The following is a 55,517-nucleotide window of genomic DNA, read 5'->3' as shown; positions in this document are numbered from 1 at the left end:
GAGGTCGCCGATCAGGCGGCCGGCCTTGCCGCGGGCGAGCTCGGAGATGTCCGGGTTCTTCTTCTGCGGCATGATGCTCGAGCCGGTCGAGTAGCCGTCGTCGAGCGCTACGAAGCCGAACTCCTTGGTCGCCCAGAGGATGACCTCCTCGGCGATCCGGCTGACGTCGACGCCGGTCATCGCGGCGACGAAGGCGAACTCGGCCACGAAGTCGCGGGCCGCGGTGCCGTCGATCGAGTTCGCGGTCGACCCGGTGAAGCCGAGGTCGGCGGCCACCTGCTCCGGGTCGAGGCCGAGGCTGGAGCCGGCCAGCGCGCCGGACCCGTACGGCGAGTCGGCGGCCACCCGGGCGTCCCAGTCGCGGAACCGGGCGACGTCGCGCAGCAGCGGCCAGGCGTGCGCCATCAGGTGGTGCGAGAGCAGCACCGGTTGGGCGTGCTGGAGGTGGGTGCGGCCGGGCATGATCGCGCCGAGGTGCGTCTCGGCCTGGTCGGCCAGCGCCTCGACCAGGGTCAGCACCTGGTCGACGACGATCCGGGCGTGGTCGCGCAGGAAGACCTTGAAGAGGGTCGCGATCTGGTCGTTCCGGCTCCGGCCGGCGCGCAGCTTGCCGCCGACCTCGGCGCCGATCTCGGCGACGAGCAGTCGCTCCAGCGCGCCGTGGACGTCCTCGTCGGTCGGGTCCGGGCGCAGCTCGCCGGCGGCGAACCGCTCCCCCAGCGCGTCCAGGCCGCCCTGCAGGGTGGCGTGGTCGGCGTCGGTGAGCAGGCCGGCGGCGTGCAGCGCGCGGGCGTGCGCCCGGGAGCCGGCGAGGTCGTAGGGGGTCAGCCGCCAGTCGAAGTGCGTGCTGCGCGACAGCGCCTCCAGCTCCGGGCTGGGGCCACCGGCGAACCGGCCACCCCAGAGCTTGCCGTCCCCGGTCTTGCCTTCGTGATTCATCTGTTCCTCTTCGGTTGCGCCGTCTCGACAGGCTCGACGACCGGGTTCATTCGACGTGGTGGTTCTTGTTGGCCAGCGCGAGCAGGCGCTGGGCGAGCTCCTCGCCGCCGGCGGGGTCGCGGGAGATGACGAGCACGGTGTCATCACCGGCGATCGTGCCCAGCACCGGGCCCAGCTCGGCCTTGTCGAGGGCCGAGGCGAGGAAGTTCGCCGCGCCCGGCGGGGTCCGCAGCACCACCAGGTTGGCGGACGCGTCCGCGGCGACCAGGAGCTCGGCGCAGAGCCGGGCCAGCCGGGCCTCGGAGGCGGCGGACTCGCGGCCGACGACCGGGGTCCGGTCGCCGCCCTCACCCGGGACCGCGTAGACCAGCGCCCCCGAGGCGGCCCGCACCTTGACCGCGTCCAGCTCGACCAGGTCCCGCGACAGCGTGGCCTGGGTGACGTGCACCCCGGCCTCCGCGAGCAGGTCGGCCAGCTCGGTCTGCGACCGCACCTCGGCGGTCGCGAGCAGCTCGATGATCTGCTGCTGGCGCGCGCTCTTGGTCAGCGGGATGTGCCCCTGGGTGGTCATCGCCGTCCCGGACCCTCGGTCTGCTCCAGCAGCCAGGTGATCACGGCCTTCTGGGCGTGCCGGCGGTTCTCGGCCTGGTCCCAGATCACGCTGCGCGGGCCGTCGAGCACCTCGGCGGTGATCTCCTTGCCGCGGTACGCCGGCAGGCAGTGCATCACGATGGCCCCGTCCGCCCCGAGGGCGAGCAGGTCGGCGTTGAGCTGCCAGGGTGCGAAGACCTCCGCCCGGGCCGCGGCCTCGGTCTCCTTGCCCATCGACACCCAGGTGTCGGTGACCAGGACGTCGGCGCCCTCGCAGGCCTGCTTCGGGTCGGTGACGACCGCGGCCGATCCGCCGGTGGTCGCGGCGATCTCCTGCGCCCGCGCCAGGATCCCGGCGTCCGGCTCGAAGCCGACCGGGCAGCTGACCCGCACGTGCATCCCGGCAGCGGCGCCCGCGAGCAGGTAGGAGTGGCCCATGTTGCAGGCGGCGTCGCCCAGGAAGGTCATCGTGAGCCCGGCGGTCGCGCCCCGGTGCTCGCGGATCGTGAGCAGGTCGGCGACCGTCTGGCAGGGGTGGAACTGGTCGGTCAGCGCGTTCACGACCGGCACCCCGGCGTACGCCGCCATCTCCTCGATCCGGCTCTGGTCGTGGGTCCGCCACACGATCACGCCGGCCTGCCGCCCGAGCACCCGGGCGACGTCCGCGATCGACTCACGGGTCCCGATCTGCGCCAGGTTGCCGTCGACGATCATCGGGTTGCCGCCGAGCTCGGCGACCCCGGCCGCGAAGGACGCCTGGGTCCGCAGGGTCGGCTTGTCGAAGATGATCGCGACCGTGCGCGGACCGGCCAGCGGCTTGGGCCCGTACGGGTCGGCCTTGAGGGCGGCGGCGAGGTCGAGGACCTGGTCGAGCTCGGCGGGGCTCAGGTCGTCGTCGCGCAGGAAGTGTCGCGTCACTGGTCGGCTCCTTCGTAGGCGGTGTCGAGCAGGCCCGGCCAGGCGGCCAGGAAGGCCTCGGCGTCGGCGTCGGTGAGGACCAGCGGGGGCGCGAGCCGGACCCGGTCGGGCGTCGGGTTGTTGACGATGTAGCCGGCGTCGAGCGCGGCCACCGCGAGGTCCGCGCTGACCGGGGCGGTCAGGGTGAGCCCGATCAGCAGGCCCTCCCCGCGGACCCCGGCGACCCTCGGGTCGGCGGCGAGACCGTCGCGGAGCTTCTGCCCGAGCACTGCTGCCCGCTCCAGCAGACCCTCGTGCTCGATCACGCCGATCACCGCGAGCGCGGCCGCGCAGGCGACCGGGTTGCCGCCGAAGGTGGTGCCGTGGTTGCCGGGCTCCAGCAGGAAGGCCGCCTCGCCGAGCGCGATGCAGGCGCCGATCGGGAAGCCGCCGGCCAGGCCCTTGGCCACCGTGACCAGGTCCGGCTCGACGTCGCCGGCCGCGGCGAACCAGCGCCCGGTCCGGCCCATCCCGGTCTGGATCTCGTCGAGCCACAGCAGCGCGCCGTGCTCGCGGGTGATCCGGCGGGCGGCCGCGAGGTAGCCGGCCGGCGGGACCAGCACGCCGGCCTCGCCCTGCAGCGGCTCGAGGATCACCGCGGCGGTCTCGTCGGTGACCGCGGCGGCCAGGGCCGCCTCGTCGCCGTACGGGACGAACGTGACGGTGCCCGGCAGCGGCTCGAACGGCTCCCGGTACGCCGCCTTCGAGGTCAGCGCGAGCGACCCCATGGTCCGGCCGTGGAAGCCGTCCAGCGCCGCGACCAGGTGGGTGCGGCCGGTGCGCCGGGTGATCTTGAGGGCGGCCTCGTTGGCCTCGGTGCCGGAGTTGGTGAAGAAGACCCGGCCCTCGGAGCCCACCAGCTCGAGCAGCTTCTCGGCGAGCGCGACCTGCGGCGGCGAGGTGAAGAAGTTCGAGACGTGCCCGAGCGTGCTCAGCTGCTCGGTGACCGCGGCGACCAGCGCCGGGTGGCCGTGGCCGAGGGCGTTGACGGCGATGCCGCCGAGGAGGTCGACGTACTCCTTGCCGTCCTCGTCCCACACGTGCGCGCCGGCGCCGCGGACCAGCGCGAGCTTCGGTGGGCCGAAGGTGTTCATCAGGGCACTGGAATAGCGCTCCGTCCAGGTACTCATGCCGACCCCTTCGCCTTCCGGACCTTGGTGGCGACGCCGGGCAGCACCTGGGTGCCGACGCCCTCGTCGGTGAAGATCTCCAGCAGCACCGCGTGCGGCTCCCGGCCGTCGACCACGGTCGCGCGCGGCACGCCGCCGTTGAGCGCGGCCAGGCAGGCGGCCATCTTCGGCACCATCCCGCTGGCCAGCGTCGGCATCAGCTCGGCGAGCGCCTCCGGGCTGATCTCGCCGATCACGTCGTCGCTGTTGCCGTAGTCGCGGTAGAGGCCCTCCACGTCGGTGAGCACGAGCAGCTTCTCGGCACCGAGCGCGACCGCCAGGGCCGCGGCGGCGGTGTCGGCGTTCACGTTGTGCACGGCGCCGTCGGGATCCGGCGCGACCGAGGAGATGACCGGGATCCGGCCGGCGTCGATCACGTCCTGGACCGCCTCGGGGCGGACCGCGGCGACCTCGCCGACGAGGCCGAGGTCCACCTCCTCGCCGTCGATCACCAGGCTGGTGCGCTCGGCGGTGAACAGCCCGCCGTCCTCGCCGGAGAGACCGACCGCGAGCGGGCCGTGCTGGTTGATCAGGCCGACGAGCTCGCGCTGCACCTGGCCGACGAGCACCATCCGGACGACGTCCATCGCCTCGTCGGTGGTGACCCGGAGGCCGCCCTTGAACTCGCTCGCGATCCCGAGCCGGTCCAGCATCGTGGAGATCTGCGGGCCGCCGCCGTGCACGACGACCGGCTTGAAACCGGCCATCCGCAGGAAGACGACGTCCTCGGCGAAGGCCCGCTTCAGGTCCTCGTCGACCATCGCGTTGCCGCCGTACTTCACCACCACGACCTTGCCGTGGTACTGCTTCAGCCACGGCAGCGCCGCCGCCAGGGTGGCCGCCTTGGCGGGTTCGACCGCGGGCCTCATCGGCATCTCCTCGGAGTCCGTGCTCCCGTTCGGGGTGCTCATGAGCTGTACGCGCTGTTCTCGTGGACGTAGGCGTGGGTCAGGTCGTTGGTCCACACGGTGGCCCGCTCGGTGCCGGCCTTGAGGTCGATCGTGACCGTGACCTCCCGCGCGGACAGGTCCACCCCCGCCGGGTCCTCCGCCGGGGTCGAGGCCCGGCACACCCAGACGCCGTTCATCGCGACGTCGAGGTCGGCCGGGTCGAAGGCGGCTGAGGTGGTGCCGATGCTCGCGAGCACCCGGCCCCAGTTCGGGTCCTTGCCGAAGACGGCCGCCTTGAACAGGTTGCTCCGGGCGACGCTGCGGCCGACCTCGACCGCGTCGTCCTCGCTGGCCGCGTTGAGCACCGAGATCGCGATCTCGTGGTCCGCGCCCTCGGCGTCCTTGAGCAGCTGCATCGCCAGGTCGGTGCAGACCTGGGTGAGCGCGTGCGTGAAGTCCTCGGCGGTCGGGGTGATCCCGCTGGCGCCGCTGGCCATCACCGTGACGGTGTCGTTGGTGGACATGCAGCCGTCGGAGTCGAGCCGGTCGAAGCTGACCCGGGTGGCGGCGCGGAGCGCGGTGTCGAGCTCGGCCGCCGGGACGACGGCGTCGGTGGTGATCACCACCAGCATGGTGGCGAGCTGGGGAGCCAGCATGCCGGCGCCCTTCGCCATCCCGCCGATGCTCCAACCGGCTCCCTCGACCACGGTCTGCTTGGAGACCGAGTCGGTGGTCATGATGGCCGCGGCCGCGTCCGCACCGCCGTCGGCGGAGAGCCCGGCGACGCAGGCGTCGACGCCGTCGAGCAGGTTCTGCCGCGGGTTGGCCAGACCGATCAGGCCGGTCGAGCAGACGACGACATCGATGGCGCCGACGCCGAGGCCGGCGCCCACCTGCTCGGCGACCGCGTGCGTGGTCTGGAAACCGTCGGCGCCGGTGTAGCAGTTGGCCCCGCCGGAGTTGAGGACGACGGCGCGGACGGTGCCGTCCTTGACGACCTCCTGGCTCCACAGCACCGGGTTGGCCTTGCAGCGGTTGCTGGTGAAGACGGAGGCGGAGTCGAACAGCGGGCCCTGGTTGACGACGAGGGCCAGGTCCTTCGCGCCGGTGGACTTGAGCCCGGCGGCGACGCCGGCGGCGACGAAACCGGCTGGGTGCGTGACAGTCATGGAAGTGCTCTTCTCGGTGCGCGTGGGTGGGCTCGGAGGGTCAGGCGACGGGGGCGGGGGCGACGGTGTGCCCCTGTCGTCGCCACTCCTCGGCCGCGGCCTCGGCCTTCTCCACCGGCACCAGGACCCAGTCCGTCGGGTAGGTGGACACCGTGAAGACGCTGATCTCCGCCTCGGCCAGCGGGCCGAGCAGCGTGTGCAGCACGCCGGTGAGCGCGAAGTCGAGCGGGCCCTTGACGGCGAACGCCGTGAACGGGCCCTCCTTGCGGACCTTGCCGGGCACCGAGCGGCCGGCGCAGATGACCGTGGTCTCGTGGGCGGTGGCGATGATCGCGAAGAGCGAGGACGACTCCGCCCAGGCGGGGATCTCCGCGCCGGCGGGCAGGTTCGCGACCACCAGCTTCTCCGGGTACTGGTGCAGGGTGAACGTGCTCGGGTTCTCGTTCACTTCTTCGGTCATGGTGCGACTCCCACCGTCGTCAGGCCGGTGGCTTCGGGCAGCCCCAGCGCCAGGTTCATGCACTGCACCGCAGCACCGCCGGTGCCCTTCGCGAGATTGTCGACCGCGCCGATCACGACGGCCCGCCCCGCGGCTCCCCCCGCGTCCGGGTCCACCGCGACCTGCAGGTGAACGCTGTTGGAGCCGAAGACCGCCTTGGTGGTCGGCCACCGACCCTCGGGCAGCAGGTGGACGAACGGCTCGTCGGCGTACGCCTTCGCGTACGCCGCCCGCAGGTCGTCGGCGGTCACGCCGGGCCGCACGGGCGCCGAGCAGGTCGCGAGGATGCCCCGCGGCATCGGCACCAGCAGCGGCGTGAAGCTGACCCGGACCTGCTCGTCGGTGAGCCCGCCCAGGTTCTGCACGATCTCGGGGGTGTGCCGGTGGACGCCGCCGACGCCGTAGGCGGACGTGCTGCCCATGACCTCGCTGCCGAGCAGGTGCGGCTTGGCGGCCTTGCCGGCCCCGCTGGTGCCCGAGGCGGCGACCACGACGACGTCGGCCGGGTCGACCAGGCCGGCCGCGACCGCGGGCGCGAGTGCGAGCGTCGAGACGGTCGGGTAGCAGCCGGGGACGGCGATCCGCCGGGCGCCCTGGAGGAGCGCCCGCTGGCCGGGCAGCTCGGGCAGGCCGTAGGGCCAGGAGCCGGCGTGCCCGGAGCCGTAGAACTTCTCCCACGCGGCCGGGTCGGTGAGCCGGAAGTCGGCACCGCAGTCGATGACGACGGTGTCGCCACCGAGCGCCTCGGCGTACGCACCGGACTGGCCGTGCGGCAGCGCGAGGAAGACGACGTCGTGGCCGGCCAGCGACTCGGGGGTCGTCTCGGCGAGGACCCGGTCGGCCAGCGGCACCAGGTGCGGCTGCAGGGCGCCCAGGGTCTCGCCGGCGTTCGAGCCGGCGGTGAGCGTGCCGATCCGGACGTCCGGGTGACCCAGCAGGAGGCGCAGGACCTCTCCGCCGGCGTACCCGCTCGCCCCGGCCACTGCCACACTGATCGGACTCATATGCATGACTATACATACTTATGCATGTTCTCGCGACGCGATTCTCCCGGCACACGCGCCACTCCCGAGACCAGGGCGTGTCTGACAGATCTCGCCGAAGCGAGCGTCGTCAGGCGTGGTGCCTGGCAAGGCCGAGGAGCGAAGGCGTGCCAGCGGCACGTCGAGTGACGAGAACGCAGCCAGGTGCCGCGCATGGCGGCGCGCGGTAGGCGACGGATCTGTCAGACACGCCCTAGACTCCGACCACCCTCCCCGGACCTCCCGAGCGACCGACAGCGACCGATCAGGACTCCCCCGTTGCCAGGCAAGCGCAGAGCGGACACCCGAGCCGTCACCCGTTCGGACACGCCTGCGCGCCGGAAGGCTGCCCGCGAGCACGCGGTGCCCCGCTGGGCGATCGTCGCGGCCGTCGTCCTCGCACTGGTCCCGGCGGCCTGGTTCACCGCGCACCGGGTGTTCGGCGACTCACCGTCCTCGCCGTCGACCCCGGGCACCAGCGGCAGCCCGACCGAGTCCCCCATCCCGGCGGTCTCCCCCAGCGCCGGAACGACCCCGACCACCACGCCGCCCCCGACCCCGACACCGACCCCGACACCGACCGTCGGCCCCGCCGCGGACCTCACCCGGATCTCCGAGGACGTCCCGCGCCGGCTCACCTCCGGGTCGGCCCTCGACACCGGCTTCGACGACTCCGTCGAGCCCGCCGGCGGCGCCTTCAGCGCCCGGTCGGCGAGCGAGGTGTCCCGCTGGGGATCGCGCGGCCAGCCGGGCAGCCCCGGCAGCGACACCGTGTTCGTGATCGGCGAAGTACGCCCCGGCGGCGCGTTCGGGGCCCTGCCCGACCTCCGGCCCGGCGCCAAGGTCGCGTTGCGCACGGACAACGGCACGCTGACCTACACGGTCCGCTCGGTCGGCTCCCACGCCGCCGCCGGCATCACCACCGACCCTGCCGTCGTCGGCAAGGCACCGGGCACGCTGGTGCTGCTGGGGATCCGGTACGACGCCTCCGGCGACCGCACCGGCGACTACGTCGTGGTGAAGGCCGACCTGAGCGACGCCGACAACACCTAGGTTCGAGTCGATCGCAGCGCGACCTCCTCGACCAGCGTGTCAGGCGCGCTGCACAGCCCCGTGCCGCTCGGCCGCGAGCACCACCGCGGCGTCGCGCGCCTCGGCCGTCTCCGCCTCGGTCAGGGTCCGGTCCGGGGCCCGGAAGCGCAGCGCGAAGGCCAGCGACTTCTGGCCGGCCCCGATCTGCTCGCCGGTGTACACGTCGAACAGCCGGACGGACTCGCAGAGCGCGCCCGCGCCCTCGCGCAGCGTCCGGGCCAGGTCCTCGGCCGGGACGTCGGCCGCGACGACGAGCGCCACGTCCTCCTTCGCCACCGGGTAGGTCGAGAACACCGGCGCCGGCACGACCGCGACCGCGTGCGCGAGCAGCGCCGACAGGTCGATCTCGGCGACGGCCGTCCGGGCGGGGACGCCCAGGCGCTTGCAGACCCGCGGGTGCAGCTCGCCGGCGTACCCGATCGGCTCGCCCGCGACCAGCACCTCGGCGCACCGCCCCGGGTGCCACGGCGCCCGCGCACCGGAGCGGACGTCCAGGGTGACGCCGAGGGCCTCGGCGACCTCGCGGACGCCCTCGACGGCGTCGGCCCAGCTGACCGGGCGGCCCGCGCCCCACCAGCCGGCCGGTTCCCGGTCGCCGGCGAGCGCCAGCACCAGGTGCAGCGGCTGGTCCGGGAGGGCCGCGTTCAGCTCGTCCCACTCGGCCTCGGTCGGACGCCGGTCGACGCCCAGGATCGGAGCGACCGCGCCGACGTGCGGCAGTGTCACCGGGGCGACCTCGAAGAGCGCCAGGTCGGCGTGACCGCGGCCGATGTTGCGGGCCACCGTCTCGAGCAGGCCGGGCAGCAGCGTGGTGGTCATCAGCGGCGCCTCGCTGGACAGCGGGTTCGCCAGCCGCAGCGCGGTCCGGCGGCTGTCGTCGGCGTCCAGCTCCAGGGCGTCGAACGCCTCGGCCCCCACGAACGGGAAGGTCAGCACCTCGACGTACCCGGCTCCGGCCAGCGTGCGGCCGACCCGGCGACGCAGCTGCTGCTCCGGGGTCAGCCCGCGCCCGGCGGGGGCCGGCGGCAGCACCGACGGCACCTGGTCGTAGCCGACGATCCGGGCGACCTCCTCGACCAGGTCGAACGGATCGGTCAGGTCCGGGCGCCACGGCGGCGGTACGACGACCAGGTCGTCGACGCCGTCGACACCGCAGCCGACCGCGACCAGGTTGTCGACGACCATCGCGGGCTCGATCGCCATCCCGGTGATCCGGCCCGGGAGGTCGGCGGCCATCCGGATCGTCGGCCGGGCCGGAGCCTCGCCGACCTTGGTGACGCCCGGGGCCGCGGTCGCGCCGCCGTGGGCGACGAGCAGCTCGACCACCCGGTCGGCGGCGGCCTCGGGGATGGTCGGGTCGACGCCGCGCTCGTTGCGCTTGCCGGCCTCGGAGCTCAGCTTGTGGCGCTTGCCGGTGCGGAACATCGAGACCGGGTTCCAGGAGGCGACCTCGACCAGGATGTTGGTCGTCGTCGACGTCATCTCGGTGGTGGCCCCGCCCATCACGCCGCCCAGACCGATCGGGCCGGAGTCGTCGGTGACGACGAGGTCCTCTGCCGAGAGCACCCGGTCGGTGCCGTCGAGCGTGGTCAGGTGCTCACCCTCGGTCGCACGGCGCACCCGGATCGGGCCGGTGAGCCGGTCGGCGTCGTACCCGTGGATCGGGTGGCCGAGCTCGAGCATCACGTAATTGGTGACGTCGACGGCCAGCGAGATCGGCCGCATCCCGGCGAGCTGGATCCGGCGGGCCATCCAGCGCGGGGTCGGCGCGCTCGGGTCGAAGCCGGTGACGGTCCGGGCCACGAAGACGGGGCAGCCCTCGGTGTCGTCGACGAGCACCGGGTAGCCGTCGGCGTTCGGCGTCGGGACTTCCCGGAGCGCCGGGTCGGAGAACGCTCCCCCGGTGCCGAGCGCGGCCTCGCGGGCCACGCCGCGCAGCGACAGCGCGTAGGCGCGGTCGGGGTTGATCTCGAACTCGATCACGTCGTCGTCGATGTGCAGGAACTCGCGCACCGGGTCGCCCGGGGCGCCGGCCTCGGCCGGGAGCACCATGATCCCGGCGGCGTCCTCACCCAGGCCGAGCTCCTTCGCCGAGCAGATCATGCCCGCGGACAGGTGCCCGTAGGTCTTCCGCTCCGAGATCGCGAACCCGCCCGGGAGCACCGAGCCGGGGAGCGCGACCACGACCAGGTCGCCGGGCGCGAAGTTGTGCGCGCCGCAGACGATGCCCTGCGGTTCGCCGGTGCCGTTGGCGTCACCGACGTCGACGGTGCACCAGTTGATCGTCTTGCCGTTCTTCTGCGGCTCGGGCTCCTGGGTGAGCACGCGGCCGACCACCAGCGGGCCGGTGATGTCGGAGCCCGGCTTCTCCAGCGACTCGAGCTTGAGCCCGAGCGCGGTCAGCGTGGCGGCGAGGTCCTCCACGGACACATCGGCCGGCAGGTCGACGTACTCGCGGATCCAGGAAAGAGGGGCCTTCATCGTGTCTTCGCTCTCGTCGTCGCGCGCGGTCAGATCTCGGTGCCGAAAGCCCGGCTGAACCGGACGTCGCCCTCGAAGAAGCTGCGCAGGTCCTCCACGCCGTGCCGGAACATCAGGGTGCGGTCGATGCCCATGCCGAAGGCGAACCCGGTGTAGCGCTCCGGGTCCACGCCGCAGGCGGTGAGCACGCGCGGGTTCACCACGCCGCAGCCGCCCCACTCGATCCAGCCCTCGCCGCGGCAGGTGCGGCAGACGCCGTCGTCCGCGGTGCCGGTGCCCCGGCAGACGAAGCAGACCAGGTCCACCTCGGCGCTGGGCTCGGTGAACGGGAAGTACGACGGCCGGAAGCGGGTCGTGATCCCCTCGCCGAAGATCCGCTGGGCGAAGTGGTCCAGGGAGCCCTTGAGGTGGGCCATCGTGATGCCCTCGTCGACGACGAGGCCCTCGACCTGGTGGAACATCGGGCTGTGCGTGGCGTCGTACTCGTCGGTCCGGAAGACCCGCCCCGGGCAGACCACGTAGATCGGAGGCGTGCGGGTCAGCATGGTCCGCGCCTGCACCGGCGAGGTGTGCGTGCGCAGCACCACGTGGTTCTCGGCCGGCTCGGTCCAGAAGGTGTCCTGCATGGTCCGCGCCGGGTGGTCCGCACCGAGGTTGAGGGCGTCGAAGTTCAGCCACTCGGCCTCGACCAGCGGGCCTTCGGCCACCTCCCAGCCCATCGCCACGAAGATGTCGGCGATCCGCTCGGACATCGTCGTGATCGGGTGCCGAGCGCCGCGGGCGGCGCGGTCCCAGGGCAGCGTGACGTCGACGGTCTCCTCGACGAGCATCCGCTCCTCGGCCTCGGCGTCGAGGACCTCCTGGCGGGCGGCGAGCGCCTGGTTGACCGCGCCCCGGGCCTGGCCGACGCGCATGCCGGCGTCCTTCTTGGCCTGCGGCGGCAGCGCGCCGATCTCGCGGTTGGCGAGCGCCAGCGGCGAGCGGTCGCCGGCGTGCTCGCTGCGGACCTGCTTGAGCGCGTCGAGGTCGCCCGCGGCCGCGATCGCGGCGAGGGCCTCGTCGCGCATCGCGAAGACCTGCTCCTCCCCGAGCGGTGTCACCTGCACGGGGTCGTAGGAGCTGTTCGGTCCGGACATGGCGGCCTTTCGCGGAGGAACGGGGAACCGGACCGGGAGATCCGGTCCGCGGATGAGTCTAGGAGACGGCGTCGGCCGGTCTCGACGGGTATTCGCCGGGCGCCTACGGCCGGCGGTCGGTCTCCGGCCAGTCCAGGACCACGCGGGCGCCGCCGCCCGGGGCGTCGAGCAGGGCGAGCTCGCCGCCGTGGACGCGGACCAGCCCGTTCACGATGTACATCCCGAGCCCGGACCCGCCGCGGACCCCGTGCTTCCAGAACTTCGTGAACACCCGGGCACGGAGCTCCTCGGGGATGCCCTCGCCCTCGTCGTCGACGGTGATCCGGACGCCCAGCGGACCCGGCTCCGTCACCACGGTGACCACGCCCTCGCCGTGCCGGACCGCGTTCTCGACGAGGTTGGTGACCACCTGGACCAGCTTGTCCGGGTCCGCGAAGACGGTCGCGGAGCGGGACGCGTGCGAGACCGTGATCGTTCGGTTGGTGCCGACCCGGACCGAGTCGACGATCCGGTCGACCAGCGGTGCGACCTCCAGGTCGCGCGGGTAGAGCGGCAGCCGGCCGGTGTCGATCCGGGCGACGTCGAGGAGCTCGGTGATCAGCCGCGACAGCCGCTCGGAGTCGGCGGCCACCGTGGTGAGCATCAGCTTCTTCTGGTCGTCGTTGAGCTTGTCCCACTTGCTCAGCAGCGTGGTGACGAACCCCTTCACCCCGGTGAGCGGCGAACGCAGCTCGTGGGCGACGGTGGCGACCAGGTCCGAGCGCTCGCGGTCCAGGCGGGCCCGCCCCCGGCCGGAGCGGATCACCAGCGCGACCCTGCGTACGCCGACGCGGTCGGCGTCCCGGTCGAGCCGGGTGGTCACCAGCACCTCGGTGCCGTCCGGCAGCAGCCAGGACTGCTCCGGCACGCCGGTGCGGGTGCGGAGCCCGGCGAGCGGCTGCACGACGGCGTACCAGTCGGCGCCGTCCTGGTCCTGGAGCGCGATCGCGTCGGCCAGGTGCGCGCCGGGGCGGGCCTGGTCACCGAGCATCCGGGCCGCGACCGCGTTCACGAGCCGCACGGTGCCGTCGCCGTCGGCGACGACCACGCCGTCGGGCAGCGCGTCGAAGAGGTCCTGCGAGCCGTAGGCGTCGGTCACGGGCTCAGCGTAGGGCGATCAGCCGGCGGCGTACTGCAGCGCCATCCGCTGATCGACGTTCTGGCCGGCTTCGATGTCCGGGACCGCGCGTACGTCGACCGCCGCGATGGTGTCCTCGAGCCGGACCGGCTCGGGCAGCTGACGGTAGTCGGGCGCGCTCACCTCTCCAGGGTAGGCGCCCGGGCCGCTCAGGTCGACGGTCCGCCGGCGCGGGCCGAGGCGTAGAGGCAGACCGCGGCCGCGGTGGCCAGGTTCAGGCTCTCGGCGCGGCCGAGGACCGGGATGGCGACCCGGTGGTCGGCGAGCGCGGCGACGTCCTCGGGGAGGCCCCAGGCCTCGTTGCCGAACAGCCAGGCGACCTTCCCGGCGAGCAGGTCGTCGGCGGCGAACAGGTCGACCTCTCCCCCGCCGTCCGCGGCGAGGACGGTGTACCCGGCCGCCCGTGCCGCCGTGATCGCCTCGGCCGGGGTCACCTCGGTGCACAGCGGCACGTGGAAGAGCGAACCGACGGTCGCGCGGACGGTCTTGTCGTTGTACGGGTCGACGCTGTGACCGGCCAGGACGACGGCGCCGGCACCGGCAGCGTCGGCGGTCCGGATGATCGTGCCGGCGTTCCCGGGGTCGCGCACGTCGGCGCAGATCACCACGGTGCGGCCGGACAGGACCGCCTCGAGCGGGCGGTCCAGGAAGCGGCAGACGGCGACCAGGCCCTGCGGGGACACCGCGCCGGAGAGGGACTCGGCGGCGCGCTCCTCGACGAGGTGGACGACTACGTCCGGCAGCCCGCCCAGGAGCGCAGCGTGCTCCTCGGCCGCCGCCGGGGTCGCGAAGACCTCGACCAGGCAGCCGGGCACGGTGGCGGCCTCGGCGACGGCCTTCCAGCCCTCGGCAAGGAAGAGCCGCCGCTCGGTACGGACCGAGCGGCGGCTGAGCTTCCGTGCCTCCTTGACGCGCTGGTTACCGCTGGTGAGAACGGTCACGACGTCTCGGAGGCTCGACGAGCAGTGGTGGTCAGGCCGAGACCGGGGCGTTGACGTCCTCGGGCAGCGCGGCCTTGGCGAGCTCGACCAGCGCGGCGAAGGCGGGCGCGTCGTTGACGGCCAGCTCGGCGATGATCTTGCGGTCGACCTCGACACCGGCCAGGCCGAGGCCCTGGATGAACCGGTTGTAGGTCATGCCGTGCGCACGGGCACCGGCGTTGATCCGCTGGATCCACAGCTTGCGGAACTCGCCCTTCTTCTTGCGGCGGTCGTTGTAGCTGTAGACGAGGGAGTGGGTGACCTGCTCCTTCGCCTTGCGGTAGAGGCGCGAGCGCTGACCCCGGTAGCCGGACGCCCGCTCGAGGACGACCCGGCGCTTCTTCTGGGCGTTTACCGCCCGCTTGACGCGTGCCATGTTGTGTTACTCCTTGAAAGTCTTCGTGCCGGTCAGGACCAGCGGATCAGGTTCGGACCGGTCAGAGACCGAGCAGCTTCTTCGCGCGCGGGACGTCGGCCTTGGCGACCTCGGTCGTACCGGAGAGGCGGCGCGTCAGGGTCGACGACTTCTTCTCCAGGTTGTGGCGCATGCCGGCCTTCTGGCGGCGGATCTTGCCGGACCCGGTCACGCGGAACCGCTTGCTGGCACCGGAGTGCGTCTTGTTCTTCGGCATCTTCGTACTTTCTCTTCCGTGACGGTCCGGGGCGGCTGTGGCGTGCCCCGGGTCATTCCCCGCTGGTGGTCAGGCTTCGATCTCGGGATCGAGGTTCTCGGAGCGCTTGCGCTCCTTCTTCTGGGCGGCGGGCCCGGTGTGCGCGGCCTTGATCTCCGCCTCCACCTCGGCCTGCTCTGCCTCACGCGCCGCGGCGCGCTCGACCTTCTCGGCCTTCACCTCGGCCTTGGCCTCGGCCTTCTTCTTGTGCGGTCCGAGCACCATGATCATGTTGCGGCCGTCCTGCTTGGGCGACGACTCCACGAAGCCCAGCTCGCTGACGTCCTCGGCCAGCTTCTGCAGCAGCCGGAACCCGAGCTCGGGTCGGTGCTGCTCGCGGCCGCGGAACATGATGGTGATCTTGACCTTGTCGCCCTGGCGCAGGAACCGGACCACGTGACCCTTCTTGGTCTCGTAGTCGTGTGCGTCGATCTTGGGACGGAGCTTCATCTCCTTGATCACGACGTTCGTCTGGTTCCGGCGAGCCTCACGGGCCTTCTGGGCGTTCTCGTACTTGAACTTCCCGTAGTCCATGAGCTTGCAGACCGGCGGCCGGCCCTGGGGAGCGATCTCGACGAGGTCGAGGTCCGCCTCCTGGGCGAGCTTGAGAGCCTGGTCGGTCGGCACGATGCCGACCGTCTCGCCGTTGGGTCCAACGAGCCGGACCTCGGGTACCCGGATCCTGTCGTTGATGCGCAGCTCGGTGCTGATGTGTCCTCCTGGGTCGTGTGACTGGGCCGACCGGCAGGGGCTCTTCATCGCAGAAGGGCTCCCGTACCGACGCACGGAAGCCCCTGGAATCAGCGGAAGGACGGCACGCGCCGTTCCGCTGGACCGGACCCGACGACCTGTGGTGCAGGACGGTCGATGCGGGTGGGAGGAGGCCTCCACTTGTCGGACCGGATGCCGGAGCACCCGATCGGTCACGGGACAGACTACAGGGTGATCGCGCTCAGGTCACATCGAGCGCGTCCACGCCCAGCCGTCGTCCACGCGGCGGAGGAGGTGGCCGGCCGCCAGCGAGACCAGGTCCTCGCCCTCGACCGCGAAGAGCACCGGCCCGGCCACGTCGACCAGGAGCGCGTCCGCACCGTCCTGGACCGCGGAGGCGGCGGCCTGGGAGACGACCACCGGCACCGGGCGGGACTCCGGGTTCCAGGCGCGGAGCGAGGTCATCGAGGTGAACGCCAGCAGCGCGGTGCGCCCGTCGCGGCCGGTCATCAGCACCGTGGCCATGTCGCTGGTCTTGTCGTGGGCCAGGCCCTGCTCGTCGTACTCGACCTCGCCGAGCACCGCGAGCACCGGCACCAGCACCCGGCTGGACTGCAGCGCAGCGAGCGCCGGCAGGTACTGCGCCGGGTCCGCGGCGTACGCCGCCAGCGCGGCGGTCACCTCGGCGGCCGCGTCGCCCTCGTCGCCGGCGAACCCGGGGTCGGGGATGACCCGCTCCAGGTGCTGGCTCCCGTCCTGGGCGACGTCCTGGGCGACGTCCGGGCCGACGTCCGGGTCGCCGTGCTGTTCTCCGGTCACGGGGAGCATCCTCCCAAAGCGGGTGCACGCGTCCGTAGGCTGGCCCCCATGACAGACACGGAGCGGGAGCGCCTGGGGCGCCGGCTGAGCGCGGCCGTCGGCGAGCTGGAGGACCCGGCCACGCCGATGGTCGTGGTCGACCTGGATGCGTTCGACGCCAACGCCGAGGACCTGCTGCGGCGCGCCGGCGGCACGCCGATCCGGGTCGCGTCCAAGTCGCTGCGGGTTCCCGACCTCGTCCGCCGGGCGCTGTCCCGACCGGGGTTCGCGGGCGTCCTCGGCTACAGCCTGCGGGAGGCGCTCTGGCTGGTCGAGAACGAGGTCACCGACGACGTCGTCCTCGGCTACCCGACCGTCGACCGGGGCGCGCTGCGCGGGTTGCTGGAGAGCCCCAAGGCGCTGGCCGCGGTGACCCTGATGGTCGACGACCCGGCCCAGCTCGACGTGGTGGACGCCTGCCGCACCGGGGCGGGCGACGTGGTCGTCCGGGTCGCCCTCGACGTCGACGCCGGGCTCCGGCTCGGCCGCTCCCACGTCGGTCCCAAGCGGAGTCCGCTGCACGACCCGTCGGAGGTGCTGTCCTTCGCCCGGCAGGTGCTCTCCCGCCCGGGCTTCCGGCTCGTCGGGGTGATGACCTACGAGGGTCAGGTCGCCGGTGTCCAGGACACCGTGCCGCACCAGCGGGCCAAGTCGATGGTCGTACGCCGGCTGAAGTCCGCCTCGATGGCCCAGCTGGTCGAGCGCCGCGGCCGGATCTCCGCCGGGCTCCGCGAGATCGTCGACCTCGAGTTCTGGAACGGCGGCGGTTCGGGCAGCGTCGAGGCCACCGCGGCCGACCCCGCCGTCACCGAGGTCGCCGCCGGCTCCGGCCTGCTGGTGCCGACCCTGTTCGACCACTACGAGAGCTTCCGGCCGCGCCCGGCCGCGTTCTTCGGCGTCCCGGTCGTCCGGCGTCCCTCCCCCGGGATCGCCACTGTCGCCGGCGGCGGCTTCATCGCCAGCGGTCCCGCCGGCAAGGACCGGATCCCCACGCCGTGGGCCCCGAGCGGGCTGCACCTGACCGGTCTCGAGGGGGCCGGCGAGGTCCAGTCGCCGCTGACCGGGCCCGGTGCGGCCGCGCTGCGGATCGGCGACTGGGTCTGGTTCCGGCACGCGAAGTCCGGCGAGGTCGCCGAGCACACCAACACGGTGCACCTGCTCGCCGGGGACACGATCACGGCGTCGGTGCCGTCGTACCGGGGCCTGGGGTGTGCCTGGTGACAGGCCCGGTGAGGGTCTGGTGAGAGGCCTGGTGAGGGTCCGGTGACGGCGCCGGTCAAGATCCGCGACCACCTGCAGGCGAGGCAGCCGCTCCTGGGCGGCTCCCGGCTGGTGTGCATCGACGGGCCGTCGGGCTCCGGGAAGACCACGGTCGCCCAGAACCTGACCCGGATCGCGCCCGCGACGGTGCTGCACACCGACGAGTACTGCCCCGGCTGGGACGGGCTGGCGCGGGTCCCGGAGATCCTCGTCGACCTGCTCGGCGAGCTCGCCGCGGGGCGCACCGGCCAAGTCCGCGAGTGGGACTGGCTGCGCGAGCGGCCCGGCCAGGTGCTCACCGTCGAGCCGGCCCCGCTGATCGTGGTGGAGGGCGTCGGTGCCGGCGCGCTGCCGCTCGAGCCGTGGATCGGCACGCTGGTCTACCTCGACGCCGACCCGGAGGCCCGCCGGTTACGGGCGTTCGAGCGCGACGGCGACTACTTCCGCGATCAGTGGGCACCCTGGGCCGAGGCCGAGCGCCGGTACTTCAGCGACCACCGGGTCCGCGAGCGCGCCGACCTCACCTTCCGGACGGGCTGATCAGTCGTCGCGCTCGACCGGCGAGTTCTCCTCGACCAGCCGGCGCAGCTCCCGGACCGCGTTGATCGCCCGCTGCCCGTCGGAGCCCTGGATCGCGATCAGCGAGATCGAGGTCCCGTCGGCGAGGTCGAACCCCGCCCAGGGCGCACCGCGGCGCAGGTTCACCGCGAGCACCTGGGACCACTCGTAGCTGCGGGTCCGGTAGCCGTTCACGACCGTGAGACCCGCCTCGGTGGCCGTCACCCGGGAACGCATCAACGCGTACCAGACGCCCAGCGCGATCAGGCCCAGGAAGACCAGGGTGCCCTTCTGGAACGGCGTGAACCGGGCCCGGACGTCGGGACCCCAGGCGATCCACACCGCGAGGAACAGGATCAGCACCATCGCACCCGCGACCGTGCCCATCATCCGCGCGCCGAACGGGCGCCAGGTGTGCGGCAGGGTCACCGGGGACGAGGAGCGGGACATCGTGGACTCGGCGGGCTCAGAGCCGGCAGGCGTGGATGTCGGTGAGCAGGATCGCCCGTGCGCCGATGCCGTAGAGGTCGTCCATGAGCTGCTGGGCGCCCGCGCTCGGGACCATCGAGCGGACCGCGACCCAGCCCTCGCGATGCAGCGGCGACACCGTCGGCGACTCCAGCCCGGGGGTGAGCGCGACAGCCGCCTCGACCTTCTCGGCCGGGATGTCGTAGTCCATCATCAGGTAGGACCGGGCCACCAGCACGCCGTCGAGGCGCCGCTTGAAGATCTCGAAGCCCTCCGGCTCCTGGGCGCCGCTGCGGGTGATCAGCACCGCCTCGGACTCCAGGATCACGTCGCCGACGACTTCGAGGCCCGCCTGCTTCAGCGTGCTCCCGGTCTCCACGACGTCGGCGATCACGTCCGCGACGCCGAGCTGGATGCTGGTCTCCACCGCGCCGTCGAGCCGGACCACCGAGGCGTCGATGCCGCGCTCCTCGAGGAACGTCCGCACCACCCCGACGTACGACGTCGCGATCCGCTTGCCGGCGAGCTGGTCGAGGTTCGCCAGCACGCCCGGGCGGGCGGCGAAGCGGAACCGGGAACGGCCGAAGCCGAGCTGCATCGACTCCTCGGCCTTGGAGCCCGAGTCGTGCAGCAGGTCCCGGCCGGTGATGCCGATGTCGAGGGTGCCCTCGCCGACGTACAGGGCGATGTCGCGCGGGCGCAGGTAGAAGAACTCCACGCCGTTGGCGGCGTCGAGCAGGCTCAGCTCCTTGGAGTCCGAGCGCTGGCGGTAGCCGGCCTCGCGGAGCATCTCCGAGGCCGAGGTGGAGAGCGAGCCCTTGTTGGGCAGCGCGATCCGGAGCAGTCTTTCGGTGCCGTTGCTGGCGGTCATGTCAGGTCCTAGAGGTGCGAGTAGACGTCGTCGAGCGAGATTCCGGCGGCGAGCATCAGGCACTGCGCGTGGTACAGCAGCTGGCTGATCTCCTCGGCCGCCCGCTCATGGCCCTCGTGCTCGGCCGCCATCCAGGACTCGGCGGCCTCCTCGACCAGCTTCTTGCCGATGAAGTGCACGCCGGCGTCGAGCTCAGCGACGGTGCCGGAGCCCTCGGGGCGGGTCTCGGCCTTGTGGCTGAGCTCGGCCCACAGCTCCTCGAACGTCTTCACGGGGGTCAGCCTAGTGGGCCGGTGACACCGGTTTTCGCCGGGAGTCAGGTCCCGAGATGCTCGCGGCGGCGGATCTTGCGCAGCGTGACCGCGGTCTGCAGCGCGGCGCTGGTCGCCTCGTAGCCCTTGTCCTCCTTCGAGCCCTCCAGGCCGGCCCGGTCGAGCGCCTGCTCCTCGTCGTCGCAGGTGAGCAGGCCGAAGCCGATCGGGACGCCGTGGTCGAGCGCAACCCGGTTGAGGCCGTCGGTGGCCGCCGAGGAGACGTACTCGAAGTGCGGGGTACCGCCGCGGATGATCACGCCGAGCGCGATCACCACGTCGAAGCCCTGCTTCGCCAGCGCGTCCGCGACGACCGGGAGCTCGAAGGAGCCCGGCACCCGGACGACCACCGGGGACTCGACCTGGTGGCGCTTGAGTGCGTCCAGGGTGCTGTCCAGCAGGCCGTTCATGACCTTCTCGTGCCAGCTCGCCGCGACCACCGCGACGCGGAAGTCGTGGCAGTCGAACGGCCGGTCCTCGGGGTGGCCCTCGCCACTCATGCGTTCTCTCCCGTCGTGGTGGCCTCGTCGGTCACGCTGTCGGCCAGGCCGTCGGACAATCCGGGCAGGTCGTGCCCCATCCGGTCGCGCTTGGTGCGCAGGTAGGCGATGTTGTGGTCGTTCGGCCGCGGGGTGAGGCCGACCTGCTCGGTCACCGGGATCCCGTACGACGCCAGGCTGGCCGTCTTGTCCGGGTTGTTGGTCAGCAGCCGGACCGACGGGACGCCGAGGTCGCGCAGGATCTGGGTCGCCGCGCCGTAGTGCCGGGCGTCGGCCGGCAGCCCGAGGTCGAGGTTCGCGTCGACCGTGTCGCGGCCGCCGTCCTGGAGCTGGTAGGCCTGCAGCTTGGCGAGCAGGCCGATCCCCCGGCCCTCGTGGCCGCGCAGGTAGATCACCACGCCGCGGCCCTCCTGGGCGACGCGCTCCAGCGCCTCCTCGAGCTGGGGACCGCAGTCGCAGCGGGCCGAGCCGAAGACGTCGCCGGTCAGGCACTCGCTGTGCACCCGGGTCAGCACCGGGTCGCCGCTCTTGAGCTCGGCGGGGTCGCCGTACACGAGGGCGACGTGCTCGCTGCGGTCCACCGTGATCCGGTAGCCGAACGCGGTGAAGTCGCCGAACTTCGTCGGCAGGTGCGTCTCGGCGACCCGCTCGACGTGGGACTCGGTGCGCCGCCGGTAGTGCACCATCTGCTCGATCGAGATCATCTTCAGGCCGTGCTCGTCGGCGAAGGCACGCAGCTCGGGGCCGCGCTTCATGGTGCCGTCGTCGTTGACCACCTCGACCAGCACGCCGGCCGGGGTCAGGCCGGCCATCATCGCCAGGTCGACGGCCGCCTCGGTGTGCCCGCGCCGCACCAGGACACCGCCTTCGCGGTAGCGCAGCGGGAAGACGTGCCCGGGGCGGGTGATCTCCCACGGCTCGGTCGCCGAGTCCGCGAGCACGCGCGCGGTGTGCGCCCGGTCGGCGGCCGAGATGCCGGTGCTGACGCCGTCGCGGGCGTCGACCGAGATGGTGTAGGCGGTCCGGAGCTTGTCCTTGTTGTGCGGCGTCATCAGCGGGATCTCGAGGCGGTCGAGCATGTCCGCCGGCATCGGCACGCAGATCACGCCGCTGGAGTGCCGGATGGTGAACGCCATCAGCTCCGGGGTGGCCTTGGCCGCGGCGAAGATGATGTCGCCCTCGTTCTCGCGGTCCTCGTCGTCGACGACCACCACGGCCTTGCCGGCGGCGATGTCGGCGATCGCCTCCTCGACGCTGTCCAGGCGGATCCCCTCGTGCTGGGGCGCGTGCACGCCCAGGTCGATCTCGGGGTTCGCAGGGTTCCTGCGGGGCTCGTTCATCGGGTCACCATCTTCTCGACGTACTTCGCGATCACGTCCACCTCCAGGTTGACGGGGTCGCCGGGTTGCTTGAAGCCCAGCGTGGTGCGGGCGAGGGTCTCCGGGATCAGGCTGACCCGGAAGGACTCGGCGCCGACCTCGGCCACCGTGAGGCTGATCCCGTCGACGGTGATCGAGCCCTTGTCGACCAGGTAGCGGTTCAGCTCGAACGGCAGCGAGACGTCGACGTACTCCCAGTGCTCGCTGGGGGTGCGGGCGAGGATCTCGCCGGTGCCGTCGACGTGGCCCTGGACGATGTGCCCACCGAGCCGGGTCGCCGGCGTGACGGCCCGCTCCAGGTTGACCCGCGAGCCGACGCGCAGCGCGCCGAGAGCGGTGTGCGCGAGGGTCTGCAGCATCACGTCGGCGGTGAAGACGCCGCGCTTGTTGGTCACCACGGTCAGGCAGACGCCGTTGACCGCGATCGAGTCGCCGGGGCGCGCGTCGCTGGCGACCTCCGGTCCCTGCACCGAGAGCCGGACGGCCTCGTGCAGCGGCTCGATCGCGGAGACCGTGCCGAGCTCTTCGACAATGCCGGTGAACATCTAGTTCCTTCCTCGTGGGCGTCCGGTGATCCGGACGTCGTGGCCGAGCACGCTGACGTCCTCGACCTCAAGGTCCAGAGCGTCGGCGATGTTCCCGATGCCCAGCTCGCCGACCGCGTGCGGTCCGGCGCCGAGCAGCTTCGGGGCGACGTAGGCGACGACCTCGTCGATGCAGCCCGCCGCCAGGAACGCGGCCGCGACGGTGGGCCCGCCCTCCAGGAAGAGGTGCTGCCGCTCGCGGGCGTGCAGGGCGGCCAGGACCTCGACCGGCTCGTGGGTGCGCAGGTGCAGCGTCTCGGCGGCGCCGTTGCTGGTGCGGCCGTCCGCGGGGACGTCACGGGTCCCCATGATCACCCGCAGCGGCTGGAGCTCGGGCGGGAGCGGCTGGTCGAGCGCGTCGCGGACGGTCAGCTCGGGGTCGTCGCGCAGGACGGTGCCGGTGCCCACCAGGATGGCGTCGCAGCTCGCCCGCAGCCGGTGCACGTCACGGCGTGCCGCCTCCCCGGTGATCCAGCGGCTGGAGCCGTCCGCGGCGCCGCTACGCCCGTCGAGAGTGGTGGCGAACTTCCAGGTGACGAACGGCCGGCCGTGCTCGTGGGCGAAGGTCCAAGCGCGGTTGAGCCGGCGAGCCTCGCGCTCCAGCAGGCCCAGCTCGACGGTGACGCCGGCGGCCCGCAGGGTCTGCGCTCCCCCGGCGGCCTCGGGGTTGGGGTCGGGCTGGGCGAAGACGACCCGGCTGACTCCGGCCTCGATCAGCGCCTGGGCGCACGGTCCGGTGCGGCCGGTGTGGTTGCAGGGCTCGAGGGTCACCACGGCGGTGGTGCCGCGGGCGGCGTCCCCAGCAGCGGCGAGAGCGGCGGCCTCGGCGTGCGGGGTCCCGGCGCCGCGGTGGAAACCCTCGGCGACCTCGGTGCCGTCGGGCGCCAGCAGGACACAGCCGACCCGCGGGTTGGGGCCGAGCGGGACGCCGGGCGTGGCGGCGAGGTCGAGGGCGCGACGCATCGCACGCTCGAGGGAACCGGCTTCGCTGCTCATCCCGACCTCTCTCCATCCGGCTCGCGGCTCGGAGGAGGGTCAGGGAGAGGTGCGCACAGGTCGTCGCGCGGGAACCGTCCGGAAGACCGTTCGCCGACGACCCAGCGTGCTGCTTCCCATCCGGACTTTCACCGTCGGTCCAGGAATTTCACCTGGTCAACCGCCCACTGGCTGTGAACGGGTCGCGGACTGTCACCGCCGGCTCGGAATTACACCGATCCCAGAGCACGCGAGTACTTGACTCGTGGGGCAAGCCTGCCACATCCGCGCAGATTGTGGACCACCTCCCTCTGTGAGGCCACTCACGCCTCACTGCGGGCTGGCGGCCTCGGCCTTCTTCCGGAGCTCGGCGACCATCGCGTCCGGGTCCTCGGCCGAGAACACGGCGGAGCCGGCGACGAAGACGTCCGCCCCGGCGTCGGCGCAGCGCTCGATCGTGTCCAGCGAGACGCCGCCGTCGACCTGGAGCCACACCTCGAGCCCGGCGGCCGAGATGAGCTCACGGGCGCGGCGGATCTTCGGCAGGCACAGGTCGAGGAACTTCTGGCCGCCGAACCCGGGCTCGACGGTCATGATCAGCAGCATGTCGAGCTCACCGAGGACGTCGGCGTACTGCTCGATGCCGGTGGCCGGCTTGAGCGCCATCGACGCCCGCGCTCCCTTCGCCCGCAGCTCCCGGGCCAACCGGACCGGCGCGTGCGCGGCCTCGGCGTGGAAGGTGACCGAGCCGGCGCCCGCCTCGGCGTACGCCGGCGCCCAGCGGTCCGGGTCGGCGATCATCAGGTGGGCGTCCAGGGGCGTGTCGGTCGCCTTGGCCAGGGACTCGAGCACGGGGACGCCCAGGGTCAGGTTCGGGACGAAGTGGTTGTCCATCACGTCCACGTGGATCCAGTCGGAGCTGGGGATGCGGGCGACCTCGTCCGCGAGACGTGACAGGTCGGCGTTCAGGACGCTCGGCGTGATCTGGATTCCCATGACGGGCCGATCCTAGTGGCGCGCGGCCCGCCGGGATCACCCGGTCCGGCGCAGCAGTGCGAGGAACATCGCGTCGGTGTCGTGGCGGTGGGGCCAGAGCTGGAGGGCCCCGGGGAGGTGGGCGGACTCCACGTCGTCCACGCCCGGAAGCAGGTCGAGGGCCGGGACGAGCTCGACGTCGGACCGGTCCCCCAGAACCGCCGCGACCACGCCCGCGGTCTCGGCCACGACCGGCGAGCAGGTCGCGTAGAGGACGACTCCCCCGGGCCGGAGCGCGCCGACCGCGGCACCGAGCAGCTTCGTCTGGAGCCCGACCAGCTCCGGGACGTCCTCCGGCTTGCGTCGCCACCGGCTCTCCGGCCGCCGGCGCAGCGCACCGAGCCCGCTGCACGGCGCGTCGACCAGGATCCGGTCGAAGGTGCTCTCCCGGAAGGCGGGGCGGGTGCCGTCACCGGCGATCACACCGGCCAGGCCCGCCGACGCCGCCCGGGCGCCCTGCGCGACCAGGACGGCTCGGTGCGGTTGCCGCTCGTGGGCGAGCAGCCGCGCACCGCGCTCGGCCGCGATCGCGGCCAGCAGGGCGGCCTTGCCGCCGGGGCCGGCGCAGACGTCCAACCAGTTCTCGTCGGGCCCGTCCAGCACGGCCCGCGCGAGCACCAGGGCGACCGCCTGCGAGCCCGCGTCCTGGACGCCGGCGCGGCCCTCCCGGACCGCCGTGAGCGCACCCGGGTCGCCGCCCTCCAGCACCACCGCGTACGGCGACACCGGGTGCGGCTCGCCGCCGAGCTCCGCAAGCGTGCTGAGCCCCGGGCGGGCGACCAGCGTCACCGCCGGACGGGCGTTGTCCGCCGCGAGCAGCGCGTCGAGCTCCGCGGGCCGGTCGAGCGCCTCGGCGAGGGCGTCGACCACCCAGGCGGGGTGCGAGGTCCGGGCCGGCACCGGTCGCCCGTCGAGCCAGGCGTCCAGCGGCTGGGCCGCGACCTTCCGCAGCACCGCGTTGACCAGGCCGGAGGGGCGGTGCCCGATCCGGGACTTCACCAGGTCGACCGTCGTCGCGACCGCCGCGTGCGTCGGCACCCGCATCGACAGCAGCTGGTGGGCGCCGAGGCGGAGCGCGTCGCGGACCGGCGGTTGCAGGTCGCCCTTCACCAGCCGGTCGAGGACGTCGTCGTAGCTGCCGCGCAGTCGCAGGGTGCCGCTGACGAGCTCGGTCGCCAGCGCCGCGTCGCGGCCGTCGAGGCGCTGCTCGCGCAGCAGCCGGGAGAGCTCGAGGTTGGCGTAGGCGTCCTTCTCCTCGACGGCGCGGAGGACGTCGAAGGCGACCAGCCGGGCCGGGTCAACCTTCGGCACGGTTCTCCTCGAAGCCACGCTCCTCCAGGAAGGCCTTGACCAGCCGCTTCGGCGCACACGCGCACCAGGCGTCGGTGATCACCTCGGCCAGCTCGCCGCGGGTGATCTCGCCGAGGCGGGAGAGCCGGACCAGGACGGCGTTGTAGCCGTGGAAGTGGTCGATGGTGAAGAACGGCCCGTCGGCCTCGACGAGCGCCCGCTTGTCGTCGTCGTTCGCCGTCCTGATCACCAGCAGGTCGTCGTACGGTTCGCCGGTCGCGGGGTCGACGGCGGTGTGGTGCGGCTTGCGGTACAGCAGGAAGCCGCGGCCCTTGTCGACGCCGTCGCGGACCCGGTGCGGGACGAGCCAGGTCGGCACGTCGCCCCAGCTGGTGCCGAACCAGGTCTCCGGGAGCGCGGCGCAGAGCGCGTCGACGTCGGCCGCCTCAGCCGGACGCGATCGCTCGGCGGTGGCCATCAGTCCCCCAGCACCGTGCCGGGAAGGATCTGCACCCCGCGGGCCCAGTCCGCCGCGGCCATCTGCTTCTTGCCGAACGGCTTCACCTCGCCGAGCCGGACCGGGTCGCTCCCGGTGCCGACGTGCACGGCGTTCTTCGACACGGCCAGCTCACCCGGCGCGAGTCGCGGGTGGGTGGCATCGACCCGGACCGGGCCGACCTTCATCCGCTCGCCCCCGAAGGTGGTCCACGCGCCCGGACCGGGCGTGCACGCCCGGATCCGGCGGTCGACCCCGAGGGCCGGGTCCTCCCAGTCCACCCGGGCGTGCTCGACCAGGATCTTCGGGGCGATCGAGACGCCTTCGGAGGACTGCGGACGTGCCTCCAGGGAGCCGTCCTCGATGCCGTCGAGGGTCGCGACCAGCAGGCCGGCACCGCCCTCGGCGAGCTTGGCGAGCAGGGTGCCCGCGGTGTCGTCGTCGTGGATGAGCTGCGTCATCACGCCGTACGTCGGCCCGGCGTCCAGCGCCGGCACGATCCGGAACGTCGTCGCCCCGGTCACCTCGTCGCCGGCCCAGATCGAGTGCTGGACCGGGGCCGCGCCCCGCCAGTGCGGCAGCACCGAGAAGTGCAGGTTCACCCAGCCGTGCACCGGGATGTCCAGCGCCGACTGCGGCAGCAGCGCGCCGTAGGCGACCACCGGGCAGCAGTCCGGCTCCAGCGCCTTCAGCTCGGCCTGGAACTCCGGGTCCCGCGGGTGCTCCGGCTTGAGCACCGGGATGCCGAGCTCCTCCGCGCGCTGCGCGACCGGGGAGGCGACCAGCTTGCGACCGCGACCGGACGGGGCGTCCGGCCGGGTGACGACGGCGACGACCTCGTGCTTGCTGGCGACGATCGCGTCGAGGGACGGCAGCGCCACCTCGGGCGTGCCGGCGAAGACGACCTTCACGTGTCCTCCTAGAACCCGAGCCCGCCGGTGGTGTGCGGCGAGATCCGCACCTGGGTGTCCGCTCCGAACCACTCGGACTCGCGGATCGTCCGCATCGCGGCCTTGCGGGCCTCGCGGTCGAGCCGGTCGATGAAGAGGATGCCGTCGAGGTGGTCGGTCTCGTGCTGGATCGCGCGGGCGAGCAGCTCGGAGCCCGCGATCGTGACCGGGTCGCCGTACATGTTGAAGCCGCGGGCCACGACCGAGAGCGCCCGGATGCAGTCCAGCGTCAGGTCGGGCAGCGACAGGCAGCCCTCGGGCCCGTCCTGGGTCTCGCTCGACAGGGTGAGCTCGGGGTTGATCAGGTGCCCCACCTCGCCGTCGACGTTCCAGGTGAAGACCCGCAGGCCGACCCCGATCTGCGGGGCGGCCAGGCCGGCCCCCGGGGCGTCGAGCATGGTGTCGGTCAGGTCGGCGACCAGCGACCGGATCTCCTTGTCGAAGTCGGTGACCAGCGCGGCGGGGGTGCGCAGCACGGGATCGCCGAACAACCGGATCGGCCTGATGGGCAACGCGAACTCCTTCTCGTGGGACCGGGCAAGTCTAGGGCGACCGGGCCACTACCCCAGAGCCACGGGGTCGACCTCCACCCGCACGTGCGCCTCCTTGCGGGCCGAGCGCTGGGCCTGGAGCGCGACCAGGGCGGCCGAGAGCTGGGCACCGGCCGCGCGCGGGACCCGGACGACCAGCCGCTCGTCCTCGTCCTGGGCAGGGACCGGACCGAGGACCTCGGCCCCGGGCGGGAGCCGGAGCGCGGCGACCGCGGCCTCCAGGACGTCCGGTTCCGCTGTCAGCGTCGCCACCCGCGACGACGGCGGCAGGTGCGCCTCCTGCCGTTCGGTGATCTCCCGGGCGGCGAAGCCGGGGGCGTCCCAGCGGACCAGTGCCTGCAGCGCCGGGTGGGCCGGGTCCCCCACCGCGAGCACCCGCGCGGCCGCGCCGTCCGTCGGCGGTGCCACCAGCGCGGCCGCGTTGCTCCACCGGCGCAGCGCCTCCTCGGCCGCGCGCAGGTCGGAGCGGGCCAGCAGCAGCCAGGTGTCGAGCAGGACCACGGCCGCGTAGCCGGCGGTCGCGACCGGTTCGGCGCCCGGCGTCGCCACGACCAGCGCGGGCCGGTCGGGCACGGTGGCGAGCACGTGGTCGCCCGAGGAGGTCCGGACCGGCACGGACGGGAAGGCCCGCCCGAGCTCCTCGGCGGTGCGGCGGTCCCCGAGCACCGGGGCGCGCAGGCCGCGGCCGCCGCACTCGGGACAGCTCCAGCCCGTCGCCGTGGTCGCGCACCAGGCGCACTCGGGCGCGGCACCGGCGGCGGGGACCCGCAGCGGCCCGTGGCAGGCCCCGCAGGACGCCGGGGTGCGGCAGCGGTCGCAGGCGAGCCGGGTGGCGTAGCCGGACCGCGGGGTCTGCACCAGGACCGGACCGGTGGCGAGACCGGTCCGGATCACCTCGAAAGCCTCCTGCGGCAACCGCGCGCCCCGGCTGGCGGCACCGCGCTCCCGCGCCACGTCGCTGTCCCCGGCGACCGAGGCCCGCACCCGGCGGCGCAGCTCCTCGCGCGGCAGCGCCAGCGGGGTCGCCCAGCCGCTGCGCAGCAGGTACTCGGCCTCGACGCTGCGACCGTGGGCGCCGAGCAGGCACCCGGTGCCCGCGGCCTGCGCGCGCAGCAGCAGCACCTCGCGGGTGTGCGGATAGGGAGCCCGGGGCTCGGCGAACAGGTCGTCACCGTCGTCCCAGATCGCCACCAGGCCGAGGTCGCGCACCGGGGCGAAGGCGGCCGCCCGGGTACCGATGACGATCCGGACCGCCCCGCGGGAGACGGCGAGGAAGGCCGCGTAGCGCCGCGCCGGCCCGGCGTCGGCGACCAGGACGACGTGCTGGCCCGGACCGACCCGCGCGGTCAGGGCGGCGTCGAGGCGGTCGACGTCGCGCCGGTCCGGCAGGCAGACCAGGGCTCCCCGTCCGGAGGCTGCGGTCGCGACGACCGCCTCGGCGAGGAGGGCGGCCCAGTCGTCCCCCGGTCCCGCGCCCCAGACCGCCCGCGGCGCGTCACCCGCGGCGAGCGCGTCGACGAACGCGGCCCCGCCCTCGTAGCCGGCCCAGCGGCCGGGCTCGGGGACGGTGGTCCACGGCGGGGCCGGGGTGGACGGGCGCTTCTCGGTGGTGGCGTGCCGGGCGGGCACCGCGACGCGGAGCACGTCGGACCGGGTGCCGGCGTACCGGGCGGCGACCTCGCCGACGAGCGCGGCCACCTCGGGCCGGAGCACCGGCTCGGGGCTCACCACCCGCCGCAACGGCTGCAGCCGCCCGGGGTGGTCACTGGTCGCGCAGCGCGCGAGCACGAACCCGTCGACGTCCTGCCCGGCGAACCGGACCTTCACCCGGGCCCCCGGCACGGCGGTCTCGGCCATCGTCTCCGGGACCGCGTAGTCGAACGGCCGGTCGAGGTGCGCGAGCGGCAGGTCGACGAGCACCTGGGCGACCGGGTCGACGGCAGCCTCCGGGACGGCCTTCATCGCCGCCGGCGGTTTCGCCCGCCGCGCCTCGGCCCGAGCGATCCCGGGCAGCGACAGCTGCTCGTCACCCTCCCCTGCCGACCCGGTCATGGGCAGATGTCTACCAGCGAGCGGGGACGGGCCCAGTTCCGAGGGGTCAGCGCCGCACAGATCTGGTCGACGACGTGCCGACCAGGGACGGCGCGCCGACATAGGTGGCGCGGTAGACGGCCTTGCTCCGACGGACCACGGTTGCGTTCCACACGCCACCGGCCCCCGTACGAACAGTCTTGACCAGGATCCATCGCGCACCGCTCCGACGCTCGACCCGTACCGCAGCGCCGCGCACCGGCGTGACGCCTGCCGCTTTCACCGTGCCCTTCAGGAGGACCTTCGACCCCACACGGCGTCCGACGATCGTGATCAGTCCACGGTTGATCGACTTGCTCGTCTCAGCCGAGCCGCTCATGCCCGGATTCACCGCCTGCAGGTAGACCCGCACCGAGCTGGTGGGAGCGACCAGACCGCTCAGGAGCGCCGATCGTGCCGATGCCGGCACGGTCCAGGTGCGAGCGGACCCCGCTACGCGAAGCCGGAAGCCTGAAACCTGCTGGCCGGTTCCGTTCCAGCGCACGGTGACCGCATTCAGCGCACCCGTCACCGAGATCCCCGTCGGAGTACGCAGGACCGTATCGCAGGTATTGACTGTGATGTCGTCGAGGAACCAGCCGATCTGCCCGTCGATCGAGTCCGATCGCATCGTGAACTGCGGTTGAACCTGGTTTCCGGCGAAGGCGGTCAGGTCGAGGCGACTCCCCACCCAGCCGTGGCTGCTCCTGGTGAAGGCCTTCAGCGCACCGTCGGGGCTGACAGGGCTCGCGTTGAGCAATTCGGTCGGGCCGTTCACCCAGTCCGCCGCGGCCGGGACCACTTGGTCACCGGCGCGCACGATCTCGACCGTGCCTCCGTCGTGCGCGCCGGGCGGGTGCAGCGGATCGGCGGACTCCCCAGGAAGGAGCGGCGGCACGTAGTCGTTGACCCACCAGCCGCGGAAGGAGAGGAAGCTCTCCTGTCCCGCCGGTAGCGAGACGGGGGCTGCGACTCGCAGCCGATTGGCAGCCGAGAAGGGCGGGTCGATCACTGACCAGGTCTCGTTCCTGAACGAGTAGCCGGCAGCGTCCCGGTACCACGCGAAGACGGAGTCCGGGTCGTTCACCGGCCCCGCTGGCGACGGATCACGCAGCATGGCGCTGGCGGTGGTCCCGTCCTCGCTGGAGTAGAGGACCCTCTTGAGCGTTCCGACGGGGCAGGCGGTGCTCGCGTCGGCCGGCTTCACCACCGTCGGAGGCGCACTTCTCAACGCGGTGGCAAGCGTGGCCTGGTGGACCTTGACGCAGTCGGCCGACGTGAAGGTGGCACCACGAACGGTCCCGGCCCGGACCAGGTCCAGGCAGGTCTGGTCGAGCGTCGAGGCGAGATCGGCGTAGTCGCTCGCCGCGACCAGGCGTGGGATGGCCTCGAGGTAGAGCACCGCGGTCTTGCGGAGCTGCGCATCGGTCCCGTCGATGCCCGTGAAGGACTGGCCGTTGAACGAAGTGCCGCCGGTTCCCTGCGAGATCAAGTACGCGGTCTTGTTCCCGACCCCGCTGTTGAGGTGCACGCCGTCGGCGTCGTACGGCCCTGGGTAGTACGTGCTGCTCGTCATGGAGTCCGGGTCGTGGAATGGACTCGCGGCCGGGTCCGACATGCTTCGGAAGGGCCCGTAGTCCACGTGGTTCGGCCCGACGTCGACGAGGTCTTCACCGATGGTCCAGGTGCTGTCGTCGTCACTGCCGTTACGGTGGTCGACGATCTCACCGATCACGTCCGACATCGATTCGTTGATCGCGCCGGGCTGGCCCCAGTAGAAGAGGCCAGCGGTCCGCTCGGTGTAACCGTGGGTCATCTCGTGCGCGACCACGTCGTCGGCGGCGGCGAACCCTTCGCCGTAGAACATCTGCTGACCGTTCCAGAACGCGTTCGGGTAGGGGCAGTCGTCGACGAACACCGAGGGAGTGCCGACTGCCTCGTCAGAACAGAACCTCACCGTCGAGGCGAGCCGCTTCACGCCGGCGACGTCCACCCCCAGGAGCGCCGTCAGGTCCTGGTACGCCGGAGGCGCGGCCGCCGCGTACAGGTCGGAGGTCTCGCGGGCGAAGTTGTAGGCGTTGTTGACCTCGGCGACCGGGCTGCTCGCCCCGCCCTCGGTCCGGCCCGGAATCCCGGTCGTGCACGTGGTCTCCGGTCCGCGAAGGCCGAGCCGGTCGCAGACGACCCGGTTGATGTCGGCGATCATGCTCGCCTTGAACACCACCACCCCGGTGCGGTCGTCGACCAGCACCAGCTCGCGGACGGACGCGCCGTCGCTCACCTCGAAGCGGCGTACCGTCCGGACGCCGCCGGGCAGGTCCAGGCCGACCACCGCCGGGTCGAGCAGCCAGCGGCCGAGGTCGGTGACCGTCAGCGCGGCGCCCGACGAACCGCGCCCGGCGACCGCGGCGCGCGCGGTGGCGGCGGCGTCAGCCGCGGAGACCGATGCGGCCGCGGCCTGGACGTCGGTGTCGGAGACCGCGGAGGTCAGCGAGCGCAGGTCGCGGTGGTCGTCGAGCGCGACGACCACCTGCCCGCCCAGGACCCGGACGCCGTCGACGGCCTGCTGGTAGCGGACCAGGTCGACGCCGGAGGTCGTGCGCACGGTTCCGGTGCGCGCGAAGGTCGAGCCGGTGGCGGGCTCCAGCGCCGCGCCGTACCGGTCGAGGTGCTCGCGGGCGGCGGCGGCGACGCTGTCGCCTGCCGCGACCTCGGGGTTGTCGACCGAACCACGGGCCGGGGTCCCGACGAAGGCGACCTGCCCGTCCTCGCCCCGTTTCAGGGTGATGCCGGCCTCGGCGTCCGCCCGGAGGTCCCGCGTCGCGGCCGCTGCCGGGTCGTCGTCCGCCGTCGCCACGGCCCCGGGCACCAGCGCGAGCAGCGGTGCCACCAGGACGAGCGCGAGCGCGGCAGGACGACGCATCATCGAGCCTCCGGAGAGAGTGGGTGCCGGCCCCTCCGACCAGCCTCACCAATCTACGGCACTCCGGAAGCGGAAATCGCCCCTCCGGACGGGTGGTCCGGAGGGGCGACTTCGGGTGATCAGATGCCGGCAGCGGCCTTCAGGGCCTCCGCGCGGTCGGTGCGCTCCCAGTAGAACTCGGGGAGCTCGCGGCCGAAGTGACCGTACGCCGAGGTCTTGGCGTAGATCGGGCGCTTCAGGTCGAGGTCGCGGACGATCGCGGCCGGGCGCAGGTCGAAGACCTCGAGGACGGCCTTCTGGATGACCTCGTCGGAGACGACGCCGGTGCCGAAGGTCTCGACGAAGACGCCCACCGGGGCGGCCTTGCCGATCGCGTACGCGACCTGGACCTCGGCGCGACGGGCCAGGCCCGCGGCGACGATGTTCTTGGCGACCCAGCGCATCGCGTAGGCGGCCGAGCGGTCCACCTTGGACGGGTCCTTGCCGGAGAAGGCGCCACCACCGTGACGGGCCATGCCGCCGTAGGTGTCGACGATGATCTTGCGGCCGGTGAGGCCGGCGTCACCCATCGGGCCGCCGACGACGAACTTGCCGGTCGGGTTCACCAGGAGGCGGTAGCCCTCGGACGCGATGTCGAAGGACTCGAGGACCGGGTCGATGACGTGCTTCTTGATGTCCGGGGCCAGGGTCGCCTCGAGGTCGATGCCGTCGGCGTGCTGGGTGGAGAGCACCACGGTGTCGACGCGGACCGGGCGGTCGTTCTCGTCGTACTCGATGGTGACCTGGGTCTTGCCGTCGGGACGCAGGTAGTCCAGCGTTCCGTTCTTGCGGACCTCGGTCAGCTTCTCGGCCAGGCGCTGGGCGATGCTGATCGGGAGCGGGTAGAGCTCCTTGGTGTCGTCGCAGGCGTAGCCGAACATCAGGCCCTGGTCGCCGGCGCCCTGGCTGTCGAGCTCGTCACCGGAGCCGTCGACGCGGGCCTCGAAGCCCTGGTCGACACCCTGGGCGATGTCCGGGGACTGCTGGCCGAGGGCGATCTGGACGCCGCAGGAGTTGCCGTCGAAGCCCTTGACCGACGAGTCGTAGCCGATCTCGAGGATCTTGTCCCGGACCAGCTGCGCGATCGGCGCGTAGGTCTTGGTGGTCACCTCACCGGCGACGACGACGAGACCGGTGGTCAGCAGGGTCTCGCAGGCGACCCGGCTGTCGGGGTCGTCGGTGAGCAGCGCGTCCAGCACGGTGTCGCTGATCGCGTCGGCGATCTTGTCCGGGTGACCCTCGGTCACGGACTCAGAGGTGAACAGGCGTCCAGTCACGTGTGATTCTCCTGCAGATTCCCTGGCCGGATCTCGGCCAGTAGGTACTTGGTGGGGGGGTTTGGTCCGGCATCTTCAGCCTAACCGACGGTCCTCATGCTGAGACGGCATCTCAGAAACAAGGCAGCCTCCTCAACGCGTGGGCAGCAGCGGGGTCACGCGGTCCCAGATCACCTGGGCCAGCGCGCTCTTCGAGCCGCGGGGGACGCTGGTCGTACTGCCGTCGGCGCCGAGAACCACGGCCTCGTTGTCCTCGGCGCCGAAGACCTTGCCGCCACCGACGTCGTTGACCACGAGCAGGTCGCAGCCCTTGCGGGCCAGCTTGGCCCGGGCGTGGTCCATCACCGACCCGTTCTCGTCGCCGGTCTCGGCCGCGAAGCCGACGACGACGATGCCCGGGCTCGGCCGGTCGGCCGCCAGGCCGGCCAGGATGTCGGGGTTCTGGGTCAGCCGGATCTCCGGTGCCGACCCGTCCTCGGCCTTCTTGATCTTGGCGTCGGTGAACGTCGCCGGCCGGAAGTCCGCCGGGGCGGCGGCCATCACGACGGCGTCGGCGCTGCGGGAGGCCGCGAGGACCTGCTCCTGGAGCTGCGCGGTGGTCTCGACCTTCACGACCTTCACGCCGGCCGGGTCGGCCAGCGTGACGTTCGCGGCCACCAGGGTGACCTCGGCGCCGCGGGCGACCGCGGTCCGGGCGAGGGCGTAGCCCTGCAGCCCCGAGGACCGGTTGCCCAGGAAGCGGACCGGGTCGAGGTACTCCCGGGTGCCGCCGGCGGAGACCACGACGTGCCGACCGGCGAGGTCCTGCTCCCTGGCACCGCCACGGGCCAGCAGGTCGGTCGCGAAGGCGAAGATCTCGGCGGCCTCGGGCAGTCGGCCCTTGCCGGTGTCCGCACCGGTGAGGCGGCCCTCGGCTGGCTCGATCACCAGCGCCCCGCGCTCGCGGAGCGTGGCCACGTTGGCCTGGGTGGCCGGGTGCTCCCACATCTCGGTGTGCATCGCCGGGGCGAAGACCACCGGGCAGCGCGCGGTCAGCAGCGTGTTGGTGAGCAGGTCGTCGGCCAGGCCGTGCGCGGCCTTGGCGAGCAGGTCGGCCGTCGCCGGGGCCACCACCACCAGGTCGGCGGTCTGGCCGATCCGGACGTGCGGAACCGTTTCAACGTCCTGCCACACGTTCGCCGAGACGCTCTTCCCACTGAGCGCGGCCCAGGTCGGGGCGCCGACGAACTCGAGCGCGGCGGCGGTCGGCACGACGGTGACGTCGTGACCGGACTCGGTGAACCGGCGCAGCAGCTCACAGGCCTTGTACGCAGCAATCCCGCCGCTCACGCCGAGGACGACGCGAGGGCGGGAATGCTGGGAAGTGGAGGAGGTGGTCATCTCACCGCACCCGACAAGCTCGACTGGCGAGCCGCCGAGTCACTCGGCCGCGGTCTCCGCGGACTCTTCGGGATCGATGTCCTCGCAGACCAGCAGGTCCTCGTTGATCTCGCGCATGGCGATCGACAGCGGCTTCTCCTGGACGTGGGTGTCCACGAGCGGGCCGACGTACTCGAGCAGGCCCTCGCCGAGCTGCGAGTAGTACGCGTTGATCTGCCGGGCACGCTTGGCGCTGTAGAGCACCAGCTTGTACTTGGAGTCGGTCTTGGTCAGCAGGTCGTCGATCGGGGGGTTGGTGATCCCCAGGGCGACGGGCTGGGTACCGGACACGCTCATCGAGCCTCACAGACGCTAGGAGAAAAACGAAGATCCGAGGCTGAGAGGCCTCAGGACCTCATCAACTCTATCAACTCTTCGCCCGCATCGTGAATCGTGTGGTTGACGACCGTGACGTCGAACTCCGCCTCGGCGGCCAGCTCGGCCCGCGCGGTCTCCAGCCGCCGCTCCCGCTCGGCCTCGGTCTCGGTGCCCCGGCCGACCAGCCGGCGGACCAACTCGTCCCAGGACGGCGGCGACAGGAAGACGAAACGGGCCTCGGGCATCCGCTCGCGCACCTGGCGCGCGCCCTGCAGATCGATCTCCAGCAGCGCCGGCCGGCCCTGCGCCAGCGCCTCGAGGACCGGGCCGCGCGGGGTGCCGTACCGGGCCGTCCTGTGCACGACCGCCCACTCGAGCAGCTCGCCGTCGGCGATCATCCGGTCGAACTCGGCGTCGGAGACGAAGTGGTAGTGGACGCCGTCGACCTCACCGGGACGCGGTGCCCGCGTGGTCGCGGAGACCGAGATCCAGACCTCCGGGTGCGTGTCGCGCAGCCACGCGGCCACGCTCCCCTTGCCCACCGCGGTCGGTCCGGCGAGCACCGTCAGCCGGGTCGGGACCGGGGCCTGGTCAGCCACGGGAGGGGAACTCGGCGACCAGCGCCGCGATCTGCTTCGCACCGAGCCCCCGGACCCGACGGGTCTCCGAGATCTTCAGGCGCTCCATCACCTGGGCCGCGCGCACCTTGCCGAGCCCGGGCATCGACTGGAGCAGCTCGCTGACCCGCATCTTGCCGATCACCTCGTTGGTCTCGCCCTCGGCGAGGACCTCGGCGATGGAGGCACCCGAGTGCTTGAGCCGGTTCTTCACCGCGGCCCGCTCCCGGCGCGACGCGGCAGCCTTGTCCAAGGCGGCCCGACGCTGCTCCGGGGTCAGTGGTGGCGGCGGCAGGGCCACGAGGAGTCCTCTTCTCGACGGTGCGGGGGGCGGTGTTCGGTGCAATCTAGTCAGCGGCCCCGGCGCGCCGCAACGCGGGTCGGAGATCCGAGACGTGTGCCTTCTCCGAAAGGCACGGCTGACGTCAGAGCCCGAGCTGGATCTTGCAGACGTCCTTCGCCTGCTGGTCGATGCCGTTCAGGGCGTCCACCACGTCCGGCGAGGCGATCTCGTTCGCCGCGGCGGCGACCGCGGCCTTGTCCGCCGCGCTCAGCGAGGCGGGCGGGGCGCCGTTGGCGAAGTCGTCCGGGGAGACGCCCGCCGCGCGGACGGCGTCCCGGAGCGCCTCCAGGGCGCCGATCACGGTCTGCCACTCGTCGTCGAGGTCCGAGGGCGCCTTGCGGGCCAGCCGCTCCAGCTCGGGCAGGTTGTCGATCAGCTCCAGGCCGCTGCCGCTGTCGCTGAACAGGTGCTGGTCCTTCTTCAGCGCGTCGCAGTAGGCCTGGGTCTCGTCGCCGCAGCCRGTGGCTCCCAGGAGCACTGCGACGGCAAGCCCCAGCGCCAGCGGCGCGCGTCGGAGGATCATCGACCGGCACTCATCCGACCAGGGCCGCGAACGCCTCGTTGGCCTGCGCTGCCGCGGCCCGGAGTGCTGCCGCGTCGGGACCGGCGCCGAGGATCTCCCGCGAGCTGGACGGCAGCACCTGGTCGAGGACGTCGCCGAAGATGCGGCGTACGTCGTCCGCGGTGCCGCCCTGGGCGCCGATGCCGGGCACCAGCAGCGGGCCGCCGATCGCCAGCGACGCGTCCGGGACCTCGATGGTCGCCCCAACCACCGCGCCGAAGGAGCCGAGCGAGGTCGCGCCTTCGTTCGCCTCGCGCAGGGAGTCGAGCACCGTCCCGGCCACCGTGCGGCCGTCGGCCGTGCGGGCGTGCTGGAACTGCGGGCCCTCGGGGTTCGAGGTGAGCGCGAGGACGAACACCCCGGCCCCGTGCCGGCGGGCGGTCTCGAGCATCGGGTCGAGGCTCCCGAAGCCGAGGTACGGGCTGGCGGTGATCGCGTCGACCGCGAGCGGCGAGGACGGGTCGAGGTACGCGTCGGCGTACCCCTGGGCCGTCGAGCCGATGTCGCCGCGCTTCACGTCGAGCACGACCTGGGCGCCCGCCTCGCGGCAGACCGCGACGGTCCGCTCCAGGACGGCGATGCCGGCCGAGCCGAAGCGCTCGAAGAAGGCCGACTGCGGCTTGACCGCGGCCACCTCGGGGCCGAGCGCCTCGGCGGCCGTGAGCGCGAACCGCTCCAGTCCGGCCAGGTCGTCCTCGAGCCCCCAGGCGCGCAGCAGCGCGGCGTGCGGGTCGATCCCCGCGCACAGCGGGCCGCGGGTGTCCATGGCGGCGCGCAGGCGCGCACCGAAGGGGTGCTGGGTCATTCCTCGGTCACCGTCCGTGCTCCTCGTCGATCGCGGCGCTCACCCGGCGCGGCCACAGCGGACCCTCGTAGATGAACGCCGTGTAGGCCTGGACCAGGTCCGCCCCGGCGGCGAGCCGCTCCAGGGCGTCCTCCGCGGTGGAGATGCCGCCGACGCCGATCAGCGTCAGGTCCGGCGCCACCCGCGAGCGGAGCAGCCGCAGCACCTCCAGCGAGCGTTCCCGCAGCGGAGCGCCGGACAGTCCCCCGGCTCCGGCCGCCTCGACGGCGGCGGGCGACGAGCGCAGGTGCTCCCGGCCGATGGTGGTGTTGGTGGCGACGATGCCGTCGAGCCCGATCGCCCCGGCCAGGTCGGCCACCTCGAGCACGTCCTCGTCGCTGAGGTCGGGGGCGATCTTGACGAGCAGCGGCACCCGGCGGTCGCCGGTCACCTCGTCGGCGCGGCGCCGGACCGCGGTCAGCAGCGGTTCCAGCTTGGCGACGGCCTGGAGGTCGCGCAGCCCCGGCGTGTTGGGCGAGGACACGTTGACCACCAGGTAGTCCGCGTACGGCGCCAGCAGCCCGGTGCTCTTCTCGTAGTCCGCGATCGCCGCGTCCTCCGGGACCACCTTGGTCTTCCCGATATTTACCCCGAGGACCGGGCCGCGCCCCGGCTTGAGGTGCCGGGCCCGCTTCGCCAGCCGAGCGGCCACCACCTCGGCGCCGTCGTTGTTGAAGCCCATCCGGTTCACCACCGCGCGGTCCTCGACCAGCCGGACCAGGCGCGGCTTCGGGTTGCCGGCCTGCGGCTCCCCGGTGACCGTGCCGATCTCGACGAAGCCGAACCCGAGCGCCCCGAGCGCGTCGATGCCGACCGCGTTCTTGTCGAACCCGGCCGCGAGCCCGAGCACGGACGGGAAGTCCAGCCCCATCCGGCGGACCCCGGTGCGCTTCGGCAGCGCGCGGGCGACGCCGCGCAACCCCGGCCCGGCGGCACGGATGCCGGCGAAGCCGAGGTGGTGCGCCTTCTCCGGGTCGACGTGGGCGAAACCCTTGTCGAAGAGCAGCCGGTACGGGTTCGTCACGAGGACGTCCCCTGGGCCGTCCCCTGGGCCGTCCCCTGGGCCGTCCCCTGGGCCGTCCCCTGGGCCGTCCCCTGGGCCGTCCCCTGGGTCCGGGCTGCCCACTCCTGCAGCGACCGCACCCCGATGCTGCCGGCCCGGATCGCCGCGATGCCCTGCACCGCGGCCGCCAGACCCTGCACCGTGGTGATGCACGGGATGCCCGTCAGCACCGCGGCCGACCGGATCTCGTAGCCGTCGATCCGCGAGTCGCCACCGCCGGTCGAGCCGTGCGGGGTGTTCACGATCAGGTCGATCTCGCCGTCCAGGATCATCTGGACCGTGGTCTTCTCCCCCGCCGGCCCGGCGCCCTCGAAGTGCTTGCGCACGACGGTCGCGGGGATGCCGTTGCGGCGGAGCACCTCGGCGGTGCCCTGGGTCGCGAGGATCTCGAACCCGTAGTCGAACAGCACCCGGGCCGGGAAGATCATCGTCCGCTTGTCCCGGTTCGCGATCGAGATGAAGACCTTGCCCTCCGTCGGCAGCGACCCGTACGCCGCCGCCTGGGACTTGCTGAACGCGGTCCCGAAGTCGGCGTCGAAGCCCATCACCTCGCCGGTCGACTTCATCTCCGGCCCGAGGACCGTGTCGACGAAGTGGCCCTCCTTGGTGCGGAACCGGTTGAACGGGAGCACCGCCTCCTTGACCGCGATCGGGGCGTCGGCCGGGAGCGAGCCGCCGTCCCCGGTGGCCGGGAGCGCGCCCGCGGCGCGGAGCTCGGCGATCGACTCGCCGAGCATCAGCCGGGCGGCCGCCTTGGCGAGCTGGGTGCCGGTCGCCTTGGAGACGAACGGGACGGTCCGCGACGCCCGCGGGTTCGCCTCGATCACGTAGAGCACGTCGGCGCCGAGGGCGAACTGGATGTTGATCAGGCCGCGCACCCCGACGCCGCGGGCGATTGCCTCGGTGGCCTCGCGGATCCGGGTGATCTCGGCGTCGCCGAGGGTGATCGGCGGCAGCGCGCACGAGGAGTCGCCGGAGTGGATGCCGGCCTCCTCGATGTGCTCCATCACGCCGCCGAGGAACAGGTCGGTGCCGTCGTACAGGGCGTCCACGTCGATCTCGACGGCGTCGTCCACGAACCGGTCGACCAGGACCGGGCGGTCCGGGCTGATCTCGGTCGCGGCCTCGATGTAGGCCTCCAGCGCTTCGTCGCTGTAGACGATCTGCATGCCACGGCCGCCGAGCACGTACGACGGCCGCACCAGCACCGGGTAGCCGATCTGGTGCGCGATCGCCTGGGCGTCGGCGAAGGAGACCGCGGTGCCGTGCTTCGGGGCGACCAGCCCGGCCTCGGCGAGCACCCGCCCGAAGGCGCCGCGCTCCTCGGCCAGCTCGATCGCCTCCGGGCTGGTGCCCACGATCGGGACGCCGGCGTCCTCCAGGCCCTGGGCCAGGCCCAGCGGGGTCTGGCCGCCGAGGGTGGCGATCACGCCGGCGATCGGGCCGGCCGCCTTCTCGGCCTCGTAGATCTCGAGGACGTCCTCCAGCGTGAGCGGCTCGAAGTAGAGCCGGTCGGAGGTGTCGTAGTCGGTGGAGACCGTCTCGGGGTTGCAGTTCACCATGATCGTCTCGTATCCGGCCTCGGCCAGCGCGAGCGAGGCGTGCACGCAGGAGTAGTCGAACTCGATGCCCTGACCGATCCGGTTCGGGCCCGAGCCGAGGATGATCACGGCCTGCTTGCCCTCGGCACGCGGCAGCACCTCGGTCTCCTCGTCGTAGGAGGAGTAGTAGTACGGCGTGGCCGCGGCGAACTCGGCCGCGCAGGTGTCGACGGTCTTGTAGACCGGCCGCACCCCGGCAGCGGTCCGGGCGGCCCGGACCTCGGCCTCGGTCAGGCCGCGGATCCCGGCGATCTGGGCGTCGGAGAAACCGTGCCGCTTGGCGACCCGCAGCACGCCCGGGTCCAGCACTCCGTCAGTCTCCGGCGCTGCCGCGACCTGCTGCGCGATCTCGTCGATCAGGAAGAGCTGGTCCACGAACCACGGGTCGATCTTGGTGGCGTCGAACACCTCGGCCTGGGTGGCGCCGGCACGGATCGCCTGCATCACCTTCTGCACCCGGCCGTCGTGCGGGACCTTCACGGCTTCCAGCAGCGCGTCCTTGTCGCCCGGCTCGCCGGTCCAGTGGAACGGCGCGGTCTTGTTCTCCAGCGACCGCAGCGCCTTGTTGAAGGCCTCGGTGAAGCTGCGCCCGATCGCCATCGCCTCGCCGACCGACTTCATGTGCGTGGTCAGCGTCGGGTCGGYGGTCGGGAACTTCTCGAACGCGAACCGCGGCACCTTGACCACGACGTAGTCCAGGGTGGGTTCGAAGGCCGCCGGCGTGCTCTCCCCGTTCTCCCGGGTGGTGATGTCGTTCGGGATCTCGTCGAGGGTGTAGCCGACGGCGACCTTGGCGGCGATCTTGGCGATCGGGAAGCCGGTCGCCTTCGAGGCCAGCGCCGAGGACCGGGAGACCCGCGGGTTCATCTCGATCACGATGACGCGGCCGTCGGCCGGGTTGACGGCGTACTGGATGTTGCAGCCGCCGGTGTCGACGCCGACCTCGCGGATGATCCCGATCGCCAGGTCGCGCAGGTGCTGGTACTCGCGGTCGGTCAGCGTCATCGCCGGGGCGACGGTGATCGAGTCGCCGGTGTGCACGCCCATCGGGTCGAAGTTCTCGATCGAGCAGATGATCACGACGTTGTCGGCCTTGTCGCGCATCACCTCCAGCTCGTACTCCTTCCAGCCGATGATCGACTCCTCGATCAGCACCTCGGTGGTCGGACTGGCGGACAGGCCCGCGCCGGCGATCCGCTGCAGGTCGTTCTCGTCGTAGGCGATGCCCGAGCCGAGCCCACCCATCGTGAACGAGGGCCGGACGACGACCGGGTAGCCCAGCTCGCCGACGGCGTTCTCGACCTCGGCCATCGAGTGGCAGACGAACGAGCGGGCGACCTCGCCGCCGACCTTGTGCACGATCGCGTTGAAGAGCTCACGGTTCTCGCCGCGGTGGATCGCCTCGAAGCTGGCGCCGATCATCTCGACGTCGTACTTCTCCAGGACGCCGTTCTCGTGCAGCGCGATCGCGGTGTTGAGCGCGGTCTGGCCGCCGAGGGTCGGCAGGATCGCGTCCGGGCGCTCCTTGGCGATCACCTTCTCGACGAACTCCGGGGTGATCGGCTCGACGTAGGTGGCGTCGGCGAACTCCGGGTCGGTCATGATCGTCGCCGGGTTGGAGTTCACCAGGATGACCCGGATGCCCTCCTCCTTCAGCACCCGGCAGGCCTGGGTCCCGGAGTAGTCGAACTCGCAGGCCTGCCCGATGACGATCGGCCCGGAGCCGATCACCAGGATGGACTTGATGTCGTCGCGCTTCGGCACGGGTCAGGCCTTCTTCCGGTTGCTTTCGGTCGAGCTCAGCATGAGATCGAGGAAACGGTCGAACAGGTAGGCGGCGTCGTGCGGGCCGGCCGCGGCCTCGGGGTGGTACTGCACCGAGAAGGCCTTCAGGGCACCGCTCGCGTCGCGGAGCTCGAGCCCCTCGACGACGCCGTCGTTGAGGCAGACGTGACTCACGCCTGCCTCGCCGTACGGCGTCGCGGTGCTGCCCTCCAGCGGGGCGTCGACCGCGAAGCCGTGGTTGTGCGCGGTGACCTCGACCTTGCCCGTGGTGCGGTCCATCACCGGCTGGTTGATGCCGCGGTGGCCGTACTTCAGCTTGTAGGTGCCGAACCCGAGGGCGCGGCCGAACAGCTGGTTGCCGAAGCAGATCCCGAAGTACGGCAGGTCCCGGCCGAGCGCCTCCTGGAGCAGCTCGACCTGGCCGGTCGTCGCGGCCGGGTCGCCGGGTCCGTTGGAGAAGAAGAGCCCGTCCGGCCCCGCGTCGCCACCCACCGCGAGCACGTCGTCGATGGTCGACGTCGCCGGGAGCACGTGCACCTCGATGCCGCGCTCGCTCATCATCCGCGGCGTGTTCGTCTTGATGCCGAGGTCGACGGCCGCGACGGTGGCGACCTTCTCCCCCACCGCGGGGACCACGTAGGCCTCGGCGGTGGTGACCTCGTCGGAGAGCTCGGCGCCGGCCATCTCGGACGACGCGCGCACGCGCTCCAGCAGGGCGGCCGGGTCGGTCTCGGTGGAGGAGATGCCGACCCGCATCGCACCCCGCTCGCGCAGGTGCCGGGTGAGCGCGCGGGTGTCGATCCCGCTGATCCCGACCACGCCCTGCGCGCGGAGCTCGTCGTCCAGCGAGCGCACCGAGCGCCAGTTCGACGGCACCCGGGCGGGCTCGCGGACGACGTAGCCGCTGACCCAGATCCTCCGCGACTCCGGGTCCTCGTCGTTCATGCCGGTGTTGCCGATGTGCGGAGCCGTCATGACCACCACCTGCCGGTGGTACGACGGGTCGGTCAGCGTCTCCTGGTAGCCGGTCATCCCGGTCGAGAACACGGCCTCGCCGAACGTCTCCCCGGTCGCGCCGTAGGACTCCCCGCGGAAGGTGCGTCCGTCCTCGAGGACGAGGATTGCTTCGGTCGTCATGCGTTACCCCTTGAGATCTTCGAGATCGATCGGACCCAGGCGTCCACCTCGGGCCGCACGGTGCTCTTGGTACGGCCCATCTGGGCCTTGGCGGCGTCCCGCACGCTGCGTGCGGGGTCCATCCGGAAACCCGTCTCCCAGTCGAGACCCTCGTGGGTCCAGCGCACCACCAGCAGGTTGTCCACCGCCTTGCCGCCGAACGTCGCCGCCGAACGGGCCCCGCGCAGCGTTTCGGCGCGGATCCGGAACGAGCCGGCGATCCGCACGACGTCGAGCGCCTCGGCGGACAACGACAGCCGCGCCGCACTCTTCGCGGCCAGGCTGTGCCCGATCACCCGCTGGCCGTCGGTGTCGAACGTGCCCAGGTAGCGGCCCGAGGCCTGCATCTTCGCCGCCGGGAGCTCCGCGATCGGCGGGATCGGCACCAGGGCGGGGATCCCGCCCGACGCATGCCGGAAGAGTCTCATCAGGCCAGCTTCCCGTCGAGGACGGTCGGCTTCCCGCGCAGGAAGGTGGCGACCACGCGGCCGGGCAGCTCCATCCCGGCGTACGGGGTGTTGCGGGAGAGCGAGGACATCTCGCTCGGCTCGATCGTCCGGGTCGCGGCGGCGTCGTACAGGACCACGTTGGCGGGCTCGCCGACCGCGATCGGGCGGCCGTGGTCCGCGTCGACGCGGCCGATCCGGGCCGGTGCCGAGGAGAGCCGCTCGGCGACCTCGGCCCAGCCGATCAGGCCGGTGTCGACCATGGTGTGCTGCACGATCGACAGCGCCGTCTCCAGCCCGAGCATGCCGAAGGCCGCGGCCTGCCACTCGCAGTCCTTGTCCTCGTGCGGGTGCGGGGCGTGGTCGGTGGCGACGATGTCGATGGTGCCGTCGGCCAGGCCGTCGCGGAGCGCCTCGACGTCGGCCGCGGTGCGCAGCGGCGGGTTCACCTTGAAGATCGGGTCGTAGGACGCGGCCGTCTCGTCGGTGAGCAGCAGGTGGTGCGGGCACGCCTCCGCGGTGACGCTCCACCCCCCGTTCTTCGCTGCCCGTGACTTGGCCCAGCGGACGATCTCGACCGATCCGGCGGTGGAGACGTGGCAGACGTGGAGCCGTGACCCGACGTGCTCGGCCAGCAGCACGTCGCGGGCGATGATCGCCTCCTCGGCGACGGCCGGCCAGCCGCGCAGGCCGAGGCGGCCGGAGAGCTCGCCCTCGTTCATCTGGGCGTCCTCGGTGAGCCGCGGCTCCTGGGCGTGCTGGGCCACGACTCCGTCGAAGGCCTTCACGTACTCCAGAGCGCGGCGCATCAGCACCGCGTCCGAGACGCACTTGCCGTCGTCGGAGAAGACCCGGACCCGGGCCGCCGAGTCGGCCATCGCACCGAGCTCGGCGAGCCGCTCGCCCTCCAGCCCGACGGTGACCGCGCCCACCGGGTAGACGTCGCAGTGTCCGGCCTCGCGGCCGAGCCGCCAGACCTGCTCGACGACACCGGCGGTGTCGGCCACCGGGTCGGTGTTGGCCATCGCGTGCACGGCGGTGAAACCGCCGAGCGCGGCAGCGCTGGTGCCGCTCTCCACCGTCTCGGCGTCCTCGCGGCCGGGCTCGCGCAGGTGCGTGTGCAGGTCGACCAGGCCGGGCAGCGCGATCAGCCCGGAGCCGTCGACGACCTCGGCGCCGTCGGCGTCCAGGCCGGTCCCGATCTCCGCGATCACCCCGTCCGCGAGCAGCAGGTCGACGGCGTCCCCGCCGAGCGGCCGGACGTTCTGGATCAGGTAGCGGGTCACGCGGGACTCTCCTCGGACGAGTGGGTGGAGACGGCCGGCTCGGAGCCGCCGAGCAGCAGGTACAGGACGGCCATCCGGACCGCGACGCCGTTGGTCACCTGCTCGACGATCACGGACTTCTGCGAGTCCGCGACGTCGGCGGTGATCTCCATGCCGCGGATCATCGGGCCGGGGTGCATCACGATCGCGTGGTCCTGGAGCGTCGCCATCCGGCGGGCGTCCAGGCCGTAGCGCCGCGAGTACTCGCGCACGCTCGGGAAGTAGGAGGCGTTCATCCGCTCGCGCTGGACGCGCAGCATCATCACCGCGTCCGCCTTGGGCAGGACCGCGTCGACGTCGTACGACGTCTGGACGCCCCAGGTCTCGACCCCGAACGGCAGCAGGGTCGGCGGCGCCACCAGGGTGACCTCGGCGCCGAGGGTCTGCAGCAGCAGCGCGTTCGAGCGGGCCACCCGGCTGTGCAGCACGTCGCCGACGATCGCGATCCGGCGGCCGTCGATGCTCTTCGTCGGCCCGGTGCCGAGGTGCCGGGTCATCGTGAACGCGTCCAGCAGCGCCTGGGTCGGGTGCTCGTGGGTGCCGTCGCCGGCGTTGATCACGCTGGACCGCGACCAGCCCGCGTTGGCCAGGTTGTGCGGCGCACCGGAGGCCCAGTGCCGGACGACGACGGCGTCCGCGCCCATCGCCTCGAGGGTGAGCGCGGTGTCCTTGAGCGACTCGCCCTTGCTGAGCGAGGAGCCCTTGGCGGAGAAGTTGATGACGTCGGCCGAGAGGCGCTTGGCGGCAGCCTCGAAGGACATCCGGGTCCGGGTCGAGTCCTCGAAGAACAGGTTGACCACGGTGCGGCCGCGCAGCGCCGGCAGCTTCTTGATCGGCCGGTCCGCCAGCGAGCGGAGCTCCTCGGCGGTGGCCAGGATCAGCTCGGCCTCGTCGCGGGTCAGGTCGCCCGCGCTGAGCAGGTGTCCCTTCTGCAAGGCGCTCACAGGATCGTCACCGAGTCCTCCCCGTCGTACTCGCCGAGCCGGACGGCGACCTTCTCGCTGGTCGAGGTCGGCAGGTTCTTGCCGACGAAGTCGGCCCTGATCGGGAGCTCGCGGTGGCCGCGGTCGACCAGCACGGCGAGCCGGACCGCCCGGGGGCGGCCGATGTCGTTCATCGCGTCGAGCGCGGACCGGATCGTGCGGCCGGAGAAGAGCACGTCGTCGACCAGGACGACCGTCTTGTCGTCGATGCCGCCGTGCGGGATCTCGGTGCGCGCCAGGGCGCGGGCCGGGCGCAGCCGCAGGTCGTCGCGGTACATGGTGATGTCGAGGGAGCCGACCGGGACCTCGGTGCCCTCGACCTCCGAGATCTTCGCCGCGATCCGGTGCGCCAGGTGGACGCCGCGGCTCGGGATGCCGAGCAGGACCAGGTCCTTGGCGCCCTTCTGCCGCTCGAGGATCTCGTGCGCGATGCGGGTGAGTGCCCGGTTGATGTCACGGGCGTCGAGGACGGTGCGCCCGGGGACCGGGTCCGGACCGTCGCTCGCAGGCACGGTCTGCTGGGTAGGCGGCTGCGTAGGCACCAGCGCCTGACCTCCTTCTCCGCCTCACAGGACGGCTCGTTAAAGGATGTCGAACGCGTCCGACCTTATCAGCCCCTACGATGTCGTCCGACCAGTGGGGAGGTCCGCGATGGCGCGTCTGCTCAGCCCGGTGGACAGCATGTTCGTCCGGATGGAGACCTCGCGCGCGCCGCTGCACATCGGTTGCGGCGCCGTCTTCGAGCTCCCGCCGGGAGCCGGTCCGGAGTGGGTCCGCGACCTGCACCGCGCCTTCTCCGAGCTGTCCTGGGTGCCGTTCCCGTACAACAGCCGGATCGAGGCCGGGCCGGCCGGCTCGCTGCCGCGCTGGGTCGAGACCGAGCCGGACCCGACGTACCACGTCCGGCTCTCGGCGCTCCCGTCGCCGGGCACCGACGCCCAGCTCGGTCAGCTGATCGAACGGCTGCACAGCCACCCCCTCGACCTGTCCAAGCCGCTGTGGGAGGCGCACGTCGTCGAGGGCCTGGAGGGCAACCGGTTCGCCTTCTACTTCAAGGCCCACCACGGCGCCACCGACGGCCTCGGCGCGATCCGCACGATCAAGCAGTGGCTGAGCACCGACCCGGAGGGGGCGGTCGGCCCGGACGCGGCCGGGCCCGAGGAGTCCGCGGAGCTCGTCCGGGCCGAGCGCGCGGCGATCCGGCTGGCCCGCGGGATCGTGGAGAGCATGGGCGCCGCCGGCGAGATGGCCGGCAAGGTCGTCGAGATGGCCAGCGGCGCGAACAGCGCGGTGCTCGGCGCGCTGCGCACCCCGCGGACGCCGTTCAACCAGAAGGTGACCCGGCACCGCCGGCTGGCGATGGTCGACCTCGAGCTGGCCCGCCTGAAAGCCGTGGCGACGGCGAGCGGTACCAGCGTGAACGACGTCGTCCTGGCCGCCCTGGCCGGTTCGGTACGCCGCTACCTGGCCGAGACCGATGCGCTCCCGGCCCGCACCCTGACCGCGTCGGTCCCGGTCGGGATCGACCGCGACGAGGAGACGATCAACGCCGCGGCCGGGTTCATCTGCCCGCTGGGGACCGACGTCGAGGACCCGCTGGAACGGCTCGCGGGGATCAGCGCGGTCACCGCGCGCGGCAAGAAGGAGCTGGTGGCGCTCTCCCCCGGCGCCCTCCAGCAGTTCACCCTGGCCGGGCTGCTCCCGATCGCCTTCTCCCAGAAGATCGCCCCGGCGCCGCCGCTGTTCAACTTCGTGGTCTCGAACCTGGTGCTCTCCCGGGAACCGCTCTACCTGGCCGGTGCCCGGCTGGTCAGCCTGGTGCCGGTCTCGTTCCTCTCCGACGGCTACGGCCTGAACGTCACCCTCGTGGGGTACGTCGACAAGGTGACTCTCGGCCTGGTCGGCTGCCGCGACACGATCCCGCACCTGCAGCGCCTCGCCCGTTACACCGAGGACGCGCTCACCGAGCTCGAGACCGCCGCGCAGCTCCTCTGAGCGGCCTCAGAGCAGCGCGCGCAGCACCGGCTGCACCGCGCGGTGGATCGTCGGGTAGGCGAAGTGCATCTCGGCCAGGGTGCTGATCGGGACCTCGGCGTGGACCGCGGTCGCGACCATCGACAGCACCTCTCCCCCGGTCGCGCCGACGGTGGTGCCGCCGACCAGGACGCCGCGGTCGGCGTCGGCGACGAGCTTGACCAGTCCGTGGTCCTCCGCGATCCAGCCGCGCGAGCCCAGGTCGCCGGTCGCCACGCGCACGTTCAGCCCGCGGTCACGGGCCGCCTTCTCGGTGAGGCCGACCGAGCCGATCTCGGGCGCGGTGAAGGTCACGCGGCCGACCGCACGGTAGTCCGCCCACGGTCCGTCCTCACCGAGCAGGTCCCGGATCACCACGTCCGCCTGGTACATCGACACGTGCGTGAACGCGCCCTTCCCGGCGATGTCCCCGACGGCCCAGACACCCTCGGCGACCCGCATCCGCTCGTCCGGGTCCAGCACCCGGGCCTCCGGGTCCAGGCCGACGTGCTCCAGCCCGAGGTCGGCGAGGTTGTTGCGGCGCCCGGCCGCGACCAGGAGCCGGTCGGCCGTCAGGGTGCGGTCGCCCAGGACCACCGAGAACCGGTCGCCGTCGTGCTCGACCCGCTCGATCCGGGCTCCGCCGAGGACCTCGATGCCGTCGGCGGCGAACGCCTCCGCCAGCAGCCGCGACGCCTCCGGCTCCTCCGGCGCCACGATCCGGTCGGCCACCTCGACGACCGTCACGGCGACCCCGAAGGTCGCGAAGACCTGGGCCAGCTCGCAGCCGATCGCGCCGCCGCCGATGACGACCAGCGAGCCGGGCAGCTCGGTGAGCCGGACCGCCTCCCGGTTCGTCCAGTACGGCGTGCCCGCCAGCCCGTCCACCGGTGGAGCGACCGGCGTCGTCCCGGTGTTGAGCACGATGCCGCGCCGGGCGGCGTACGTGCTGGTGCTGCCGTCGGGGGCCGTGACGGTGACCTCGTGCGGTCCGCTGATCCGGCCGCGGCCGCGCACGAACCGCGCGCCTGCGTCGACCAGACGGTCGACCGCGACCTGGTCGTCCCAGTCGTCGGTCGCCTCGTCCCGGATCCGGGTGGCCACCGGGGTCCAGTCCGGTGTCGCCGTCGCGGTGCCGGCCCGGCCGTCGACGCGGCGTACCTGCCGGAGTGTCTCCGCGGCGGCGATCATCATCTTCGACGGGATGCACCCGAAGTACGGGCACTCGCCGCCGACCAGGCGTTCGTCGACGCCGACGACGTCCAGCCCGGCGCGGGCCAGGCTGCCGGCCACGTGCTCACCACCCGGGCCGAGGCCCACCACCACGACGTCGCACCCGATCGTCTCGCTCATGCGCCCAGCCAACCAGGGACATCGCGCTGGTGCCAGCCTCAGGCGGTCAGGCGCGCCTTGTCCCGCGAGATCTGGCCGAGGACGCCGTTGACGAACGACGGCGACTCGTCGGTGGACAGGTCGCGGACCAGGTTCAGCGCCTCGCTGATCGCGACCGCGTCCGGGACGTCCTCGACGTAGAGCACCTCGAAGATCGCCAGCCGGAGCACGTTGCGGTCGACCGCCGGCATCCGCTCCAGCGTCCAGTCGCGGCTGTACTCGGTGATCAGCTCGTCGAGCCGGCCGGCGTGCTCGGCGACCCCCTTGACGAGGGTGACCGTGTACTCGTTGGAGGGGACGTCACCCGCCATGACCTGCTCGTTCAGCAGGTCGGTGGCGACCTGCTGACGCGCCTCGGCGGCGAAGATGAGGTCGAGCGCCCGCTTGCGGGCCTTGGACCGTGCGCTCATCGCGGGCGTCAGCCCTTGACGCGGCCCAGGTACGAGGAGTCGCGGGTGTCGACCTTGACCTTCTCGCCCTGGTTGATGAAGAGCGGGACCTGGATCTCGTGGCCGGTCTCCAGGGTGGCCGGCTTGGTGCGCCCGGTGGCGCTGTCGCCGGCGAGACCCGGCTCGGTGAAGGTGATCACGAGCTCGACCGAGGCGGGGAGCTCGATGAACAGGACGCGGCCGTCGTTGGTGGCGACGATCGCCTCCTGGTTCTCCAGCATGAAGTTGACCGCGTTGCCGACGATCTCCGGCGAGACCTCGAGCTGGTCGTAGGTCGAGGTGTCCATGAAGACGAAGTTCGTGCCGTCGTTGTACAGGTACTGCATCGTCCGCTTGTCGACGTTGGCCGTCTCAACCTTGGTACCCGCGTTGAACGTCTTGTCGACGTTCTTGCCGGACTCCACGTTGCGCAGCTTGGTCCGCACGAAGGCCGGGCCCTTGCCGGGCTTGACGTGYTGGAACTCGGTGACCTGCCAGAGCTGGCCGTCGATGTTGAGAACCATGCCGTTCTTGAGGTCGTTCGTGGTTGCCATGCGTGCGGGAGCCCTGTCGTTCTCGGGAGTGTGAGTCTTCCGGCGCGCAGCAGTGGTGCTGGCGCCAACGCGTGAGTCTATCCCGCCGCGGCCGCGAGGGTGTGCACGTCCCCGACCAGCGAGGCCACCGCGAGGACGAACCAGACCACGAGCAGTCCGCGGAGCACCCAGGCGAGCGCTCCCCCGAGCCGCGGCTCCGCGGTTCCGCGGCCCCGGCGGATCCGCCGGGCCCACAGGTCGAGGAGCGCCACCTGGAGCATCGGCAGGGCCACGAAGATCCCGACCGCGAGCGCCAGCGGGCCGAGCAGCCGGAAGTCCACGCCGTCCGCGTGCACCACCTGGGTCGCGGCGACCGTGCCCGCGCCGACCGCGAGCGAGAGCGTGCGGAACCAGTCCGGACCGAAGCACAGCGGCTGGAGCAGCAGGTAGAGGACGCCGCTGACCAGGCCGAGCCCCACCCCGACGAGGAGCAGGTTGAGCGAGCCGCCGACGGTGAACCGGCCCATCTCGAAGCCGTCGTCGCTGGTGACGCCGTCGGCGTCGGCGTTGAGCCGGATCAGCAGGTGCATCCCCAGCCGCGAGAAGAGCCCGACGGTCAGCCCGCCGAGGAGCGCCGCGGCACCGAGGATCCTCAGCGCCGAGCCCGCCTCGGGACCGGCGCGCCGGTCCCGGACCGTCGTGGACGCGTCAGCCGAGGACACCGGCGAGGTGCTCCAGGGCGATCCGGTAGCCGTCGATGCCGTGCCCGGCGATCACGGTCGCGGCGTGCGGGGTGACGACCGAGGTGTGCCGGAAGACCTCCGGCCGCTGGGCCGGGTCGGAGATGTGCACCTCGACCAGCGGCGCGACCAGCTGGGCGCAGGCGTCGTACAGGGCGTAGGAGTAGTGCGTCCAGGCGGCGGCGTTGAGCACCACCGGGGTCTCCTCGTCGGCGGCCTGGTTGAGCCAGTCGAGCAGCTCGCCCTCGTGGTTGGTCTGCCGGACCTCGACGTCGAGCCCGAGGTCCTGGCCCCACCCGACGCAGAGCGCGGCGAGCTCGTCGTGGCTGGTGGAACCGTAGATCTCCGGCTGACGGCGGCCCAGACGGCCCAGGTTCGGACCGTTGAGCACCAGCGCCCGCCTCATCCGGCACCGCCGAGGTGCGCGTACGCCGCCCGCAGGTCGGCCTCGTCGGGGTCGGCGAGCACGCTCGGCCGGGCCAGGCCGTCGAGCACGACGAACCGGAGCTGGTTCCCGCGGGACTTCTTGTCGACCCGCATGGTGGCGAGGAGGTCCTCGAAGGGGGCGGCGTCGAACCGGGTCGGCAGCCCGACCGCGGCGAGCACGGTGCGGTGCCGGGCCGCGGTGGCGTCGTCGAGGCGGCCGGCGAGCCGGGCCAGCTCGGCGACGTAGACCATGCCGAGGGCGACGGCCTCGCCGTGCCGGACCCGGTAGGAGGTGGCCTTCTCGATCGCGTGCGCCAGGGTGTGGCCGTAGTTGAGCGTCTCGCGCCCGGGGTGGCCGTCGGCGCCGCCGGTCTCCTTGAGGTCGTCGACCACGACGGCGATCTTCACCGCGATCGCGCGCTCGACCAGCTCGCGCAGCTCGGCGGACCTGGGCTCCAGGGCGTCTGCCGGGCAGTTCTCGATGAGCTCGAGGATCGCCGGGTCCGCGATGAACCCGCACTTGACGACCTCGCCGAGCCCGGCGATCAGCTCCGGTTCGGCCAGGGTGGAGAGCACGTCGAGGTCGCAGACCACCCCGGCGGGCTCGTGGAAGGAGCCGACCAGGTTCTTGCCGGCACCGGTGTTCATGCCGGTCTTGCCGCCCACCGCCGCGTCGACCATCGCGAGCAGCGTGGTCGGGACGTGCACGACCGGCACGCCGCGCAGCCAGGTGGCGGCGATGAAACCGCCCATGTCGGTGGTCGCGCCGCCGCCGACGGTCACGACGGCGTCGGAGCGGGTGAACCCGGCGGCGCCGAGCTTCTCCCAGGCGTCCAGGGCGACCGCACCGGTCTTGGCGACCTCGCCGTCGGGCAGCACCAGCCGGAGCACCTCGTAGCCGTCCAGGGTGGCGATCACCCGCTCGGCCAGGGTGGCGAGCGGCTCGGCGTAGCAGACCGCGATGCGCTGCGGATCGTCGCCGAGGACGCGGGCGACCTCGTCCAGGACACCGTGGCCGACGACGACGTCGTACGGGGAGGCGCCGCCGACGTGCATCCGCGTCGCGGCGCCGGTCTGCCCGGTCGGGTTGTCAGGCATGGTCACCATCCTGCACCAGCGCCCGGACCTCGTCAGCCACCTCGGTCGCGGTGCGGCCGTCGGTCTCGACCGTGTGCCCGGCGACGGCGGCGTAGACCGGGGTGCGCTCGTCGAGGAGCTGCTTGATCCGGCCGCGGACGTTGCCGAGCAGCAGCGGCCGGGAGACGCCGAGGCCGACCCGGGACGCGGCGTCGGAGAGCCCGACCTTGAGGAAGACCACGCGGTGGCCGTCGAGCAGTGTCCGGGTCGCGGGGTCGAGGACGGCACCGCCGCCGAGCGCGAGCACGCCGTCATGGCTCGCGAGCGCGTCGGCGACCGCCTGGTGCTCCAGCGCCCGGAACGCCGTCTCACCGTCGTCGACGAAGATCTCCGCGACGCTCTTGCCGGCCCGTTCCTCGACCAGGTGGTCGGTGTCCAGGAAATTCAGGCCGAGCTTCTCGGCGACGATCCGGCCGACCGTGGTCTTCCCGGCCCCCATCGTGCCGACCAGCACGACGGCCGGCCGTGGACGGGCACCGCTCACCGGAACCTCAGGTTCGCCAGGTAGGTCTCGACGTTGCGGCGGGTCTCGGCGACCGAGTCGCCGCCGAACTTCTCCAGCACGGCGTCGGCCACGACCAGGGCGACCATCGCCTCGGCGACGATGCCGGCGGCCGGGACGGCACAGACGTCGGATCGCTGGTGGTGCGCGACCGCGGCCTCGCCGGTGGCGACGTCGATGGTCCGCAGCGCCCGCGGCACGGTCGCGATCGGCTTCATCGCGGCCCGGACCCGGAGCACCTCACCGGTCGTCATCCCGCCCTCGGTGCCGCCGGAGCGGCCCGACGTACGCCGGATGCCGTCGTCGCCGGCCTCGATCTCGTCGTGCGCCTTCGACCCCGGCGTCGCGGCGAGCTCGAAGCCGTCGCCGACCTCGACACCCTTGATCGCCTGGATGCCCATGAGCGCACCGGCCAGCCGGGCGTCGAGCCGGCGGTCCCAGTGCACGTGCGAACCGAGGCCCGGCGGGAGACCGTGCACGGCGACCTCGACGACGCCACCGAGGGTGTCGCCGTCCTTGTGGGCCTGGTCGATCGCGGCGACCATCGCCTCGGAGGTCTGCGGGTCCAGGCATCGGACCGGGTTGTCGTCCAGGGCGGCGACGTCGTCGGGAACCGGCACCAGGCCGGCCGGGGCGCGCACGCCGCCGAGCTCGATCACGTGCGACACGATCCGCGCACCGGTGGCCTGCTCCAGGAAGGCCGAGGCGACCCGGCCGAGCGCGACCCGGGCCGCGGTCTCGCGCGCGGAGGCGCGCTCGAGGATCGGGCGGGCCTCCTCGAAGTCGTACTTCTGCATGCCGGCCAGGTCGGCGTGACCGGGACGCGGCCGGGTCAGCGGCGCGTTCCGGGCCAGGGTGTCAAGCTCGTCCTGCGGCACCGGGTCGGCGGACATGACCCGCTCCCACTTCGGCCACTCGGTGTTGCCGACGACGATCGCGACCGGGCCGCCCTGGGTCTCCCCGTGGCGGATCCCGCCGCTGATGGTCACCTCGTCTTGCTCGAACTTCATCCGAGCACCGCGGCCGTAGCCGAGGCGGCGACGGGCGAGCGCGTCGGCGATGTCGGCCGACGTCACCTGCACGTGGGCGGGCAGGCCTTCGAGGATTGCGACGAGGGAGGGGCCGTGCGACTCCCCCGCGGTGAGCCATCGGAGCATGGGCGAAGTCTGTCACGCGCGACGCCGCGGCCGGCGCGGACCGTCCGTACCCGAGACTCAGTAGCCGAGGCTCCGCGCGATCCAGGGCCCGAGCACGATGCCGGTGACGGCCCCGGCGAGCAGCGCCGGGCCGAACGGCGTCCGGGTCTTCAGCCGGGCCCGGTCACGGTGGACCACGGCGAGCACGATGCCCGGGATCACGAACTCGAGGAAGCCGGCGTAGATCCCGACGATGACCTCCGGCCAGCCGAGGTAGCCGAGCACGAAGCCGAGCAGGGCGGAGAGCCGAACGTCGCCGAACCCCATCCCGGCTGACCGGATGAACCAGAGCACCCAGAAAAGGCTGCGGACGACCAGCATCGCGACCAGGCCGCGGAGCAGCGCCGACCAGTCGTCGGTGAGCCAGGAGACCAGGGCCCCGAGCAGGAGCGCGGCCGCGGTGGCCGGCAGCACCAGCCGGGTCGGCAGCAGCCGGGTGCGGGCGTCGATGAAGCCGAGGCCGATCCCGACCGGGATCAGCGGCAGCACCAGCAGCAGGGTCGGGTCCCACCCGGTCGCGAGGCCGATCAGCGCGCCGCAGAACGCCCCGATCAGGGCGGCCCGCAGCGGCAGGCCGGGCGTGGCGGCGAGGTCGCGGTAGAGCACCTTCGCGGGTTCTGCGGGCTCGGGTGAGGGCTCGGGCGCCGGATCGGGGTCCGGCTCGGGGTCCGGCTCGGGCAGCCACGCGATCATCGGCCGCACGAGCAGCCCGCCCGCTCCGCCGGCGACGAGCCCGACGGCAGCGGCCGCCCAGGCGGCCGCGTCCGGTGCGCTCACCGGGTGCCGTCC

Annotated in this window: 58 protein-coding genes and 1 riboswitch (1 of these 59 running past the window's edge); of the genes, 4 read left to right on the top strand and 54 right to left on the bottom strand. The window is 72.6% G+C overall.

Annotated elements, in window-relative coordinates; all coding sequences use genetic code 11:
• The 8 genes in view from argH to argC are tightly spaced (at most 46 nt apart) and all read right to left on the bottom strand, a layout consistent with a single transcriptional unit that may run on beyond the window.
• On the bottom strand, positions 1-939 hold the 5' portion of the coding sequence (argH, locus tag AB4Y76_RS13635; protein ID WP_441926125.1) for an argininosuccinate lyase. The gene continues 486 nt to the left of window position 1, outside the view; the window shows 939 of its 1,425 coding nt (coding positions 1-939); its start codon is at positions 937-939; its stop codon lies off the left edge, out of view.
• Positions 940-985: 46 nt separating this feature from the next.
• Positions 986-1,510, bottom strand: a complete 525-nt coding sequence (locus AB4Y76_RS13630; protein WP_441926123.1) for an arginine repressor — start codon at positions 1,508-1,510, stop codon at positions 986-988.
• Entirely contained in the window at positions 1,507-2,448 is a 942-nt protein-coding gene (argF, locus tag AB4Y76_RS13625; RefSeq protein WP_441926121.1) for an ornithine carbamoyltransferase, read from the bottom strand. Before argF ends, AB4Y76_RS13630 begins: the two co-directional genes overlap by 4 nt.
• Entirely contained in the window at positions 2,445-3,617 is a 1,173-nt protein-coding gene (locus tag AB4Y76_RS13620; protein ID WP_441926119.1) for an acetylornithine transaminase, read from the bottom strand. Before AB4Y76_RS13620 ends, argF begins: the two co-directional genes overlap by 4 nt.
• The gene (gene argB / locus AB4Y76_RS13615; RefSeq protein ID WP_441926117.1) at positions 3,614-4,525 is read right to left on the bottom strand and encodes an acetylglutamate kinase; all 912 of its coding nucleotides are present in this window, start codon (positions 4,523-4,525) and stop codon (positions 3,614-3,616) included. The genes AB4Y76_RS13620 and argB overlap by 4 nt, the downstream gene beginning before the upstream one ends.
• A gap of 38 nt (positions 4,526-4,563) precedes the next feature.
• Positions 4,564-5,715 (bottom strand): bifunctional glutamate N-acetyltransferase/amino-acid acetyltransferase ArgJ, encoded by a 1,152-nt coding sequence (argJ, locus tag AB4Y76_RS13610; RefSeq protein ID WP_441926115.1) that lies wholly within the window; start codon positions 5,713-5,715, stop codon positions 4,564-4,566.
• A 40-nt stretch (positions 5,716-5,755) separates the two neighbouring features.
• Positions 5,756-6,175 (bottom strand): ACT domain-containing protein, encoded by a 420-nt coding sequence (locus AB4Y76_RS13605; protein ID WP_441926113.1) that lies wholly within the window; start codon positions 6,173-6,175, stop codon positions 5,756-5,758.
• Positions 6,172-7,224, bottom strand: coding sequence for an N-acetyl-gamma-glutamyl-phosphate reductase (argC, locus tag AB4Y76_RS13600; protein WP_441926111.1), 1,053 nt, complete (start codon positions 7,222-7,224; stop codon positions 6,172-6,174). The genes AB4Y76_RS13605 and argC overlap by 4 nt, the downstream gene beginning before the upstream one ends.
• A 375-nt stretch (positions 7,225-7,599) precedes the next feature.
• Here argC and AB4Y76_RS13595 point away from each other — a divergent pair, with 375 nt between their 5' ends.
• Positions 7,600-8,289: a hypothetical protein gene (locus AB4Y76_RS13595; protein WP_441926109.1), complete on the top strand. Its 690-nt coding sequence runs from the start codon at positions 7,600-7,602 to the stop codon at positions 8,287-8,289.
• A gap of 39 nt (positions 8,290-8,328) precedes the next feature.
• Here the strand turns inward: AB4Y76_RS13595 and pheT are convergent, their stop codons facing one another.
• The 9 genes from pheT to AB4Y76_RS13550 all read right to left on the bottom strand — a co-directional run bounded on the left by pheT (position 8,329) and on the right by AB4Y76_RS13550 (position 16,303).
• Positions 8,329-10,809 carry a phenylalanine--tRNA ligase subunit beta gene (pheT, locus tag AB4Y76_RS13590; RefSeq protein ID WP_441926107.1) on the bottom strand — a complete coding sequence of 827 codons (2,481 nt, stop codon included), beginning with the start codon at positions 10,807-10,809 and terminating at the stop codon, positions 8,329-8,331.
• A gap of 29 nt (positions 10,810-10,838) precedes the next feature.
• Complete coding sequence (gene pheS / locus AB4Y76_RS13585; protein ID WP_441926105.1) at positions 10,839-11,945, bottom strand: phenylalanine--tRNA ligase subunit alpha; 1,107 nt, start codon at positions 11,943-11,945, stop codon at positions 10,839-10,841.
• Between the two features lie 103 nt (positions 11,946-12,048).
• On the bottom strand, positions 12,049-13,083 hold the full coding sequence (locus tag AB4Y76_RS13580; RefSeq protein ID WP_441926103.1) for a sensor histidine kinase: 1,035 nt from the start codon (positions 13,081-13,083) through the stop codon (positions 12,049-12,051).
• A gap of 18 nt (positions 13,084-13,101) precedes the next feature.
• Positions 13,102-13,245 carry a hypothetical protein gene (locus AB4Y76_RS13575; protein ID WP_441926101.1) on the bottom strand — a complete coding sequence of 48 codons (144 nt, stop codon included), beginning with the start codon at positions 13,243-13,245 and terminating at the stop codon, positions 13,102-13,104.
• Positions 13,246-13,271: 26 nt separating this feature from the next.
• Positions 13,272-14,063, bottom strand: a complete 792-nt coding sequence (locus AB4Y76_RS13570; protein ID WP_441926099.1) for a TrmH family RNA methyltransferase — start codon at positions 14,061-14,063, stop codon at positions 13,272-13,274.
• 31 nt (positions 14,064-14,094) lie between these two features.
• A complete protein-coding gene (gene rplT / locus AB4Y76_RS13565) occupies positions 14,095-14,478 on the bottom strand; it encodes a 50S ribosomal protein L20 (protein ID WP_441926097.1) in 384 nt (127 codons plus the stop codon).
• Positions 14,479-14,539: 61 nt separating this feature from the next.
• Positions 14,540-14,734 carry a 50S ribosomal protein L35 gene (rpmI, locus tag AB4Y76_RS13560; protein WP_441926095.1) on the bottom strand — a complete coding sequence of 65 codons (195 nt, stop codon included), beginning with the start codon at positions 14,732-14,734 and terminating at the stop codon, positions 14,540-14,542.
• 69 nt (positions 14,735-14,803) lie between these two features.
• A complete protein-coding gene (gene infC / locus AB4Y76_RS13555) occupies positions 14,804-15,532 on the bottom strand; it encodes a translation initiation factor IF-3 (RefSeq protein ID WP_441926093.1) in 729 nt (242 codons plus the stop codon).
• 198 nt (positions 15,533-15,730) lie between these two features.
• Entirely contained in the window at positions 15,731-16,303 is a 573-nt protein-coding gene (locus AB4Y76_RS13550) for an SseB family protein (protein WP_441926091.1), read from the bottom strand.
• A 48-nt stretch (positions 16,304-16,351) separates the two neighbouring features.
• Here AB4Y76_RS13550 and AB4Y76_RS13545 point away from each other — a divergent pair, with 48 nt between their 5' ends.
• Complete coding sequence (locus AB4Y76_RS13545) at positions 16,352-17,563, top strand: amino acid deaminase/aldolase (RefSeq protein WP_441926089.1); 1,212 nt, start codon at positions 16,352-16,354, stop codon at positions 17,561-17,563.
• A 42-nt stretch (positions 17,564-17,605) separates the two neighbouring features.
• On the top strand, positions 17,606-18,142 hold the full coding sequence (locus AB4Y76_RS13540) for a 4-amino-4-deoxy-L-arabinose transferase (protein WP_441926087.1): 537 nt from the start codon (positions 17,606-17,608) through the stop codon (positions 18,140-18,142).
• On the opposite strand, the gene AB4Y76_RS13535 is transcribed toward AB4Y76_RS13540, so the two are convergent.
• The 28 genes from AB4Y76_RS13535 to pyrR all read right to left on the bottom strand — a co-directional run bounded on the left by AB4Y76_RS13535 (position 18,143) and on the right by pyrR (position 46,873).
• Positions 18,143-18,610, bottom strand: coding sequence for a PH domain-containing protein (locus AB4Y76_RS13535; RefSeq protein WP_441926085.1), 468 nt, complete (start codon positions 18,608-18,610; stop codon positions 18,143-18,145).
• Positions 18,611-18,626: 16 nt separating this feature from the next.
• A complete protein-coding gene (gene hisG, locus AB4Y76_RS13530) occupies positions 18,627-19,499 on the bottom strand; it encodes an ATP phosphoribosyltransferase (RefSeq protein WP_441926083.1) in 873 nt (290 codons plus the stop codon).
• 8 nt (positions 19,500-19,507) lie between these two features.
• Positions 19,508-19,771 carry a phosphoribosyl-ATP diphosphatase gene (locus tag AB4Y76_RS13525; RefSeq protein WP_441926081.1) on the bottom strand — a complete coding sequence of 88 codons (264 nt, stop codon included), beginning with the start codon at positions 19,769-19,771 and terminating at the stop codon, positions 19,508-19,510.
• Positions 19,772-19,815: 44 nt separating this feature from the next.
• Positions 19,816-20,310, bottom strand: coding sequence for a 6,7-dimethyl-8-ribityllumazine synthase (gene ribH / locus AB4Y76_RS13520; protein ID WP_441926079.1), 495 nt, complete (start codon positions 20,308-20,310; stop codon positions 19,816-19,818).
• A complete protein-coding gene (locus AB4Y76_RS13515; RefSeq protein ID WP_441926077.1) occupies positions 20,307-21,650 on the bottom strand; it encodes a bifunctional 3,4-dihydroxy-2-butanone-4-phosphate synthase/GTP cyclohydrolase II in 1,344 nt (447 codons plus the stop codon). The genes ribH and AB4Y76_RS13515 overlap by 4 nt, the downstream gene beginning before the upstream one ends.
• Positions 21,647-22,234 carry a riboflavin synthase gene (locus AB4Y76_RS13510; RefSeq protein WP_441926075.1) on the bottom strand — a complete coding sequence of 196 codons (588 nt, stop codon included), beginning with the start codon at positions 22,232-22,234 and terminating at the stop codon, positions 21,647-21,649. Before AB4Y76_RS13510 ends, AB4Y76_RS13515 begins: the two co-directional genes overlap by 4 nt.
• Positions 22,235-23,269, bottom strand: a complete 1,035-nt coding sequence (ribD, locus tag AB4Y76_RS13505) for a bifunctional diaminohydroxyphosphoribosylaminopyrimidine deaminase/5-amino-6-(5-phosphoribosylamino)uracil reductase RibD (protein WP_441926073.1) — start codon at positions 23,267-23,269, stop codon at positions 22,235-22,237.
• A 102-nt stretch (positions 23,270-23,371) separates the two neighbouring features.
• A riboswitch (FMN riboswitch) is annotated at positions 23,372-23,502 on the bottom strand.
• A 76-nt stretch (positions 23,503-23,578) separates the two neighbouring features.
• Positions 23,579-24,244, bottom strand: a complete 666-nt coding sequence (gene rpe / locus AB4Y76_RS13500; RefSeq protein ID WP_441926071.1) for a ribulose-phosphate 3-epimerase — start codon at positions 24,242-24,244, stop codon at positions 23,579-23,581.
• Positions 24,245-24,280: 36 nt separating this feature from the next.
• Positions 24,281-25,594, bottom strand: coding sequence for an RsmB/NOP family class I SAM-dependent RNA methyltransferase (locus AB4Y76_RS13495; protein ID WP_441926069.1), 1,314 nt, complete (start codon positions 25,592-25,594; stop codon positions 24,281-24,283).
• On the bottom strand, positions 25,581-26,051 hold the full coding sequence (locus AB4Y76_RS13490; RefSeq protein WP_441926067.1) for a hypothetical protein: 471 nt from the start codon (positions 26,049-26,051) through the stop codon (positions 25,581-25,583). Before AB4Y76_RS13490 ends, AB4Y76_RS13495 begins: the two co-directional genes overlap by 14 nt.
• Positions 26,051-26,980, bottom strand: a complete 930-nt coding sequence (gene fmt, locus AB4Y76_RS13485; RefSeq protein WP_441926065.1) for a methionyl-tRNA formyltransferase — start codon at positions 26,978-26,980, stop codon at positions 26,051-26,053. The genes AB4Y76_RS13490 and fmt overlap by 1 nt, the downstream gene beginning before the upstream one ends.
• A gap of 8 nt (positions 26,981-26,988) precedes the next feature.
• Entirely contained in the window at positions 26,989-27,531 is a 543-nt protein-coding gene (gene def, locus AB4Y76_RS13480; protein ID WP_441926064.1) for a peptide deformylase, read from the bottom strand.
• Between the two features lie 48 nt (positions 27,532-27,579).
• Positions 27,580-29,622, bottom strand: a complete 2,043-nt coding sequence (locus tag AB4Y76_RS13475; RefSeq protein WP_441926062.1) for a primosomal protein N' — start codon at positions 29,620-29,622, stop codon at positions 27,580-27,582.
• 46 nt (positions 29,623-29,668) lie between these two features.
• Positions 29,669-32,563, bottom strand: a complete 2,895-nt coding sequence (locus tag AB4Y76_RS13470; protein ID WP_441926060.1) for a M4 family metallopeptidase — start codon at positions 32,561-32,563, stop codon at positions 29,669-29,671.
• A 119-nt stretch (positions 32,564-32,682) separates the two neighbouring features.
• Positions 32,683-33,879, bottom strand: a complete 1,197-nt coding sequence (gene metK / locus AB4Y76_RS13465; RefSeq protein ID WP_441926058.1) for a methionine adenosyltransferase — start codon at positions 33,877-33,879, stop codon at positions 32,683-32,685.
• 132 nt (positions 33,880-34,011) lie between these two features.
• The gene (gene coaBC / locus AB4Y76_RS13460) at positions 34,012-35,259 is read right to left on the bottom strand and encodes a bifunctional phosphopantothenoylcysteine decarboxylase/phosphopantothenate--cysteine ligase CoaBC (RefSeq protein ID WP_441926056.1); all 1,248 of its coding nucleotides are present in this window, start codon (positions 35,257-35,259) and stop codon (positions 34,012-34,014) included.
• 39 nt (positions 35,260-35,298) lie between these two features.
• A complete protein-coding gene (gene rpoZ, locus AB4Y76_RS13455; RefSeq protein WP_441926054.1) occupies positions 35,299-35,595 on the bottom strand; it encodes a DNA-directed RNA polymerase subunit omega in 297 nt (98 codons plus the stop codon).
• A gap of 50 nt (positions 35,596-35,645) precedes the next feature.
• Positions 35,646-36,215, bottom strand: a complete 570-nt coding sequence (gene gmk, locus AB4Y76_RS13450; protein WP_441926052.1) for a guanylate kinase — start codon at positions 36,213-36,215, stop codon at positions 35,646-35,648.
• On the bottom strand, positions 36,208-36,486 hold the full coding sequence (gene mihF, locus AB4Y76_RS13445) for an integration host factor, actinobacterial type (RefSeq protein WP_441926050.1): 279 nt from the start codon (positions 36,484-36,486) through the stop codon (positions 36,208-36,210). The genes gmk and mihF overlap by 8 nt, the downstream gene beginning before the upstream one ends.
• A gap of 172 nt (positions 36,487-36,658) precedes the next feature.
• A complete protein-coding gene (locus AB4Y76_RS13440) occupies positions 36,659-37,099 on the bottom strand; it encodes a hypothetical protein (RefSeq protein ID WP_441926048.1) in 441 nt (146 codons plus the stop codon).
• Between the two features lie 10 nt (positions 37,100-37,109).
• Positions 37,110-37,943: an orotidine-5'-phosphate decarboxylase gene (pyrF, locus tag AB4Y76_RS13435; protein WP_441926046.1), complete on the bottom strand. Its 834-nt coding sequence runs from the start codon at positions 37,941-37,943 to the stop codon at positions 37,110-37,112.
• Positions 37,944-37,950: 7 nt separating this feature from the next.
• Positions 37,951-39,006 carry a quinone-dependent dihydroorotate dehydrogenase gene (locus tag AB4Y76_RS13430; RefSeq protein ID WP_441926044.1) on the bottom strand — a complete coding sequence of 352 codons (1,056 nt, stop codon included), beginning with the start codon at positions 39,004-39,006 and terminating at the stop codon, positions 37,951-37,953.
• The gene (gene carB / locus AB4Y76_RS13425; RefSeq protein WP_441926042.1) at positions 39,003-42,410 is read right to left on the bottom strand and encodes a carbamoyl-phosphate synthase large subunit; all 3,408 of its coding nucleotides are present in this window, start codon (positions 42,408-42,410) and stop codon (positions 39,003-39,005) included. Before carB ends, AB4Y76_RS13430 begins: the two co-directional genes overlap by 4 nt.
• A gap of 3 nt (positions 42,411-42,413) precedes the next feature.
• The gene (gene carA / locus AB4Y76_RS13420) at positions 42,414-43,568 is read right to left on the bottom strand and encodes a glutamine-hydrolyzing carbamoyl-phosphate synthase small subunit (protein WP_441926040.1); all 1,155 of its coding nucleotides are present in this window, start codon (positions 43,566-43,568) and stop codon (positions 42,414-42,416) included.
• Positions 43,565-44,035, bottom strand: a complete 471-nt coding sequence (locus AB4Y76_RS13415) for a PH-like domain-containing protein (RefSeq protein ID WP_441926038.1) — start codon at positions 44,033-44,035, stop codon at positions 43,565-43,567. Before AB4Y76_RS13415 ends, carA begins: the two co-directional genes overlap by 4 nt.
• Complete coding sequence (locus tag AB4Y76_RS13410) at positions 44,035-45,339, bottom strand: dihydroorotase (RefSeq protein ID WP_441926036.1); 1,305 nt, start codon at positions 45,337-45,339, stop codon at positions 44,035-44,037. The genes AB4Y76_RS13415 and AB4Y76_RS13410 overlap by 1 nt, the downstream gene beginning before the upstream one ends.
• Positions 45,336-46,322 carry an aspartate carbamoyltransferase catalytic subunit gene (locus AB4Y76_RS13405; protein ID WP_441926034.1) on the bottom strand — a complete coding sequence of 329 codons (987 nt, stop codon included), beginning with the start codon at positions 46,320-46,322 and terminating at the stop codon, positions 45,336-45,338. The genes AB4Y76_RS13410 and AB4Y76_RS13405 overlap by 4 nt, the downstream gene beginning before the upstream one ends.
• Positions 46,319-46,873 carry a bifunctional pyr operon transcriptional regulator/uracil phosphoribosyltransferase PyrR gene (gene pyrR, locus AB4Y76_RS13400; protein WP_441926032.1) on the bottom strand — a complete coding sequence of 185 codons (555 nt, stop codon included), beginning with the start codon at positions 46,871-46,873 and terminating at the stop codon, positions 46,319-46,321. The genes AB4Y76_RS13405 and pyrR overlap by 4 nt, the downstream gene beginning before the upstream one ends.
• Before the next feature lie 139 nt (positions 46,874-47,012).
• Here pyrR and AB4Y76_RS13395 point away from each other — a divergent pair, with 139 nt between their 5' ends.
• Positions 47,013-48,356 carry a WS/DGAT/MGAT family O-acyltransferase gene (locus AB4Y76_RS13395; RefSeq protein ID WP_441926030.1) on the top strand — a complete coding sequence of 448 codons (1,344 nt, stop codon included), beginning with the start codon at positions 47,013-47,015 and terminating at the stop codon, positions 48,354-48,356.
• A 6-nt stretch (positions 48,357-48,362) separates the two neighbouring features.
• On the opposite strand, the gene AB4Y76_RS13390 is transcribed toward AB4Y76_RS13395, so the two are convergent.
• The 9 genes from AB4Y76_RS13390 to AB4Y76_RS13350 all read right to left on the bottom strand — a co-directional run.
• A complete protein-coding gene (locus tag AB4Y76_RS13390; RefSeq protein WP_441926028.1) occupies positions 48,363-49,727 on the bottom strand; it encodes a dihydrolipoyl dehydrogenase family protein in 1,365 nt (454 codons plus the stop codon).
• A 38-nt stretch (positions 49,728-49,765) separates the two neighbouring features.
• On the bottom strand, positions 49,766-50,176 hold the full coding sequence (nusB, locus tag AB4Y76_RS13385; protein WP_441926026.1) for a transcription antitermination factor NusB: 411 nt from the start codon (positions 50,174-50,176) through the stop codon (positions 49,766-49,768).
• Between the two features lie 8 nt (positions 50,177-50,184).
• Complete coding sequence (efp, locus tag AB4Y76_RS13380) at positions 50,185-50,748, bottom strand: elongation factor P (protein WP_441926024.1); 564 nt, start codon at positions 50,746-50,748, stop codon at positions 50,185-50,187.
• 77 nt (positions 50,749-50,825) lie between these two features.
• Positions 50,826-51,449, bottom strand: coding sequence for a hypothetical protein (locus AB4Y76_RS13375; protein WP_441926022.1), 624 nt, complete (start codon positions 51,447-51,449; stop codon positions 50,826-50,828).
• Positions 51,436-51,873, bottom strand: coding sequence for a type II 3-dehydroquinate dehydratase (locus AB4Y76_RS13370; RefSeq protein ID WP_441926020.1), 438 nt, complete (start codon positions 51,871-51,873; stop codon positions 51,436-51,438). Before AB4Y76_RS13370 ends, AB4Y76_RS13375 begins: the two co-directional genes overlap by 14 nt.
• A complete protein-coding gene (aroB, locus tag AB4Y76_RS13365) occupies positions 51,870-52,991 on the bottom strand; it encodes a 3-dehydroquinate synthase (protein WP_441926018.1) in 1,122 nt (373 codons plus the stop codon). The genes AB4Y76_RS13370 and aroB overlap by 4 nt, the downstream gene beginning before the upstream one ends.
• Positions 52,984-53,514 carry a shikimate kinase gene (locus AB4Y76_RS13360; RefSeq protein ID WP_441926016.1) on the bottom strand — a complete coding sequence of 177 codons (531 nt, stop codon included), beginning with the start codon at positions 53,512-53,514 and terminating at the stop codon, positions 52,984-52,986. The genes aroB and AB4Y76_RS13360 overlap by 8 nt, the downstream gene beginning before the upstream one ends.
• Positions 53,511-54,689 carry a chorismate synthase gene (gene aroC / locus AB4Y76_RS13355; RefSeq protein WP_441926014.1) on the bottom strand — a complete coding sequence of 393 codons (1,179 nt, stop codon included), beginning with the start codon at positions 54,687-54,689 and terminating at the stop codon, positions 53,511-53,513. Before aroC ends, AB4Y76_RS13360 begins: the two co-directional genes overlap by 4 nt.
• A 57-nt stretch (positions 54,690-54,746) precedes the next feature.
• The coding region (locus AB4Y76_RS13350) for a prepilin peptidase (RefSeq protein ID WP_441926012.1) at positions 54,747-55,517 on the bottom strand (771 nt) is incomplete at its 5' end.

Source organism: Marmoricola sp. RAF53 (assembly GCF_052114005.1).
Classification (GTDB): domain Bacteria; phylum Actinomycetota; class Actinomycetes; order Propionibacteriales; family Nocardioidaceae; genus Marmoricola.
Note: the sequence above shows the minus strand (reverse complement) of the source record. Positions and strands in the feature narration are given on the sequence as shown.

Excerpts from the sequence above, each read along its gene's own strand:
- aroC (WP_441926014.1), bottom strand. The coding sequence starts at position 54,689 with ATGCTCCGATGGCTCACCGCGGGGGAGTCGCACGGCCCCTCCCTCGTC.
- pheS (WP_441926105.1), bottom strand. The coding sequence starts at position 11,945 with ATGTCCGGACCGAACAGCTCCTACGACCCCGTGCAGGTGACACCGCTC.
- nusB (WP_441926026.1), bottom strand. The coding sequence starts at position 50,176 with ATGAGCGCACGGTCCAAGGCCCGCAAGCGGGCGCTCGACCTCATCTTC.
- argC (WP_441926111.1), bottom strand. The coding sequence starts at position 7,224 with ATGCATATGAGTCCGATCAGTGTGGCAGTGGCCGGGGCGAGCGGGTAC.
- rpe (WP_441926071.1), bottom strand. The coding sequence starts at position 24,244 with ATGGGAATCCAGATCACGCCGAGCGTCCTGAACGCCGACCTGTCACGT.
- rplT (WP_441926097.1), bottom strand. The coding sequence starts at position 14,478 with ATGGCACGCGTCAAGCGGGCGGTAAACGCCCAGAAGAAGCGCCGGGTC.
- argJ (WP_441926115.1), bottom strand. The coding sequence starts at position 5,715 with ATGACTGTCACGCACCCAGCCGGTTTCGTCGCCGCCGGCGTCGCCGCC.
- rpoZ (WP_441926054.1), bottom strand. The coding sequence starts at position 35,595 with ATGAGCGTGTCCGGTACCCAGCCCGTCGCCCTGGGGATCACCAACCCC.
- infC (WP_441926093.1), bottom strand. The coding sequence starts at position 15,532 with ATGAAGAGCCCCTGCCGGTCGGCCCAGTCACACGACCCAGGAGGACAC.
- rpmI (WP_441926095.1), bottom strand. The coding sequence starts at position 14,734 with ATGCCGAAGAACAAGACGCACTCCGGTGCCAGCAAGCGGTTCCGCGTG.
- AB4Y76_RS13370 (WP_441926020.1), bottom strand. The coding sequence starts at position 51,873 with ATGAGGCGGGCGCTGGTGCTCAACGGTCCGAACCTGGGCCGTCTGGGC.
- AB4Y76_RS13620 (WP_441926119.1), bottom strand. The coding sequence starts at position 3,617 with ATGAGTACCTGGACGGAGCGCTATTCCAGTGCCCTGATGAACACCTTC.
- pheT (WP_441926107.1), bottom strand. The coding sequence starts at position 10,809 with ATGAAGGCCCCTCTTTCCTGGATCCGCGAGTACGTCGACCTGCCGGCC.
- AB4Y76_RS13535 (WP_441926085.1), bottom strand. The coding sequence starts at position 18,610 with ATGTCCCGCTCCTCGTCCCCGGTGACCCTGCCGCACACCTGGCGCCCG.
- ribD (WP_441926073.1), bottom strand. The coding sequence starts at position 23,269 with ATGAGCAGCGAAGCCGGTTCCCTCGAGCGTGCGATGCGTCGCGCCCTC.
- AB4Y76_RS13630 (WP_441926123.1), bottom strand. The coding sequence starts at position 1,510 with ATGACCACCCAGGGGCACATCCCGCTGACCAAGAGCGCGCGCCAGCAG.
- AB4Y76_RS13390 (WP_441926028.1), bottom strand. The coding sequence starts at position 49,727 with ATGAGCGAGACGATCGGGTGCGACGTCGTGGTGGTGGGCCTCGGCCCG.
- pyrF (WP_441926046.1), bottom strand. The coding sequence starts at position 37,943 with ATGACCCAGCACCCCTTCGGTGCGCGCCTGCGCGCCGCCATGGACACC.
- AB4Y76_RS13415 (WP_441926038.1), bottom strand. The coding sequence starts at position 44,035 with ATGAGACTCTTCCGGCATGCGTCGGGCGGGATCCCCGCCCTGGTGCCG.
- aroB (WP_441926018.1), bottom strand. The coding sequence starts at position 52,991 with ATGCCTGACAACCCGACCGGGCAGACCGGCGCCGCGACGCGGATGCAC.
- AB4Y76_RS13545 (WP_441926089.1), top strand. The coding sequence starts at position 16,352 with ATGACAGACACGGAGCGGGAGCGCCTGGGGCGCCGGCTGAGCGCGGCC.
- AB4Y76_RS13515 (WP_441926077.1), bottom strand. The coding sequence starts at position 21,650 with ATGAACGAGCCCCGCAGGAACCCTGCGAACCCCGAGATCGACCTGGGC.
- AB4Y76_RS13470 (WP_441926060.1), bottom strand. The coding sequence starts at position 32,563 with ATGCGTCGTCCTGCCGCGCTCGCGCTCGTCCTGGTGGCACCGCTGCTC.
- coaBC (WP_441926056.1), bottom strand. The coding sequence starts at position 35,259 with ATGACCACCTCCTCCACTTCCCAGCATTCCCGCCCTCGCGTCGTCCTC.
- ribH (WP_441926079.1), bottom strand. The coding sequence starts at position 20,310 with ATGAGTGGCGAGGGCCACCCCGAGGACCGGCCGTTCGACTGCCACGAC.
- AB4Y76_RS13490 (WP_441926067.1), bottom strand. The coding sequence starts at position 26,051 with ATGGCCACCGCCGAGCGATCGCGTCCGGCTGAGGCGGCCGACGTCGAC.
- AB4Y76_RS13475 (WP_441926062.1), bottom strand. The coding sequence starts at position 29,622 with ATGACCGGGTCGGCAGGGGAGGGTGACGAGCAGCTGTCGCTGCCCGGG.
- carA (WP_441926040.1), bottom strand. The coding sequence starts at position 43,568 with ATGACGACCGAAGCAATCCTCGTCCTCGAGGACGGACGCACCTTCCGC.
- argB (WP_441926117.1), bottom strand. The coding sequence starts at position 4,525 with ATGAGGCCCGCGGTCGAACCCGCCAAGGCGGCCACCCTGGCGGCGGCG.
- hisG (WP_441926083.1), bottom strand. The coding sequence starts at position 19,499 with ATGACCGCCAGCAACGGCACCGAAAGACTGCTCCGGATCGCGCTGCCC.
- AB4Y76_RS13605 (WP_441926113.1), bottom strand. The coding sequence starts at position 6,175 with ATGACCGAAGAAGTGAACGAGAACCCGAGCACGTTCACCCTGCACCAG.
- AB4Y76_RS13510 (WP_441926075.1), bottom strand. The coding sequence starts at position 22,234 with ATGTTCACCGGCATTGTCGAAGAGCTCGGCACGGTCTCCGCGATCGAG.
- AB4Y76_RS13395 (WP_441926030.1), top strand. The coding sequence starts at position 47,013 with ATGGCGCGTCTGCTCAGCCCGGTGGACAGCATGTTCGTCCGGATGGAG.